49 protein-coding genes, 1 tRNA gene and 1 riboswitch (1 of these 51 cut by a window edge) are annotated in these 57,671 nt (G+C 68.4%); of the genes, 30 read left to right on the forward strand and 20 right to left on the reverse strand.

Annotated elements, in window-relative coordinates:
• Positions 1-82: 82 nt before the first annotated feature.
• The 4 genes from ACWPXK_RS04365 to acs form a co-directional block, all read right to left on the reverse strand.
• Complete coding sequence (locus ACWPXK_RS04365) at positions 83-1,018, reverse strand: alpha/beta fold hydrolase (protein ID WP_454194688.1); 936 nt, start codon at positions 1,016-1,018, stop codon at positions 83-85.
• A 45-nt stretch (positions 1,019-1,063) separates the two neighbouring features.
• Positions 1,064-1,564, reverse strand: coding sequence for a phage holin family protein (locus ACWPXK_RS04370; RefSeq protein ID WP_454194689.1), 501 nt, complete (start codon positions 1,562-1,564; stop codon positions 1,064-1,066).
• Positions 1,565-1,679: 115 nt separating this feature from the next.
• Positions 1,680-2,897 carry a Na+/H+ antiporter NhaA gene (gene nhaA / locus ACWPXK_RS04375; protein ID WP_454195440.1) on the reverse strand — a complete coding sequence of 406 codons (1,218 nt, stop codon included), beginning with the start codon at positions 2,895-2,897 and terminating at the stop codon, positions 1,680-1,682.
• A 169-nt stretch (positions 2,898-3,066) separates the two neighbouring features.
• On the reverse strand, positions 3,067-5,019 hold the full coding sequence (acs, locus tag ACWPXK_RS04380) for an acetate--CoA ligase (RefSeq protein ID WP_454194690.1): 1,953 nt from the start codon (positions 5,017-5,019) through the stop codon (positions 3,067-3,069).
• 400 nt (positions 5,020-5,419) lie between these two features.
• Here acs and ACWPXK_RS04385 point away from each other — a divergent pair, with 400 nt between their 5' ends.
• From ACWPXK_RS04385 to ACWPXK_RS04405, 5 genes are read left to right on the forward strand one after another with little or no spacing between them, the layout of a single operon-like run.
• Entirely contained in the window at positions 5,420-7,009 is a 1,590-nt protein-coding gene (locus ACWPXK_RS04385; protein ID WP_454195441.1) for a peptide ABC transporter substrate-binding protein, read from the forward strand.
• Positions 7,010-7,063: 54 nt separating this feature from the next.
• Positions 7,064-7,990 carry an ABC transporter permease gene (locus ACWPXK_RS04390; protein WP_454194691.1) on the forward strand — a complete coding sequence of 309 codons (927 nt, stop codon included), beginning with the start codon at positions 7,064-7,066 and terminating at the stop codon, positions 7,988-7,990.
• A complete protein-coding gene (locus ACWPXK_RS04395) occupies positions 7,983-8,942 on the forward strand; it encodes an ABC transporter permease (protein ID WP_454194692.1) in 960 nt (319 codons plus the stop codon). The genes ACWPXK_RS04390 and ACWPXK_RS04395 overlap by 8 nt, the downstream gene beginning before the upstream one ends.
• Positions 8,939-10,633, forward strand: a complete 1,695-nt coding sequence (locus ACWPXK_RS04400; protein WP_454194693.1) for a dipeptide ABC transporter ATP-binding protein — start codon at positions 8,939-8,941, stop codon at positions 10,631-10,633. Before ACWPXK_RS04395 ends, ACWPXK_RS04400 begins: the two co-directional genes overlap by 4 nt.
• A 25-nt stretch (positions 10,634-10,658) precedes the next feature.
• On the forward strand, positions 10,659-11,405 hold the full coding sequence (locus ACWPXK_RS04405) for an oxidoreductase (protein WP_454194694.1): 747 nt from the start codon (positions 10,659-10,661) through the stop codon (positions 11,403-11,405).
• A gap of 493 nt (positions 11,406-11,898) precedes the next feature.
• On the opposite strand, the gene ACWPXK_RS04410 is transcribed toward ACWPXK_RS04405, so the two are convergent.
• Complete coding sequence (locus tag ACWPXK_RS04410) at positions 11,899-12,708, reverse strand: HAD-IB family hydrolase (protein WP_454194695.1); 810 nt, start codon at positions 12,706-12,708, stop codon at positions 11,899-11,901.
• Between the two features lie 1,051 nt (positions 12,709-13,759).
• Here ACWPXK_RS04410 and ssd point away from each other — a divergent pair.
• From ssd to ACWPXK_RS04445, 7 genes are all read left to right on the forward strand, one after another.
• Complete coding sequence (ssd, locus tag ACWPXK_RS04415) at positions 13,760-14,869, forward strand: septum site-determining protein Ssd (protein WP_454194697.1); 1,110 nt, start codon at positions 13,760-13,762, stop codon at positions 14,867-14,869.
• A gap of 90 nt (positions 14,870-14,959) precedes the next feature.
• A complete protein-coding gene (locus ACWPXK_RS04420; RefSeq protein ID WP_454194698.1) occupies positions 14,960-16,144 on the forward strand; it encodes a TadA family conjugal transfer-associated ATPase in 1,185 nt (394 codons plus the stop codon).
• Entirely contained in the window at positions 16,141-16,935 is a 795-nt protein-coding gene (locus ACWPXK_RS04425; protein WP_454194699.1) for a type II secretion system F family protein, read from the forward strand. The genes ACWPXK_RS04420 and ACWPXK_RS04425 overlap by 4 nt, the downstream gene beginning before the upstream one ends.
• Before the next feature lie 414 nt (positions 16,936-17,349).
• Positions 17,350-17,973 (forward strand): type II secretion system F family protein, encoded by a 624-nt coding sequence (locus tag ACWPXK_RS04430; RefSeq protein ID WP_454194700.1) that lies wholly within the window; start codon positions 17,350-17,352, stop codon positions 17,971-17,973.
• A gap of 207 nt (positions 17,974-18,180) precedes the next feature.
• Positions 18,181-18,381 (forward strand): DUF4244 domain-containing protein, encoded by a 201-nt coding sequence (locus tag ACWPXK_RS04435; protein ID WP_454195442.1) that lies wholly within the window; start codon positions 18,181-18,183, stop codon positions 18,379-18,381.
• A 62-nt stretch (positions 18,382-18,443) separates the two neighbouring features.
• The gene (locus tag ACWPXK_RS04440) at positions 18,444-18,758 is read left to right on the forward strand and encodes a TadE family type IV pilus minor pilin (protein WP_454194701.1); all 315 of its coding nucleotides are present in this window, start codon (positions 18,444-18,446) and stop codon (positions 18,756-18,758) included.
• 131 nt (positions 18,759-18,889) lie between these two features.
• Positions 18,890-19,372 (forward strand): Rv3654c family TadE-like protein, encoded by a 483-nt coding sequence (locus ACWPXK_RS04445; protein WP_454194702.1) that lies wholly within the window; start codon positions 18,890-18,892, stop codon positions 19,370-19,372.
• A 286-nt stretch (positions 19,373-19,658) separates the two neighbouring features.
• On the opposite strand, the gene ACWPXK_RS04450 is transcribed toward ACWPXK_RS04445, so the two are convergent.
• Positions 19,659-21,980: a DEAD/DEAH box helicase gene (locus ACWPXK_RS04450; protein WP_454194703.1), complete on the reverse strand. Its 2,322-nt coding sequence runs from the start codon at positions 21,978-21,980 to the stop codon at positions 19,659-19,661.
• Positions 21,981-22,479: 499 nt separating this feature from the next.
• Between ACWPXK_RS04450 and ACWPXK_RS04455 the strand changes: the two genes are divergently transcribed.
• The 5 genes from ACWPXK_RS04455 to ACWPXK_RS04475 all read left to right on the forward strand — a co-directional run bounded on the left by ACWPXK_RS04455 (position 22,480) and on the right by ACWPXK_RS04475 (position 27,861).
• A complete protein-coding gene (locus ACWPXK_RS04455) occupies positions 22,480-22,686 on the forward strand; it encodes a cold-shock protein (protein ID WP_011206895.1) in 207 nt (68 codons plus the stop codon).
• 322 nt (positions 22,687-23,008) lie between these two features.
• A complete protein-coding gene (gene topA, locus ACWPXK_RS04460) occupies positions 23,009-25,909 on the forward strand; it encodes a type I DNA topoisomerase (RefSeq protein WP_454194704.1) in 2,901 nt (966 codons plus the stop codon).
• Between the two features lie 37 nt (positions 25,910-25,946).
• Positions 25,947-26,453, forward strand: coding sequence for a mycothiol transferase (locus ACWPXK_RS04465; RefSeq protein WP_454194705.1), 507 nt, complete (start codon positions 25,947-25,949; stop codon positions 26,451-26,453).
• A 64-nt stretch (positions 26,454-26,517) separates the two neighbouring features.
• Positions 26,518-27,723, forward strand: coding sequence for a DNA polymerase III subunit delta' (locus ACWPXK_RS04470; protein ID WP_454194706.1), 1,206 nt, complete (start codon positions 26,518-26,520; stop codon positions 27,721-27,723).
• Positions 27,724-27,785: 62 nt separating this feature from the next.
• Positions 27,786-27,861: transfer RNA gene (locus tag ACWPXK_RS04475), tRNA-Thr, on the forward strand.
• Positions 27,862-28,012: 151 nt separating this feature from the next.
• On the opposite strand, the gene katG is transcribed toward ACWPXK_RS04475, so the two are convergent.
• From katG to ACWPXK_RS04500, 5 genes are all read right to left on the reverse strand, one after another.
• Complete coding sequence (gene katG / locus ACWPXK_RS04480) at positions 28,013-30,244, reverse strand: catalase/peroxidase HPI (RefSeq protein ID WP_454194707.1); 2,232 nt, start codon at positions 30,242-30,244, stop codon at positions 28,013-28,015.
• Positions 30,245-30,277: 33 nt separating this feature from the next.
• The gene (locus ACWPXK_RS04485; RefSeq protein ID WP_454195443.1) at positions 30,278-30,694 is read right to left on the reverse strand and encodes a Fur family transcriptional regulator; all 417 of its coding nucleotides are present in this window, start codon (positions 30,692-30,694) and stop codon (positions 30,278-30,280) included.
• A 198-nt stretch (positions 30,695-30,892) separates the two neighbouring features.
• On the reverse strand, positions 30,893-31,315 hold the full coding sequence (locus ACWPXK_RS04490; protein WP_454194708.1) for a PPOX class F420-dependent oxidoreductase: 423 nt from the start codon (positions 31,313-31,315) through the stop codon (positions 30,893-30,895).
• Between the two features lie 105 nt (positions 31,316-31,420).
• The gene (locus ACWPXK_RS04495; protein WP_454194709.1) at positions 31,421-31,858 is read right to left on the reverse strand and encodes a hypothetical protein; all 438 of its coding nucleotides are present in this window, start codon (positions 31,856-31,858) and stop codon (positions 31,421-31,423) included.
• A gap of 262 nt (positions 31,859-32,120) precedes the next feature.
• The gene (locus tag ACWPXK_RS04500) at positions 32,121-33,200 is read right to left on the reverse strand and encodes an alpha/beta fold hydrolase (protein ID WP_454194710.1); all 1,080 of its coding nucleotides are present in this window, start codon (positions 33,198-33,200) and stop codon (positions 32,121-32,123) included.
• Between the two features lie 143 nt (positions 33,201-33,343).
• On the opposite strand from ACWPXK_RS04500, the gene ACWPXK_RS04505 reads away from it, so the two are divergent.
• The 3 genes from ACWPXK_RS04505 (at position 33,344) to ACWPXK_RS04515 (ending at position 34,474) form a co-directional block, all read left to right on the forward strand.
• Positions 33,344-33,721, forward strand: a complete 378-nt coding sequence (locus tag ACWPXK_RS04505; RefSeq protein ID WP_454194711.1) for a glyoxalase superfamily protein — start codon at positions 33,344-33,346, stop codon at positions 33,719-33,721.
• A gap of 149 nt (positions 33,722-33,870) precedes the next feature.
• Positions 33,871-34,257, forward strand: coding sequence for a DUF2752 domain-containing protein (locus tag ACWPXK_RS04510; protein ID WP_454194712.1), 387 nt, complete (start codon positions 33,871-33,873; stop codon positions 34,255-34,257).
• Positions 34,258-34,285: 28 nt separating this feature from the next.
• Positions 34,286-34,474, forward strand: a complete 189-nt coding sequence (locus ACWPXK_RS04515) for a hypothetical protein (protein WP_454194713.1) — start codon at positions 34,286-34,288, stop codon at positions 34,472-34,474.
• Here the strand turns inward: ACWPXK_RS04515 and ACWPXK_RS04520 are convergent, their stop codons facing one another.
• Entirely contained in the window at positions 34,475-35,821 is a 1,347-nt protein-coding gene (locus ACWPXK_RS04520; protein WP_454195444.1) for a M1 family metallopeptidase, read from the reverse strand.
• Positions 35,821-39,735: a Pls/PosA family non-ribosomal peptide synthetase gene (locus tag ACWPXK_RS04525; protein WP_454194714.1), complete on the reverse strand. Its 3,915-nt coding sequence runs from the start codon at positions 39,733-39,735 to the stop codon at positions 35,821-35,823. The genes ACWPXK_RS04520 and ACWPXK_RS04525 overlap by 1 nt, the downstream gene beginning before the upstream one ends.
• A 650-nt stretch (positions 39,736-40,385) precedes the next feature.
• A riboswitch (SAM riboswitch) is annotated at positions 40,386-40,499 on the forward strand.
• A gap of 47 nt (positions 40,500-40,546) precedes the next feature.
• Here ACWPXK_RS04525 and ACWPXK_RS04530 point away from each other — a divergent pair.
• The 3 genes from ACWPXK_RS04530 (at position 40,547) to ACWPXK_RS04540 (ending at position 42,697) form a co-directional block, all read left to right on the forward strand.
• Positions 40,547-41,863, forward strand: a complete 1,317-nt coding sequence (locus tag ACWPXK_RS04530) for an aminotransferase class V-fold PLP-dependent enzyme (protein ID WP_454194715.1) — start codon at positions 40,547-40,549, stop codon at positions 41,861-41,863.
• A 66-nt stretch (positions 41,864-41,929) separates the two neighbouring features.
• Complete coding sequence (locus tag ACWPXK_RS04535; RefSeq protein WP_454194716.1) at positions 41,930-42,529, forward strand: Uma2 family endonuclease; 600 nt, start codon at positions 41,930-41,932, stop codon at positions 42,527-42,529.
• A 24-nt stretch (positions 42,530-42,553) separates the two neighbouring features.
• Positions 42,554-42,697, forward strand: a complete 144-nt coding sequence (locus ACWPXK_RS04540) for a helix-turn-helix domain-containing protein (RefSeq protein ID WP_454195445.1) — start codon at positions 42,554-42,556, stop codon at positions 42,695-42,697.
• Positions 42,698-42,709: 12 nt separating this feature from the next.
• On the opposite strand, the gene ACWPXK_RS04545 is transcribed toward ACWPXK_RS04540, so the two are convergent.
• The 3 genes from ACWPXK_RS04545 to ACWPXK_RS04555 form a co-directional block, all read right to left on the reverse strand.
• Positions 42,710-43,177 carry a flavin reductase family protein gene (locus tag ACWPXK_RS04545; RefSeq protein WP_454195446.1) on the reverse strand — a complete coding sequence of 156 codons (468 nt, stop codon included), beginning with the start codon at positions 43,175-43,177 and terminating at the stop codon, positions 42,710-42,712.
• Positions 43,178-43,323: 146 nt separating this feature from the next.
• Positions 43,324-43,800 carry a YbaK/EbsC family protein gene (locus tag ACWPXK_RS04550; protein ID WP_454194717.1) on the reverse strand — a complete coding sequence of 159 codons (477 nt, stop codon included), beginning with the start codon at positions 43,798-43,800 and terminating at the stop codon, positions 43,324-43,326.
• A 54-nt stretch (positions 43,801-43,854) separates the two neighbouring features.
• Entirely contained in the window at positions 43,855-44,175 is a 321-nt protein-coding gene (locus ACWPXK_RS04555; protein ID WP_454194718.1) for a 2-oxo-4-hydroxy-4-carboxy-5-ureidoimidazoline decarboxylase, read from the reverse strand.
• A 189-nt stretch (positions 44,176-44,364) separates the two neighbouring features.
• On the opposite strand from ACWPXK_RS04555, the gene ACWPXK_RS04560 reads away from it, so the two are divergent.
• Positions 44,365-45,186: a crotonase/enoyl-CoA hydratase family protein gene (locus ACWPXK_RS04560; RefSeq protein ID WP_454194719.1), complete on the forward strand. Its 822-nt coding sequence runs from the start codon at positions 44,365-44,367 to the stop codon at positions 45,184-45,186.
• A gap of 178 nt (positions 45,187-45,364) precedes the next feature.
• Complete coding sequence (locus ACWPXK_RS04565; RefSeq protein ID WP_454194720.1) at positions 45,365-45,607, forward strand: hypothetical protein; 243 nt, start codon at positions 45,365-45,367, stop codon at positions 45,605-45,607.
• A gap of 135 nt (positions 45,608-45,742) precedes the next feature.
• Here the strand turns inward: ACWPXK_RS04565 and ACWPXK_RS04570 are convergent, their stop codons facing one another.
• Positions 45,743-46,234 (reverse strand): inorganic diphosphatase, encoded by a 492-nt coding sequence (locus tag ACWPXK_RS04570; RefSeq protein ID WP_454194721.1) that lies wholly within the window; start codon positions 46,232-46,234, stop codon positions 45,743-45,745.
• A gap of 217 nt (positions 46,235-46,451) precedes the next feature.
• On the opposite strand from ACWPXK_RS04570, the gene dacB reads away from it, so the two are divergent.
• The 4 genes from dacB to hpt all read left to right on the forward strand — a co-directional run bounded on the left by dacB (position 46,452) and on the right by hpt (position 50,778).
• Positions 46,452-47,891, forward strand: a complete 1,440-nt coding sequence (gene dacB, locus ACWPXK_RS04575; protein WP_454195447.1) for a D-alanyl-D-alanine carboxypeptidase/D-alanyl-D-alanine endopeptidase — start codon at positions 46,452-46,454, stop codon at positions 47,889-47,891.
• Between the two features lie 13 nt (positions 47,892-47,904).
• A complete protein-coding gene (locus ACWPXK_RS04580; RefSeq protein ID WP_454194722.1) occupies positions 47,905-49,014 on the forward strand; it encodes a zinc-dependent metalloprotease in 1,110 nt (369 codons plus the stop codon).
• Between the two features lie 69 nt (positions 49,015-49,083).
• Positions 49,084-50,166, forward strand: coding sequence for a tRNA lysidine(34) synthetase TilS (gene tilS / locus ACWPXK_RS04585; RefSeq protein ID WP_454194723.1), 1,083 nt, complete (start codon positions 49,084-49,086; stop codon positions 50,164-50,166).
• A 57-nt stretch (positions 50,167-50,223) separates the two neighbouring features.
• Entirely contained in the window at positions 50,224-50,778 is a 555-nt protein-coding gene (gene hpt / locus ACWPXK_RS04590; RefSeq protein ID WP_454194724.1) for a hypoxanthine phosphoribosyltransferase, read from the forward strand.
• A gap of 3 nt (positions 50,779-50,781) precedes the next feature.
• Here the strand turns inward: hpt and ACWPXK_RS04595 are convergent, their stop codons facing one another.
• The 3 genes from ACWPXK_RS04595 to ACWPXK_RS04605 are packed head-to-tail and all read right to left on the reverse strand — an operon-like array spanning position 50,782 to position 57,001.
• Entirely contained in the window at positions 50,782-51,498 is a 717-nt protein-coding gene (locus ACWPXK_RS04595) for a cyclase family protein (RefSeq protein WP_454194725.1), read from the reverse strand.
• Positions 51,495-54,464: a protein kinase domain-containing protein gene (locus ACWPXK_RS04600; protein WP_454194726.1), complete on the reverse strand. Its 2,970-nt coding sequence runs from the start codon at positions 54,462-54,464 to the stop codon at positions 51,495-51,497. The genes ACWPXK_RS04595 and ACWPXK_RS04600 overlap by 4 nt, the downstream gene beginning before the upstream one ends.
• Positions 54,461-57,001 (reverse strand): serine/threonine-protein kinase, encoded by a 2,541-nt coding sequence (locus ACWPXK_RS04605; protein WP_454194727.1) that lies wholly within the window; start codon positions 56,999-57,001, stop codon positions 54,461-54,463. Before ACWPXK_RS04605 ends, ACWPXK_RS04600 begins: the two co-directional genes overlap by 4 nt.
• Before the next feature lie 152 nt (positions 57,002-57,153).
• Between ACWPXK_RS04605 and ACWPXK_RS04610 the strand changes: the two genes are divergently transcribed.
• Positions 57,154-57,671, forward strand: the 5' end (the start) of a protein-coding gene (locus ACWPXK_RS04610; RefSeq protein WP_454194728.1) for an amidase family protein. It continues 964 nt past the right edge of the window; only the first 518 of its 1,482 coding nucleotides appear in the window; it begins with the start codon at positions 57,154-57,156; its stop codon lies off the right edge, out of view.

A 57,671-nucleotide genomic window follows, 5' to 3' on the forward strand; every position in this document is an offset into this window, starting at 1 on the left:
GTGGGGCTGCCTTGGCTTCGCTGCCCAGGCGCGGGGCCGCGGGGGCTTGATCCGGGCCGTCGATCGGGCGTTCGGCGCGGGTTCAGGCGAGGAGTTTGGCCAACTCCGTCGTGACGGCGTCAGGGTTCTCCTGATGGGCGAAGTGCCCGGCAGCGGGGATGCTGACCAGACGCCGTTCCGGCGAGAGGTACTGCGCGCGGCGGAAGGTTCCCGGCAGCACGTAAGGGTCGAGGTCGCCGCGCATGGTGAGGACCGGGATGTGGATAGGTTCGCGCATGGTCGCCATGAACCGGCGGCCGTCCGGACGCCACTGGCTGCGGAAGGCCCAGCGCTGGTATTCCAACGCGCAGTGCGCGGCGCCGGGGATCTGGATGGCCGAGCGCATCCGCCGCGCGGTGTCGACGAATTCGGCGGTGCCGGTCCATCCCGGGCTCACCCGTTGCCGCAGCAGCCGTTCCACCTCGAAGCCGTCGGCGGTGGTCAGCAGGTGCTCGCCGTAGCGGGGCAGTTGGTAGCGCAGGAAGTTGGGCAGCCAGGCCGCGCGCTGGCGGCGGTTGCGCAGCACGGCGCTTTTCAGCGCGGCCGGATGCGGTGAGCTGACCAGCGCGATCGAGCGAACCAGCCGCGGGTGCAGTACCGCGGTGGTCCAGCAGACCAGTCCTCCGTCGGCGTGCCCGACCAGTGTGGCCTCGGTGTAGCCGAGGGCGCGGATGAGCCCGGCGATGTCACCGGCCAGTGTCCAGCCGTCGTAGCCGCGCGGCGGTTTGTCGCTGTCGCCGTAGCCGCGCAGGTCGACGGCCACGGTGCGATAGCCGAGCTCGGCCAGGCCGGTCAGCTGATGCCGCCATGACCACCAGAAGTCCGCGAATCCGTGCAGCAGCACGACCAGCGGGGCATCGGATCGCTCGGGCGCCGCCGCTACGACGTGGAATCGAATGCCGTTGGCATGAACGTCCCGATGTGTCCACGGTCCGTCGTAACGGACGCTGGACGGATCCGGAAGCAAGTTCGCCGACACGCCGATCGAGCCTAGTAGCCGCCCCACCGGCTCGCGAACGCGCGCCTAGGAAGTCCGCTTCTCCAGCGCGGCATGGTCCTCGTGTCCGCCCAGCGCCTGGGGCAGGACCGTGCGCGCTTGCTTGAGCGAGTCGATCGTCTTCTCCGGCGCGCGCAGCTTCTTCACCCGCCGGTAGCCGAGGAATGCGAGCGCCGCGGCCGCCACGATCATGAGTCCGAAGACGATCAGGAAGGCCGCCCAGCGCGCCAGCCACACGTCGAGCAGCTCGCCGAGGAAGAAGAAAAAGAAGAAGGTGCTGAACAGCAGCACGGTCAGCGCCAGGATGAAGTAGACGCTGCCCTGCAGGCCCTTCTTGATCTCACCGGTGACCTCGGCCTTGGCCAGTGCCACCTCGGCGCGGACCAGGGTCGACATCTGCTCGGCGGCGTCGCGAACCAGGGTCCCGAAGCTTGCGGAGCCGAGTGGATCGGCGTCTGTGAGGGGGATGGAGGTCACCGTACGACCGCGTTGCGCGTCGTTCCCGTTGCCGCCGTGGTTGAAACTCACTTGGTCGACCCTTCTCCCTATCCGGGCACTGCTTCGGCCCCGTTCGCCGCGGCGTTCTCGGTGCCCTCCACCGGTCACGCAGGCTACCGCTTCCGGGCACGTCGCTCGCGCCGCCTTACTCTTCACGTTCTAGCGCACGGGCGTCCCGCCGCGCTTGGTGGACACGCCCGCGCCGCAACAGTAGCGCCGAACCGGCGAGCGACGCCGCCATTGATGCGAGCAACACAGCGGTCTTCGCCAATTCGACGGAGGAACCGTCCGCGACATCGGCGAGCGCGAGTTCCGCCACGAGAAGGCTAACGGTGAAGCCGATTCCGCCGAGCACCGCCAAGGCGACCATATCCCGCCAGCCGAGTTCGCTCGGACGGGTCGCGATGCCGAGCCGGATTGCCACCCAGCTCATCCCGAAGATGCCGAGCGGCTTGCCCACCAGAAGGCCGAGAATCACGGCGTAGGCGAGCCTGTCGCTGAACAGCTCGCCGAAAACGTTGGTGTTCAACGGAACTCCGGCCGCGAAGAGGGCGAACAACGGAACGCATACGCCGGCGGAGACCGGTTGGAGCAAATGCTCCAGTCGCGTGGCGGGCGCCTCCGCCTCGTCGGGGTCGAGACGCACCCTGGTGAGCAGGCCGAGCGCGACACCAGCGATCGTGGGGTGGATGCCCGCCTCGTGCAATGCGTACCAGGACACCAACGCCAAGGGGACATAGAGCAACGGCGTGCTGATCCGTTTGTGCTGTGCCAGCGCCCATGCGGCGAAGCACCCGGCCGCGGCGAGCAGCCACAGCAGCGACACCGTCGTAGTGAACAGAACCGCGATCAGGACGATCGCCATCAGGTCGTCGACCACCGCCAGGCTCAGCAGGAACACGCGGGCGCCCGCGGGGATGCGCGAGCCGGTCAACGCGAGCACGGCCAGCGCGAACGCGATATCCGTGGCGACCGGAATGGCCCAGCCTCGGTCCATGCCGGGGACACCGAACCCCACCACCGCCGCGATCAGCGCGGGGATCACCACACCACCGATCGCCGCGATCACCGGTAGCGTGGCCCGCTTGCGGTCGGCGAGTTCGCCGACCACGAGTTCACGTTTGAGTTCCAGACCGGCGACGAAGAAGAACACCGCGAGCAGGCCGTCTTTGGTCCAGTCGGCGAGGGTGAGTTCCAGATGTAACGGCGGGATCGGGACAACTGTCTCGGTCATCGTCCGATAGCTCGCACCCCACGGCGAGTTCACCCACAGCAACGCTGCCGCCGCCGCGACCAGAAGCAATGCGCCACCAACGGTTTCGGTGCGGAGATAACGGGATAGCTCCGAGCGCACCTGTGTGATCACGGGAAACCTTTCGGGCGATGGTCAGGCCGAGTGGATGCGGTGACCACCGACGTCGGCGTACGATGCGCGTCCACTTGCCGACCAGACTTCCCGGCACTCCTTACGCAATTCTAACGGGTGCGGCCGGTGACGAAGTCCGCCACCGGCCGCACCCATGCTGTCCGGGTCAGCCCTTGCCGGCTCGGATCGCCTCGAAGACGCTCGGGTCGACGAGGGTGGAGGTGTCGCCGAGTTGGCGTCCTTCGGCGATGTCGCGTAGCAGGCGGCGCATGATTTTGCCGCTGCGGGTTTTCGGCAGTTCGGGCACCACGTGGATCTCCCGCGGCCGGGCGATGGGGCTGATCTCGCGGGAGACTTCGGCCTTCAGCTCGTTGATCAGGTCCTGCCCGGTGTCGGTGGCCTCGGCGGTGAGGATGACGAAGGCGACGATGCCTTGGCCGGTGGTGGCGTCGGTGGCGCCGACCACGGCTGCTTCGGCGACGCCGGCGTGGCCGACGAGGGCGGATTCGACTTCGGCGGTGGAGATGCGGTGGCCGGAGACGTTCATGACGTCGTCGACGCGGCCCAGCACCCACAGGTCGGCGTCGGTGTCGAGTTTGGCGCCGTCACCGGCGAAGTAGAAGCCCTGTGCCGCGAAGCGTTCCCAGTAGGTGGCCCGGTAGCGGTCCGGGTCGCCCCAGATGCCGCGCAGCATCGACGGCCACGGCTGGTCGAGCACGAGGTAGCCGTTGGCTTCGGTCTCGCCGAGTTGGACCGGGTTGCCTTCCTCGTCGACGACTTTCGCCGAGATGCCCGGTAGCGGGGTCATGGCCGCGCCCGGTTTGGCGTGGGTGACGCCGGGCAGGGGGGAGATCATGATGGCGCCGGTTTCGGTCTGCCACCAGGTGTCCACGATGGGAGTTTTGTTGGCGCCGATGACCTCGCGGTACCAGCGCCAGGCTTCGGGGTTGATGGGTTCGCCGACCGAGCCGAGCAGTCGCAGGCTGGACAGGTTGTGGGCGGCGGGGATGTCGCGGCCCCATTTCATGAAGGTGCGGATGAGGGTGGGGGCGGTGTAGTAGATGGTGACACCGTATTTTTCGATGATCTGCCAGTGCCGGTGCTCAGTGGGGAAGTTCGGGGTGCCTTCGTAGAGCACTTGGGTGGCGCGGTTGGTGAGGGGTCCGTAGACGATGTAGCTGTGGCCGGTGACCCAGCCGATGTCGGCGGTGCACCAGTAGACGTCCTGGCCCGGTTTGTGGTCGAAGACGTAGTGGTGGGTGTAGGCGGTTTGGGTGAGGTAGCCGCCGGTGGTGTGCAGGATGCCTTTGGGTTTTCCGGTGGTGCCGGAGGTGTAGAGGATGAACAGGGGGTGTTCGGCGTCGAAGGCCTGCGCTTGGTGTTGCGGGGAGGCGGTGGTGACGGTGTCGTGCCACCACAGGTCGCGGCCGTCGGTCCAGGGGACTTCGATTCCGGTGCGGCGTACCACCAGTACGTGCTCGACGCTGGAGGGTGCATCACCGTGGGAGAGGGCTTCGTCCACGGATGCCTTGAGCGGTGCCGCGGTGCCGCGGCGCCATTGGCCGTCGGTGGTGATGACCAGTCGAGCGGCCGCGTCGTCGACGCGTTGGCGTAGCGCGGTGGGGGAGAATCCGGCGAACACCACCGAGTGGGTCAGCCCGAGGCGGGCGCAGGCGAGCATGGCGACGATCGCTTCGGGGATCATCGGCATGTAGATCGCGACCCGGTCCCCGGCCTGCAGGCCCAGTTCGGTGAGGTAGTTGGCGGCGCGCGACACGTCGGCCAGCAGTTCGGCGTAGGTGAGGTCGCGGGAGTCGCCGGGCTCGCCTTCGAAGTGGATGGCGACCTGGTCGCCGTGCCCGGCCAGCACGTGGCGGTCCACGCAGTTGTAGGCGACGTTGAGTGTGCCGCCGGCGAACCACCGCGCCACCGGCGCGGCGGTCCAGTCCAGCACCTGCTCGAACGGTTGATGCCAATGCAACCGCCCGGCCTGCTCCGCCCAGAACGCATCGCGGTCGGCCGCGGCCCGCTGGTACAGCGTGGCGTCGGCGTTCGCCGCGGCGGCGAACTCCGGGGTGGGTGGGTACGAGTCCCTGTGGTCGGCGGTGGTTTCAGTCATTTGGTCTCTTCTTTCCACGTAGCCTGAGCGCACGATTCGACGCAGCCGAGTTCGACAGTAATCAACTGTGACCTACGCCGTGTGCGGTGTGTCGGCCGGGTTTCGCGGCCGTCACGCCGTCGCGCGTCGGCCTTGGGCCGCCCGGACGCGGCGACTTCGACGGAGGCAATGTTCCGGCCGCGCGGGTATTTGCGCACCAAACTTGGGGTGTTTCGGCAATGTTGCCGGATCGGTAACAAGTGCAACGAACTCGGATCAATCCGGTGACAGTGCCCGCGCCGGTGGTTACTCTGCCAACCACACAGGCGGATCGTGTCGGCATGCGCTGTGGACTTCGCGCGGGTGTCGTCCGGCTCCCCCCTTCTCGCAACGGGAGAACGCGTTGAAATTCCACAGAGCGATGGCGCTGACCGCGGCAGTACTACTGGCCACGAGCCTCGGGCTGGCCGCCTGTTCCCCGGGCGACGGCGCCGATGCCGACATCGTCACCGTCAATGGCGGCGAGCCGCAGAATCCGTTGGTACCCACCAATACCAACGAGAACATGGGCGGGCGTGTGGTCGACCGGTTGTTCGCTGGCTTGAAGTACTACGACGCCAACGGCAAGGCGCATGACGAAATGGCGGAGTCGATCCAGACCACGGATCGCAAGAGCTACCGCGTGACCATAAAACCGAACTGGAAGTTCAGCGACGGCACACCCGTGACGGCCGAGTCGTTCGTCGACGCGTGGAACTATGGTGCGCTCGGCACCAATGCGCAGCTGCAGAACTATGTGTTCAGCCCCATCCTCGGTTTCGACGAGGTGTCCGCGGAAAAACCCACTGCACAAACGATGTCCGGGCTGAAGGTGATCGATGACCGCACCTTCACCATCGAGCTGAAGGCGCCCTCGATCGACTTCGAGACCGGGCTCGGGTACGCGCCGTTCTACCCGTTGCCGGAGGCCGCGTTCAAGGACATGAAAGCGTTCGGCGAGAACCCGATCGGCAACGGCCCTTACAAGTTCGCGCGCACCGGGGCGTGGGAGCACAACGTCAAGATCGACCTGGTGCCCAACCCGGACTACCCCGGTGGCCGCCAGGCCAAGAACAAGGGTCTGCGGTTCGTGATGTACCAATCCTTCGACACCGCCTATGCGGACCTGCAGGCAGGAAACCTCGACGCGCTCGACACCGTGCCGGACAGCGCGCTCACTTCCTACAAGCAGGATCTCGGCGACCGTGCGATCACCAAACCCACCGCGCAGAACCAGCACATCGGCATCCAGTCCAACGTGCCGCACTTCTCCGGCCAGGAAGGGCTGCTGCGGCGCAGGGCGATCTCGATGGCGATCAACCGAGAGCAGATCGCCGAGAACATCTTCCACGGCACCCGGATTCCGGCGCGCGACTTCACCGCGAGCACGCTGCCCGGCTTCGACCCGAACCTGCCCGGCTCGGAGGTGCTGAAGTACAACCCCGACGAGGCCGAGAAACTGTGGGCGCAGGCCGACGCGATCGCGCCGTGGTCGGGCCGCTACGAGATCGCCTACAACTCCGACGGCGGCCACCAGGCCTGGGTCGAGGCCGTGGCGAACAGCGTGAAGAACACCCTGGGTATCGACGCGGTCGGCACGCCGTACCCGACATTCAAGAACATCCGTGACGAAATCAACGCGCGCACGATCAACAAGGCGTTCCGCTACGGCTGGCAGGGTGACTACCCGACCATGCTGCAGTTCCTCACCTCGCAGTACTACAGCTACTCCGACACCAACAACGTCGACTACAACAACCCCGAAGTCGACCGTCTGCTCGACGCCGCCCAGGCCGCGCCGACCCAGGAAGAGTCCTACAAGATCATCGCGCAGGCCCAGGCCCTGTTGATCAGGGACATGGCCGACATCCCGGTGCTCGACTACGTGGCCGCCGCGGGCCGCTCGGACCGGGTGTCGAAGGCCGAACTGGCCTGGAACGGCCTGTTCGACTTCGAGAACATCGAGAAGTAGCCGCCCGCCGCCCTGCGTCGCCTCCGACGCGGGCAGCGCTACCCAGGAGGCGAAATGGCCTGGTATGTCCTGCGGCGTCTGCTTCAGATGATCCCCGTGTTCCTCGGGGCGACGCTGCTCATCTACGCCCTGGTGTTCCTCGTTCCCGGCGACCCGATCCACGCGCTGGCCGGTGACAAGCCGATGACGCCCGCGGTGGAGGCACAGCTGCGGGCGCGCTACCACCTCGACGAGCCGTTCCTCGTGCAGTATCTGCTGTATCTGAAGGGCATCGTCACGTTGGACTTCGGAACGGCCTTCTCCGGCAGGCCGGTGCGGGACGAACTCGCGCGCGCGTTCCCGATCACGATCAAACTCGCGTTGCTGGCGGTGCTCGTCGAATCCGTGTTCGGCATCGCGTTCGGGCTGATCGCTGGGCTGCGCAAAGGCAGGCTGTTCGATTCGACGATGCTGGTGATCAGCCTGATCGTCATCGCGGTTCCGGTCTTCGTGGTCGGCTTCCTCGCGCAGTTCCTGCTCGGCGTGAAATGGGGAATCGCGCCGGTGACCGTCTCCGGCCGGGCGACGATCGGTGAACTTCTGGTCCCGGCGTTCGTGCTCGGATCGCTCTCGTTCGCCTACGTGCTGCGGTTGACGCGAAACTCGGTGGCGGAGAACATGTCCGCCGACTACGTCCGCACCGCGACGGCCAAGGGGCTCGGCAGGCGCCGCGTGGTGACCGTGCATATCCTGCGCAACTCGATGATCCCGGTGATCACCTTCCTCGGCGCCGATCTCGGCGCCCTGATGGGCGGCGCGATCGTCACCGAGGGGATCTTCAACATTCCCGGCGTCGGCGGCACGCTCTACCAGGCGATCACCCGGGGCGAACCGCCGACGGTGGTTTCCTTCGTCACGGTGCTGATCGTCATCTTCCTGATCACCAACCTGGTCGTCGACCTGCTCTATGCCGCACTCGACCCGAGGATTCGCTATGCCTGACCCGACCACGGGCGGCGGCCAGCAGCGCCGCGGCCAGGAGCACTTCGTCGCGCCGCCCGACGAGGTGGAGGTTCTCGCCACCGACGTCGTGGTGGATTCCGGTGCGCCGACCAGCATTTGGCACGACGCGTGGCGACAGCTGCGACGCAATCCGATCTTCATCGCCGCGGCGGTGCTGATCGTGTTCGTGTTGATCGTGGTGATCTGGCCGGGCTGGTTCACCAGCCAGGACCCGCGCTACTGCAACGGCGACTTCAGCATGGACCCACGCAGCGCGGGCCACCCCTTCGGCTTCGACAAGCAGGGTTGCGACATCTACGCCCGGACCGTCTATGGCGCACGGGCTTCCGTGCTGGCCGGAGTCGGCGCGACCGTGCTCTTCGTGCTGATCGGCGGCACGCTCGGTGCGCTGTCGGGCTTCTACGGCGGCCCACTGGACGCGTTCGTATCCCGGGTCGCCGAGATCTTCTACGCGATCCCCCTGATGCTGGCCGCCATCGTGATCATGCAGCTGCTGGATGCGCGCACGACCTGGACCGTGATCGTCATCCTCGCCTCGTTCACCTGGCCACAGGCGGCGCGGATCGCCCGCAGCGCGGTGATCCAAGCGAAGAACAGCGACTACGTCACGGCGGCACAGGCGCTGGGGGTGTCCCGGCTACAGACGCTGCTACGCCATGTGCTGCCGAACGCGGCGGGACCGCTGATCGTGGTCACCACGCTGTGGCTGGGCGTATTCATCGTTACGGAGGCGACACTGTCCTACCTCGGCGTCGGATTGCCCCGCACGGTGGTGTCCTGGGGCGCGGATATCGCCACCGGGCAAAAGGAGATCCGCACCTCGCCGATCCTGTTCTATCCCGCGACGGCTCTGGCGCTGACCGTGCTGAGCTTCATCATGCTGGGCGACGCGGTGCGTGACGCCCTCGATCCGAAGGCGAGGAAGCGATGAGGGAGGGGGAGCCGCTGCTCGAGATCACCGATCTGAACGTGAGTTTCACCGCCGACGGCAAGCAAGTGCCCGCGGTACGGGACGTGAGCCTGTCGGTGTACGCGGGCCAGACCGTGGCCATCGTCGGCGAATCGGGCTCGGGCAAATCGACCACGGCGCACGCCATCCTCGATCTGCTGCCAGGAACAGGGAGGGTCACCTCCGGCTCGATCCTGTTCGACGGCAAGGACCTCACCGCGGCCTCGCAACGAGACATCGTCGCCATCCGCGGCAGCGGCATCGGTTTCGTGCCGCAGGACCCGATGTCGAATCTGAATCCGGTCTGGAAGATCGGGTTCCAGATCCGCGAGACCCTGGAGGCCAACGGCATCGCGAAGGGCAGAGCGGCCGGCAAGCGAGCCGTGGAACTGCTCGAGGAAGCGGGCATGCCCGATGCCGAACGCCGGGTGAACCAGTATCCGCACGAGTTCTCCGGCGGCATGCGCCAGCGCGCGCTGATCGCGATCGGCTTGGCCTGCCGTCCCGAACTGCTCATCGCCGACGAGCCGACCTCGGCGCTGGACGTGACCGTGCAGCGGCAGATCCTCGACCATCTCGACCGGCTCACCACCGAACTCGGCACAGCGGTTCTGCTGATCACCCACGATCTCGGACTCGCGGCGGAGCGCGCCGAACACTTGGTGGTGATGTATCGCGGGCGGGTGGTGGAGTCCGGCCCGGCCTTGCGGATCCTGCGCGATCCCCAGCACGAGTACACCAAGCGGCTGGTGAGCTCGGCGCCCTCGCTGGCCGCGCAGCGGCAGTCGTCGGTGCGGCGGCGGGCCGAGATCCGCTCGCAGGCGGTGCGGGTGGCGGAGCGGGCCGCGGCGGCCGATGCCGAGCCCACGGTAGGTCCGGACGCGGTGGTCGTGGCCGAGCACCTGACCAAGACGTTCCGTATCCGCGACCGCGTGCCGGGGAAATCGACCGAGTTCGTCGCGGTGGACGATGTGTCGTTCCGGCTACGCCGCGGTTGCACCACGGCGATCGTCGGCGAATCCGGCTCGGGCAAAACGACGGTGGCCCGGATGGTGCTCGGTCTGCTCACCCCGACATCCGGATCCGTCACGTTCGACGGCAACGATGTCGCCACGCTGGATCGCAAGGGCGCCTTCGCCTTCCGGCGCCGGGTACAACCGGTCTTCCAGGACCCCTACGGCTCGCTGGACCCGATGTACACGATCTACCGCACCATCGAAGAGCCCCTGCGCACTCACCGGATCGGCACGCCCGAGGAACGCGAGGCGACCGTCCGGGAACTGCTCGACAAGGTCGCGCTGCCGTCCAGCCTGCTGCGGCGCTACCCGAACGAGCTGTCCGGCGGGCAGCGTCAGCGGGTGGCCGTGGCTCGTGCGCTGGCGCTGCGGCCCGAGGTGGTGGTGTGCGACGAGGCGGTGTCCGCACTCGACGTGCTGGTGCAGGCACAGATCCTGCGGCTGCTCGGCGAGCTGCAGGCCGAGTTGGGGCTGACGTATCTGTTCATCACCCACGATCTGGCCGTCGTCCGGCAGATCGCCGACGACGTGCTGGTCATGCAGCGCGGAAAGGTGGTCGAGGCGGCTGCCATCGACGAGGTGTTCGACAACCCGCGCCAGGAGTACACCCGCAAGCTGCTCGACGCGATCCCGGGGCGCGCCCTGCTGGCCGGGTAAGGGCAGGCAAGTAGCCTCGTATGCCGTGACCGATCCGCTACAGCCCCTCGCCGATCTACCGGGTGTCCGGGACGCGGCCGACCGTGCCCGCGACGCGCTCGCCGAGGTGCATCGGCACAAGGCGAACCGTCGTGGATGGCCGACCACAGCGGCCGAGGCCGCGGTGCGTGCGGCCCGTTCCTCGGCCGCTATCGATGGCGGCAGCACGGAACTCCCGGCCGACGGCCGCGTGGCGGATCCGATCCTGGCCGGTTCGTTGCGGGTGGGGCAGGCGTTGGACGGTGACGCATTGCGGAACCTGGTAGCCACCTGGCAGCGGGCGCCGCTGCAGGCGCTGGCGCGGCTGCATCTGCTCGCCGCCGCGGATCTGGTCTCGGCGGAGGAGTCGCTCGGCAGGCCGCGCGGCGAGGAGGGCGTGGCGCAGCGGCTGGATCTGTTGGCGCAATCGGTGCTCGGCTCGCGAGCGCCGGCACCGGTGATCGCCGCGGTAGTACACGGTGAGCTATTGGCGCTGCGACCGTTCGGGACGGCGGACGGCGTAGTCGCGCGGGCGGCCTCACGCCTGGTCGCCGTGTCCAGTGGGCTGGACCCACACAGTCTCGGTGTACCGGAGGTGTTCTGGTTGCGCAGGCGCCAGGCCTATCTGGACGCTGCCGCCGGGTTCGGGACCGGAGATCCGGAGGCCGTGGGCGGGTGGGTGATCTTCTGCTGCGGGGCCTTCGAGGACGGGGCGCGCGAGGCCACATCGATCGCCGACTCGGCGGTGGGATAACGACAGGCCCCCTGCACGTCAAAGCGGGCGGCGTTGTCTGTCGACCTCACCGCCCGCTAGCACGGACTACCGGGTTACCAAGCGTGCTGGTTGGGTTGTGTTCTGCGGCCTCGGCGACAATCCGGACATCGCCGGTTCATCCCCGCAACCTGTGCGAGGCCCTCGCCGTCGAATACCCGGATTTCGCAGGCCCACAACGCTTCTGCCCTTGTAGCGGCGTGCTCCGCGTGGGTGCCTGGCGTCCGTGCTGGGAAGGAGGGTAGGGAGACAGTCCCTTCTCTTCCGGTACTGCCTAGGCCTTCCGCCCTTCCGTAGTTACCTTTCTACACTGTGACCGCATTCACAGCAAGGGTTCGGATGGCATTGAACAAACGGCGTGTTTCTCGGCGTTTCGTGGGTAAAATCCCTGGTCCTTCGCCCCTTGTACCAAGTAAGCGAACCTACTGGCAAGAACCTGGCGACCCGCGCGAGGCGGCGCCCGAACGTCCGAACCTCAGCGGCGACGGCGCAGGATCCGATAGCTGATCGCGCCGGCCAGTACCGCACTCACACCGACCACGGCCGTCGCCGCGAGCGTGGTGGACGACGGCGCCTGGAAGCGCGCCCACAGCGACACGGGGTTGGAGAAGGTCAGAATGGGCCAGCCGCGCGTGGTGGCCTCGCGGCGCAGATTGCGGTCCGGATTGACCGCGGTCGGGTGCCCTACCGCGCCGAGCAGCGGCAGATCGGTGATCGAGTCGGAGTAAGCGTAGCAGCGCGAGAGGTCGTAATCCTGGCTGGCGGCGAGCTTTTCGATCGCGGCGACCTTGCCCTCGCCATAGCAGTAGAACTCGACCTCGCCGGTGTACTTGCCGTCCGCCACCACCATCCGGGTAGCGGCGGTATGCGAGGCGCCGAGCGCTTCGGCGATGGGGGCGACGATCTCCTCGCCGGAGGCCGACACGATCACCACGTCGTGCCCCCGGATCTTGTGGTCGGCGATCAAGTCGGCCGCCTCCGCGTAGATCAGGGGCTCGACCAGCTCGTGCAGTGTCTCGCCCACAATCGATTTCACCTGCTCGACATCCCAGCCCGCGCACATGCTGGTCAGGTGGGCGCGCATCCGCTCCATCTGGTCGTGGTCGGCCCCCGACAGCAGGAACAGGAAGTGGGCGTAGCTGCTCTCCAGGACGGCGCGGCGGTTCAAGAGCCCCTGCGCGTAGAAGGGCTTGCTGAACACGAACGTGCTCGATTTCGCGATCACGGTCTTGTCCAGATCGAAGAAGGCGGCGACGCGACCGCCGGTGGTGGGTGGGTTGTCCACCCGACCAGGATAGGCGGCGGCCTCGCCTCCGCTCGGCCCGGCGCGGGCTGTAGACGGACTTCGTCCGGCTGCGCCCTTTCTGCGGCGGCCTCGCCTCCGCTCGGCCCGGCGCGGGCTGTAGACGGACTTCGTCCGGCTGCGCCCTTTCTGCGGCGGCCTCGCCTCCGCTCGGCCCGGCGCGGGCTGTAGACGGACTTCGTCCGGCTGCGCCCTTTCTGCGGCGGCCTCGCCTCCGCTCAGCCCGGCGCGGGCTGTAGACGGACTTCGTCCGGCTGCGCCCTTTCTGCGGCGGCCTCTGCCTCTGCTCGGCCCGGCGGCGGGCTGTCGTCGGAATTGGTCCGGCTTCGCCCTTCTGCGGCGGTCTCTGCCTCCGCTCGGCCCGGCGCGGGCTACGGACGGACTTCGCCCGGCTGCGCCCTTTCTGCGGCGGCCTCCGCCTTCGCTCGGTCCGGCGCGGGCTCTCGGCGGACTCGTCCGGCTGCGTCGTTTTCCGCGGCGGCCTCTGCCTTGGCTGGGCCTGGCGGCGGCGGGCTGTCGTCGGTTTTGGTCCGGCTGCGTCGTTTTCCGCGGCTGCCCCTGCCTCCGCTCGGCCCAGCGCGTGGCTGTGGAACTTCGTCCGGTCTTGTAGTTTCCGCGGCAGCCTCTGCCTTGGCTCGGCGGGGCTGGAGGCGGACTTTGTCCGGGTGCGCCCATTGGGCATGGGGTGTCCTGGTCGGTGTGGGCCGAGGCGGGAGACCGTGCCGGAGGGTTTGCCCCGCAGACGCCGGGGCTGGGGTGGCCGCAAACTTCTCCGATTCCGGACTTGCGTCGTGGCCGGGGAATAGGTGTAGTATTGCTGGCACCTGGACATGGTCCAGGCGCGTTCAGCCCGACCCCCCGGGGCTGAACCCGACGGCCCCAGCCTCCTCCCCCCCCGGCTGGGGCCGTCCTCTATTTCCGGGACGATTCGTTTGGCGGCGTGGCTCGAGAAGTTTGTCCACAGCCCGTGAGTTATCCACATTCGGCACCGACCCCCTTCTCTGCCGGGTCGGATTCGGCCACGCTGACCTGCATGAATCTCGATCACTCGGCCCCGAGCGGCGCGCCGCCGGCCCTCGTGCTGATCCACGACGCCCGCTTGCGCGACGAAGTCCGGCGCATCGCGGCCGCCGCCGAACGAAGCCTCGATGAGCCCTCGCAACCCGTCGGAAGGCATGCCTGGACCGGCGCGGCGTTGGTGATCCTCGACACAAATGCGGCACGAGACGTGGCGGTGGGCGGGTATCTGCGCCGGACCGGGGTGGTGCTGGTAACCGACGGTGAGCCAGGTTTGCTCGATTGGCAGGTCGCGGCATCGGTCGGCGCGGAGCGGGTTATCGCTCTGCCAGGTTCCGCGGTGGGGCTCATCGAGACGTTTGCTGAGTACGGCGAGCGGCGTGCGGGCGACGGGGTGGTCGTCGCCGTCGCCGGGGCAGGCGGCGGGGCAGGGGCGTCCACCCTGGCCGTCGCGGTCGCGCTGCGCGCCGCGGCCGAGGGGTTCCGGCGCGAGACCTTGCTGGTCGACGGCGCACCCTTCGGAGGAGGGCTCGACCTGCTCCTCGGCATCGAGACCACAGCGGGCCTGCGCTGGCCCGACCTGGTTGTCGAGGACGGACGGGTGTCCGCGGCCGCTCTGCACGGCGCGCTGCCGGAGGCCGCGCCCGGCCTTGCCGTGCTGTCCTGCGCTCGATGTGGTGCGGGACGGTTGCCGCGCGAACTCGGCGCGGCCGGTGTCCGCGCGGTGCTCGAAGCAGGCCGTGCCGCAGGCGATTTCATAGTTTGCGACATTTCGGGTGAGCGCGGGCCGCATGCCGACCAGATGCTCGACGCGGCTGATCTTGTCGTGTTGGTCGTTCCGGCCCGGCTGCGGGCGGTCGCCGCCGCCGAAGCGGTGTCCGCCCACATCGCTCGGCGAAACCCGAACCGGGGCTTGATCGTTCGTGGGCCGGCGCCCGGTGGACTACGTGGAGACGAGGTCGCCGAAGTGCTCGACCTTCCCCTGCTCGCCGCCGTCCGCTCCCAAACCGGGCTCGCGCACCGTCTGGAGCGTGGTGCGGTCTCGGTGCGCCGCCGTGGACCACTGCGCGATGCCGCCGACGCGGTCCTCGGGGTACTCAGCGCACCAGCTGGGCAGCGACGGTGACGAGGCAGCTATGAGTGAGTGGAGCGAGCCGACGATGGATACGGCTGCGTTCGCGGTCATGCCGGAGCCGAGCGTCAGCGAGGTGCAGGCATGAGTCCGTTACTGACGCGTGAGCTGCTGGATCGGGTGCGCGAGCGACTGGCCGCAGAGACGGGTGACCCGGATCCGGCCCAGGTCGCCGCCGCGATCCGGGCCGAGGCAGGCGGCGTGCTCGGCGACACCGACCTGCTGCGGGCACTGCGGTTGCTGCAGACCGAGATGACCGGCGCGGGCGTGCTCGAACCGTTGCTGCACGATCCGGACGTCGCGGACGTGCTGGTAACCGGCCCGGACGCGGTGTGGATCGATCGCGGACGTGGACTGGAGAAGACCTCCATCAAGTTCCCCGACGAGGCCGCGGTCCGGCGGCTCGCGCAGCGCCTGGCACTGTCGGCGGGACGGCGACTCGACGACGCACAACCTTGGGTGGACGGCCGGCTGTCCGGAACCGGTGCGACGCTGGGAGATTCGTTCGGTGTTCGCTTGCACGCGGTACTCGAGCCGGTCGCCCACGGCGGCACCTGCCTTTCGCTGCGCGTACTTCGCCCGGCTACGCAGGGGTTGGACGCGCTCGCCGCGGCGGGTGCGGTGCCGGTGGAGGCAAAGCTGTTGCTCGAGCGGATCATTCGGGCACGGCTGGCATTCCTGGTGGTCGGCGGCACCGGGGCGGGGAAGACGACGCTCCTGTCCGGTCTGCTGGCCACGGTGCATCCGACCGAGCGGATCATCTGCGTCGAAGACGCCGCCGAGCTCGCACCGCCACATCCCCACGTCGTCCGCTTGGTCGCCAGGACCGCGAACGTCGAGGGCGTCGGTGCGGTCACCGTGCGGGATCTGGTCCGCCAGGCACTGCGTATGCGTCCGGACCGAATCGTGGTCGGCGAGGTCAGAGGCGCCGAGGTCGTCGATCTGCTGACCGCGTTGAACACCGGTCACGACGGCGGCGCGGGCACCGTGCACGCCAACTCGCCGCGGGAGGTCCCCGCGCGCCTCGAGGCCCTTGCCGCGCTCGGTGGGATGGACCGCGCGGCCCTGCACAGTCAACTCGCCGCCGCGGTCCAAGTCGTCCTTCATGTGCACCGTCGATCCGACGGCACACGCGGACTGCGTGAGATCGGCCTGGTGCACCGCGCCGACGGTGGCCGAGTACGAATTACACCCGCTTGGCACGCCACGGGCGAGGCTCCCGCCGCCGCCGACCTGTCCCGCCTGCTTGCCGAACGGCTCGGCGGATGACGGCGGCGATGGTGTGTCTCGCGCTGGCGCTGGTCGCGGTTCCCGCGCCTGGATCACGACGCCGGTTCGCCCGGATGTACATCGCGCGAGGCGAGCATCGAAGGCCCGCGTGGAGCACGATGGCTCGCGCTGGTGCCATCGCAGGCGTTGCAGCCGTGCTCGTCCTGCTCGGACCAGGTGCTTTCCTCGCGGCGAGCATGATCGCCGCGACGCTGGCGCTGCGGGTCCGCCGGTCCGCGCGGGACCGGCGCAGGAACGTCGAGCGCGGCTACTTGCTCGAGGCGCTGGAAGCCGTCATCGGCGAGCTACGGGTAGGCGCCCATCCGAGTACGGCCGCCGAGGTCGCGGCGCGCGAGGTACACGGTGAGTCGGCACGAGTCTTCGCCGTCGGCGCGGCACGCAGTCGACTCGGCGGATCCGCGGCCGAGGGGCTGCGCAGGCCGGAGTCCCCTGTCGCGGAGGAACTGTCCCGTATCGCGGGCGCGTGGCAGGTCGCCGAGCAGCACGGTCTCGCACTCGCCGAGTTGCTGTCGGCAGCCCGTACGGACCTCGCGGAGCGCATACGGTTTCACGGCCGCACCACCGCGGCGCTGGCCGGTGCCCGCGCCACCGCCGCGGTTCTGGCCTGCCTGCCGTGTCTCGGTATAGCGCTCGGCCAGATGATGGGCGCTTCACCTCTGCATGTCCTCTTCGCCTCATCCGCAGGCCGGGTATTGCTGCCCCTTGGTACCGGGCTGGCCTGTACCGGCTTGCTGTGGACCGATGTCATTACGCGAAAGGTGCTGGCGTGAGACCACTTTCATCGCTCCGTCCTGATCGGGCGCCGCTCGACCTGCATCGACCGGACGCCTACCGCCGTCATGATTCATCGCGTCCTCTGGCGGGCGTCGGCATCGAGGGCCTCGACGGCTCGCGGCTCGGTGAGGGCAGTCGGCGGCCGAAGCCTGGGCGGCTGCGCGGAGTGTCTCTCGGTTGGATCCATGAGACGGCACGATCAGCGTCGCGGTCGGCGAGCGCGACCGGGCTCGGTGTCCTGTCACCGTCGAGGTTGTCGGTATCCGTGTCGACGCGCGAAGGCCGTGATCAGTCCCGCAGTGGCCACGATATCGCTGACGGCATGTCCGATGCAGATGCCCTGGGCTGGCGGCCGTTGATGCTGTGCGCGAGGGATTGTCACGCGTCTGCTGCGGAGAAGGAGCGTTGGGATGACAGTGACGACGGAGACGGTAGCGCCGCTGCTGTTGTTGGCGATTGCCTTGGCACTACTGCCGGGACGGGTGGCGGTCAGTCGGCGGTTGCGTGCCCTCCGCCAGCCGGTCAGCGGGCCGGTCGAGGTATCGCATGGAGGAAACCGGAACGCCGATCCTCTGGCCGCCGCCTCGGTCTTCGACCTGCTGGCCGCGTGCCTGCGAGCCGGCCTGCCGATGGCGGGCGCGGCACGGGCCGTGGCGCCCGAGGCGCCGGAACCGCTGGGCGGAGCACTACGGCGGGCGGCGGATCTGCTCGCGCTGGGCGCGGACGCGGCCACCGCGTGGGAACAGGTCGCCCGGGATGGAGCCGGGCGTCCGGGGGCCGCCGAGATCGAATCACTGGCCAGGATGGCGCGCCGTTCGGCTCGGTCCGGTGCGTCACTGGCGGTCGCGGTCGGCGAGCTGGCCGAACAGCGCAGGGCCGCGGTCGACGACGCGGCCGCCGCGAGGGCGGAACGCGCAGGCGTCCTGATCGGCGGACCGCTGGGCTTGTGCTTCCTTCCCGCATTCGTCTGCCTCGGCATCGTGCCTGTGGTTATCGGCTTGGCGGGCAGGGTGCTCGGCGGCGGTCTGCTGTGATCCCAGCGAGCACCGTCTCAGAGGCAACGCGTTCGTGCGCCGCCGCCGCGCGGATTCGGACCGGCCGACTGGATTCGCGGCGGTGGCGGGGGACCGCGGTGCCCTGTGCGTCGGGGGAAGCGTGCTCGTGCGGAGGGGCCGCACGGGCCGGAAAGAGAGGGGAATCGGGTGCGTATCGAGTGGGTGACGAGGTCGGTCGGCCAGCGGCTGGAGGCTATATATACGGGCCTGCGCGGGCGAGCGGTGCAGGCGTTGGTCGCGGAGGACGGCATGAGCACGGCGGAGTACGCGATCGGCACGATCGCGGCGGCGGCTTTCGGTGCGGTGCTCTACGGCGTGGTGACGGGCGACAGCATCGTGAACGCGCTGACGAAGATCATCGATCGGGCGCTCAACACTTCGGTGTAGGCGGCGTCATCGGTGGCCGAGAGCATCACGGTCGGCCGAGGCGGAGTGACGACCGAGGGGCGGTGACAGTTGAGGCTGCGCTCGCGCTGACCGCCGTGGTCGCCACCGTCGTGCTGTGTCTCGGTGCCTTGCTGGCGGCGTCGACGCAGGTCCGCTGCGTCGACGCCGCCCGCGAGGCGGCGCGTTTGGCCGCGCGGGGCGATCACGGCAATGCCGTGCCCGCGGCCCAACGGATCGCCCCGCCGTCGGCCGACATCGCGCTGCGCACCGAAGGCACCCGTGTGGTCGCTGTCGTCTCCGCCCGAACTCCCCTTCTGCCGCTGCTCACACTCCGTGCCGCGGCGGTCGCCACCCTCGAGCCGGGGGTTACACCGTGACGGCGAAGTCCTCGCTCCGCTCGCGGGCACGGCCGGCACTCGTCGAGCCGGCCGGCCACCGATGCGCCACCGGTCGTGGTGCTCGGCGGACCGGCGTCACGCGGCCTACGGCTGGACTTCATCGCGCGTCCATGGAGGAAGCGGCGGACCACTGTGAGCGGGAGCACCCACGTGATGCCCATCATGGACTTCCCAGTAGCGGGCAGGCCCGTCGCGAAGCCGTCGACCCGACCGGGCGCTGGGTCTGGCGCAGGTTCGCGGGTGTAGTTCATGGCGAGAACGGTGTAGCCACCGTGTTCGCCGGCTCGGCGTTGGCGGCCCTGCTCGGTGCCACGTTGTTGATCGGGCACGTCGGCGCCGTAGTGGTGGCGCGGCATCGTGCGCAGGCGGCAGCGGATATGGCGGCGCTGGCCGCGGCGAGCGCATTGGTGCAGGGAGTGGATCCGGCGTGCGCCGAGGCGGATGAGGTGGCGCGGCGAATGGGGACACGGATGCGGATCTGTTCGGCCGCGGAGTGGGACGTGACCGTCACTGTCGAAACGAATGTACCAATAGGTCTGTATGGCGATCGGGTTGTCGGAGCGATCGCTAGAGCCGGACCAGTTGAAGAGTGAAGAGTTCGATACACGGCCGCCCGGACGTCGCTTAGGATGGCGGGAATCGGAATTCTACGGGCCGGTCAAAAACCGGCTCGCACAATTCTCCACGGCGCTCTGGATATCAAAAACGAATGAATGCGCATGTTCGCAACGGACGATGTGGCAATAGTCTAGTTAACATGAATTCTTTCCTTTTTATTCTGGGGGCTGGCGCGGTGCCACACCACTGGGAGGTGTCCCAGTGGTCCCTGCGGGTGCGCTGGCAACCTGGACAAACGATCACGTGCCGGGCTCTGCGTCGTCACGAATCGAGCGAGACGCCGTCACCGTCGGCCAATGCGGCCAGTACGGCGGTGAGCAGGCGTGCCGCGCCGGCCTTGTCCAGCGGGTGGTTCCCGTTGCCGCACTTGGGCGATTGGACGCAGGACGGGCAGCCGGCGGCGCATCCGCAGGACTCGATCGCCGCGAGGGTCGCCGAAAGCCATCGCCGCAGTTGGGCGAACCCGCGCTCGGCGAAACCGGCGCCGCCTGCTTGGCCGTCGTAGACGAAGACCGTGGGTAGCCCGGTGTCCGGGTGCTCGGCCGTGGAGACGCCGCCGATATCCCAACGGTCGCAGGTCGCCACCAGCGGCAACAGGCCGATCGCCGCGTGCTCGGCCGCGTGCAGCGCTCCCGGAACGTCCTTGGGTTCGATCCCCGCCAGCGCCAACAGTTCCGGTGTCACCGTGTACATCACCGCCCTGGTGGGGAGCGTTCGCGGGGGCAGATCGAGTTCCACGAGGTCGAGCACTTCGCCGGTGGTAAGCGTGCGCAGGTAGCCGATCACCTGACTGGTGACCCGCACCTGTGCCAGAGCGGTCGTCACGTGACCGTGGCGGTGGTGCTCGGACATCGCGTCGACGGTGATCGAGGTCGTCTGCCGCGCGCTGGTGGTCCATCCCGGTTCGGCCGCGTGCACGAAGGCCACGCCATCCTCGAGATCCAGCTCGTCGACCACGTAGGTCTCCCCCTGATGGAGGTGGACGGCGCCCTGGTGCAGCGTTGCCTGCGCCCGTCCCGCGTCGGCGGTGCCCAGTAGCCTGCCGGTCTCGCCGTCCACGATGGCCACCGGCGTACCGATTCCACCTCGGACGTCGACGGCGTCGTGCGGCTGCGTCTCCGCGGTCACATACCACCGTGCGCTGTTGTGTGCCCCGCGCCGTCTGATCAGCCCTTTCGCGGTGAGGTCGGGCAGCACTTCGCCCGCGCCGAGCTCGTCCACCTCACTGTCGGTGAGCGGCAGTTCCAGTGCGGCGCACAGCAGGTGCGGACCGAGCACGTAGGGATTGCGCGGATCGGTGATGGTGGCCTCGACCGGTTTGTCCAGCAGCGCGTCCGGGTGGTGGACCAGGTAGGTGTCGAGTGGATCATCCCGGGCCACGAGCAGGACCAGTGATCCCTGGGTACGCCGTCCCGCTCGCCCGGCCTGCTGCCAGAACGATGCGACCGTACCGGGAAACCCCGAGATGACCACGGCATCGAGCCCCGCGATATCGACGCCGAGTTCCAGTGCGTTGGTCGTCGCCGCACCCAGCAGCGACCCGTCCGACAACGCCGCTTCCAGGTCGCGCCGGTCCTCCGCGAGGTAGCCCGCGCGATAGGACGCCACCCGCGCGGCGAGGTCGGGATCGACTTCGGTCAACAACCTCCTGGCATCCATCGCGGTCTGCTCGGCGGCCCGGCGCGAGCGGACGAACGTCAAGGTCCGCGCCCCTTCCACCACCAGATCCGCCATGATCCGCGCCGCCTCCGTGGTGGCCGCCCTGCGTACCGGAGCGCCGTTCTCGCCGGTCACCGCGGTGAGCAGCGGTGGTTCCCAGAGCGCGACCGTGCGCGGCCCTTGTGGTGAGCCGTCCTGCGTGACCGCCGTACAGGGCGCGCCGATCAGCCGGGACGCGGCCGCCGCTGGTTCGGCCGTGGTCGCCGAGCACAGCACGAACACCGGATCGGCGCCGTATCGCGCGGCGATCCGCCGCAGTCTGCGCAGCACCAGCGCGACGTGCGAACCGAAGATCCCGCGATAGGCGTGGCATTCGTCGACGATCACATAGCGCAGCCTGCGAAGCACGCGCGCCCAGCGCTGGTGCGACCGCAGTATTCCCAGGTGAAGCATGTCGGGATTGGTGAAAATCCATCGTGCGTTGGCGCGTGCCCACTGCCGGATCTCGGCCGGCGTGTCGCCGTCGTAGGTGGCCGGATGGATATCCCGCAGCGGACCTTCGCGGGTCAGTTCCCCCACGGCACGCAGCTGATCGGCGCCGAGCGCCTTCGTCGGAGCCAGGTACAGCGCGGTGGCTTTCGGATCCGTTTGCAGCGTCGTCAGCACCGGAAGCTGATATCCGAGTGACTTGCCCGACGCGGTCCCGGTGCTCACGACCACGTGTTCACCTTCGAAAGCCAGGCCCGCCGTCTCGGCCTGATGACTCCAGGGTGCGTCTATGCCCGTGTCGCGCAACGCCGCGACCACGTCCGGCGATGCCCATGCGGGCCAGGTGGTGCGCTCGGCCGCCCGCGGCGGCAACTCGACGACGTGGGTCAGCCGAGGGTCGTCATCCGGCACCCCGGCCAGGACACGATTCAGCAACGATGTGCCGTAGCGGAGGTCGGTTCGGGGCTGTGCTCGGGCCGCCGAGTCCGCTGGATTCACGAGACGATCCCCGCAACACGCTCGGAAAGTGTGAAACGTGTGCGTCCGGGAAGCGTCACCTGCCATTTCGATACCCAATAGCGACCTGGGTCACAGCTGGATTGCCGAACGTCCACTCGGTTATCAGAAGGCAAACGAACTGCAAGTCCGGATTCCGCCATTGTGTCCCTCACCTGCGCATTCGCAAGATCAACTTTTTTGCAAATTGTCGGTAACTCGACTGTTGAATTGCCCGGAGACATGGTTCACTGGTTCCTGGTCGCAAGCTTCTGTGTTCGAGGGACGGATCCAAAGTCCAAACCGTCAGCAGGATCGATGTTGCGAACGGTGTGCTTGGTGCTTTCCTGCAGGGGGAACCAACAGTACAGCGGTCGGAACGGACCCGGTGGACGAACCCAGTTGTCCGCCGTTCCGGTAAGAAAAGAGAAGGAACAGAATGGCACAGGGAACTGTGAAGTGGTTCAACGCGGAGAAGGGGTTCGGCTTCATCGCGCCCGAGGACGGCTCCGCTGACGTCTTCGTCCACTACTCCGAGATCCAGGGTTCGGGCTTCCGCACCCTCGAGGAGAACCAGAAGGTCGAATTCGAGGTCGGTCAGGGCACCAAGGGCCCACAGGCCACCGGAGTGCGTGCGCTCAGCTGAGCGGCGCAGTGATCCACCCGCTCGTCCCTCACCACCGGAAACGGGGTGAGGGACGAGCTATATCTGGGGGTAGACGCGGCCCGCGCGAACTGGCGGAACGTCCGTCGAGCACGCCGCCGTGCAGAGGTGGCCAAAAGACAGGGCATACTGATTCGAACTGACGCGCGTACCCTCAGTGGTTCGAGTCGCAAGCACTCGACCACACGCGGCGTCACGGTATAAACGTGTCTGGTGGCGACGTACAGCCGTCGCAGCCGCTTACCCCAGCCGCGCACAGCGGAAACAACGCAGCGCGGGTCGATCAGGAAAGGTGTATTCGCCGGTGGCAACACGAGACCGCGGTGCAGCCGACCAGGGCCGTGCCCTGCGTCGTCTCGTGATCGTCGAGTCCCCGACCAAGGCCCGCAAGATCGCGCCGTACCTCGGTCGCAACTACACGGTCGAGGCGTCGGTCGGTCATATCCGGGATCTGCCGCGGGGCGCGGCCGACGTCCCGGCCAAGTACAAAGGGCAGTCCTGGGCGCGCCTCGGCGTGGACGTGGACAATGATTTCGAGCCCATCTACGTCGTGAGCCCGGACAAGAAGGCCAAGGTCACCGAGCTCAAGAGCCTGCTGAAGGACGCCGACGAGCTCTACCTGGCCACCGACCCCGACCGCGAGGGCGAGGCCATCGCCTGGCATCTGCTGGAGACGCTCAAGCCGAAGGTGCCGGTCCGGCGGATGGTGTTCCACGAGATCACCGAGCCCGCCATCCAGGCCGCCGCGGCGGACACTCGCGAGCTCGACAGCGACCTGGTCGACGCCCAGGAGACCCGCCGCATCCTGGACCGGCTGTACGGCTACGAGGTCAGCCCGGTGCTGTGGAAGAAGGTCATGCCGCGGCTGTCGGCGGGTCGTGTGCAGTCGGTGGCCACCCGGGGGATCGTGCGGCGCGAGCGCGAGCGGATGTCGTTCCGTTCGGCGGAGTACTGGGACATCGCCGCCAAACTCGACGCGGGCACCGGCGAGGAAGGCGACACCGCCAACCCGAGAACCTTCGGGGCCCGGCTGGTCGCCGTCGACGGCGCCAGAGTCGCTACCGGGCGGGATTTCGGTCCGGACGGCCACCTCAAGGCCACCAACGGCGTCATGGTGCTGGACGAAGGCTACGCGCGACGGCTCGCCGAGGCGCTGGACGGTACCGACCTGGTGGTTTCCTCGGCGGAGGCCAAGCCGTACAGCCGCAAGCCGTATCCGCCGTTCATGACCTCGACGCTGCAGCAGGAGGCGGGGCGGAAGCTGCGTTTCAGCTCCGAGCGGACCATGCGAGTGGCGCAGCGGTTGTACGAGAACGGCTACATCACCTACATGCGTACCGACTCGACCACGCTGTCGGAGTCGGCCATCGCCGCGGCCCGTTCGCAGGCGACCCAGCTCTACGGCGCCGAGTACGTGCACCCCGCCGCGCGGCAATACAACCGCAAGGTGAAGAACGCCCAAGAGGCGCACGAGGCGATTCGCCCGGCGGGCGATACGTTCGCCACGCCCGGCCAGCTGCACTCGAGATTGGACAACGACGAGTTCCGCCTCTACGAACTCATCTGGCAGCGCACCGTCGCCTCCCAGATGGCCGACGCCAAGGGCACCACGCTGACCCTGCGCATCACCGGTGTCGCCGGCACCGGTGAGGAGTGCGTGTTCTCCGCCTCCGGTCGCACCATCACCTTCCCCGGCTTCCTGAAGGCCTATGTGGAGAGCGTGGACGAGGAGGCGGGCGGTCAGTCCGATGACGCCGAATCCAGGCTGCCCGCGCTGGAGGAAGGCCAGGCGGTCACCGCGGTCGAGCTGAATCCCGACGGGCACAGCACGAATCCGCCCGCGCGCTACACCGAGGCGTCGCTGATCAAGACGCTCGAAGAACTGGGCATCGGTCGTCCGTCGACGTATGCGTCCATCATCAAGACGATTCTCGATCGCGGGTACGTCTACAAGCGCGGCAGCGCACTGGTGCCGTCCTGGGTGGCGTTCGCCGTGATCGGCCTGCTGGAAGAACATTTCGGCCGACTGGTCGACTTCGACTTCACCGCGGCCATGGAGGACGACCTCGACGCCATCGCGGGTGGACGCGAACAGCGCGGAAACTGGTTGTCCAGCTTCTACTTCGGCGGCGATCACGGCGTCGAGGGCTCGGTCGCGCGCTCGGGCGGGCTCAAGAAGATGGTCGGTGACCGGCTCGACGACATCGACGCGCGAGAGATCAACTCCATCAAGCTCTTCAGTGACGCCGACGGACGAGACGTCGTCGTCCGGGTCGGGAAGTACGGGCCGTACCTGGAGCGGATGGTCACGAATCCCGATGACCCCGAAGGCGATTCGGTCTCGCAGCGAGCCAATCTGCCGGACGATCTCCCGCCGGACGAGCTGACCCCCGAGGTCGCCGAGAAGCTGTTCGCGACGCCACAGGAAGGGCGGACGCTCGGCGTGGACCCCGAGACCGGGCACGAGATCGTCGCCAAGGAAGGGCGTTTCGGTCCGTACGTCACCGAGATCCTGCCGGAGCCGCAGGCCGAGGATGGGCAGGGACCCGCGAAGAAGAACGCGAAGAAGGCCGCCGCGCCGAAGCCGCGTACGGGTTCGCTGTTCAAGTCCATGGAGCTGGCCACCATCACGCTCGACGACGCGCTCAAGTTGCTGTCGCTGCCGCGTGTGGTCGGTACCGACCCGGCCAGCGGCGAGGAGATCACCGCGCAGAATGGACGGTACGGGCCGTACCTGAAGAAGGGCACCGATTCGCGGTCGCTGAACACCGAGGATCAGATCTTCACCGTGACGCTGGAGGAGGCGCTGAAGATCTACTCGGAACCGAAGCGCCGCGGACGGCAGGCTTCGAGCGCGGCCCCGCTGCGTGAGCTCGGTACCGACTCGGCCTCCGGCAAGCCGATGGTGATCAAGGATGGCCGCTTCGGCCCGTACGTCACCGATGGCGAGACCAACGCGACGCTGCGCAAGGGCGACGAGATCGAGTCGATCACCCCGGAGCGGGCCATGGAACTGCTCGCCGATCGGCGAGCGCGCGGACCGGTGAAGAAGGCGGCGAAGAAGACGGCGGCGAAGAAGGCCCCCGCCAAGAAGGCCGCGGCGAAGAAGACGGCCGCCAAGACGGCGACCACCGCCAAGACGGTCGCCAAGAAGACCACGGCGCAGAAGACGGCGGCGAAGAAGACCGGCGTCGGGAAGTCGTGAATTCCCGACGCTCCGCTTCGGCCGTAGCGTGAGCGCCATGAGTACCGAAAAGGAACGCGAGGATCTGATCGCGATGCTCGCCGACCAGCGCGAGCTTTTCCGCATCACCCTGCGCGGGATCGATGAGGAGCAGGCGCGGCGGCGGACCACCGTGAGCGAACTGACCCTCGGCGGTCTGCTGCATCACCTGATCAACTGCGAACGGCACTGGACCTCGGTGATCGTGCGGCGGGACGAGCACGCGGAACTGGACGTCTCGAAGTTCGGTGGTGAGTACGTCATGGCGTCCGACGAGACTGTGTCCGGGTTGCTGGCCACCTGGGACGAAGTCGCCGCGGCAACGGCCGAGCTGATCCGTTCGGTGGACAACCTCGACAGCTCGATTCCCACGCCGACGGCGCCGTGGACGCCGGAGCGGATCTGGCAGTCGGTGCGCTATACCGTCCTGCACATTCTGCGGGAGATCGCCCACCATTCCGGGCACGCCGACATCATCCGCGAGGCGCTGGACGGCGCGAACAGTACGCGGCGGCGCGCCTCCTAGCCCGCTGTTTCGAGGCGTCGACGCCCGGCGGGCGGTGTCGGTGCGGGCGGCTAGGGTGTACGGCGTGGCGGGTGTCTTCGATCGGTTGGTCGGCCAGGAGGCGGTCGAGTCCGAGTTGACGGCTGCCGCCATAGCGGCGCGCGCGGGCTCGGTCGACGGGGCGATGACGCATTCGTGGTTGTTCACCGGCCCGCCGGGATCGGGCAGATCCGTTGCGGCGCTGTGCTTCGCGGCCGCATTGCAGTGCACCGACCCGCAGGCTCCCGGGTGCGGCAGCTGCCACGCCTGCACCACGACCATGGCCGGCACACACGGCGACGTGCGCCGGGTGGTGCCCGAGGGACTGAGCATCAGCACCAAGGAGATGCGCGAGATCGTGCAGGTCGCCTCGCGCAGGCCGAGTACCGGCCGCTGGCAGGTGGTGGTGATCGAAGATGCCGACCGGTTGACCGAGGCGGCGGGCAACGTGCTGCTCAAGGTGGTCGAGGAGCCGCCGGACCGGACGGTGTTCCTGCTGTGCGCGCCCTCGGTGGATCCGGAGGACATCTCGATCACGCTGCGCTCCCGGTGCAGGCATGTGCACCTGGTGACGCCGTCGGTTCCCGCCATCGCGCGGGTGCTCACCGAACGCGACAAGCTCGACGAGAAAACCGCGACCTGGGCCGCCTCGATCAGTGGCGGGCACGTCGGACGTGCCCGCAGGCTCGCCACCGACGAAGAGGCGCGTGCCCGCCGCCGTCGTGCGCTGGCCTTGGTCGCGGCGGTCGGCAAGCCCGGAGCGGCCTACGCCGCCGCCGACGAACTGGTGCGCGCGGCCGACGACGAGGCCAAGCAGATGAGCGCGGCCCGCGACGAACGCGAACGGGAAGAACTCGCGACCGCGATGGGCGCGGGCGGCACCGGAAAGGGCGCGGCGAGTGCCACCCGTGGCTCCGCCGGCGTGTTGAAGGACCTGGAAAGACGACAGAAATCCCGCGCCACCCGCACCGGCCGCGACGCCCTCGATCGCGCCCTGATCGACGTAGCCGGCGTCTACCGCGACGCGCTGGCCGTCCGGTTCGGCGCCGCCCGCCGCGATTCCGGCATCACGCTCACCCACCCCGACCTGTCCGACCAGATCCACGACCTGGCCGCCCGCGTGCGCCCCGAGGGCCTGCTCCAGTCCATCGAGGCCGTCCTCGCCTGCCGCACGGCCCTCGACCTGAACGTCAAACCCCGCTTCGCCCTCGCCGCCATGGCCGCAGCCCTCATCGCGGCCCAGGCACAGTGACCGTGACCACCCGTTTTCGCGATCCGGCCCCGAGACGATAGACTCGCTTGGCCGAAAGGCACGCCGCCTTAGCTCAGTCGGTAGAGCGCTTCACTCGTAATGAAAAGGTCAGGAGTTCGATTCTCCTAGGCGGCTCCAACAAAAGGCCCCTGACGTGGTTGTTCACGCCGGGGGCCTCTTTGGTTGAATCGCCGGTTCGGTGGGTGTGGTCACATGAGGCACCAACAGTTACCCCCCGAACGAATCCAGGCCGACCCCGTAGGGCCGGCCTGGAACTCGTAGATACAGATCAGGCGAGGTCGAACCGGTCGTTGTTGACCACCTTGACCCACGCGCCGACGAAGTCGTTCACGAACCGTTCCTTGGCGTCGTGCTGTGCGTACACCTCGGCCATCGCACGCAGCACCGAGTGTGACCCGAAGATGAGGTCGTTGGCGGTGGCCGTCCACTTGGCCTGGCCGGAGGACCGGTCGAAGCCTTCGTAGACGTTCTCCGCCGACTCGGACGGCTTCCACTCCGTGTTCTGGTCGAGGAGGTTGACGAAGAAGTCGTTCGTCAACACGCCTGGGCGGTCGGTGAACACACCGTGTTCGGTGCCGCCGTAGTTGGCGCCCAAGGCGCGCATGCCGCCGACGAGCACCGTCAGCTCCGGAGCGGTCAGGTCAAGCATGTACGCCCGGTCGAGCAGCAGGCGCTCCAGCGGAGCCTTCTCGCCGGTCCGCACATAGTTACGGAACCCGTCGGCCCGCGGTTCGAGCACCGCGAACGACTCCACATCGGTGTTCTCCTGCGTTGCGTCCGTCCGTCCCGGTGCGAACGGCACCGTGAGGTCGTGCCCCGCGTCCTTGGCCGCCTTCTCGACCGCCGCGGACCCGGCCAGGATGATCAGGTCGGCAAGGGAGACCTTCTTGCCGCCGGAGGCCGAGCTGTTGAAGTTCTGCTGGATCTGCTCCAGCACCGGCAGTACCTTGTCCAGCTCAGCAGGCTCGTTGACCTCCCAGTTCTTCTGCGGCTCCAGCCGGATCCGAGCGCCGTTGGCGCCGCCGCGCTTGTCGGTGCTGCGGAAGCTGGCCGCCGACGACCATGCGGTCTTGACGAGCTGCGCAATGGACAGACCGGACTCGAGGACCTTGCTCTTCAGTGCCGCGATGTCCTGCTCGTCGATCAGCTCATGGTCGACGTCGGGAACCGGGTCCTGCCACAGCTGCGGCTCGGGAACCCACGGCCCGAGATAGCGGCTGATCGGCCCCATGTCGCGGTGCAGCAGCTTGTACCACGCCTTGGCGAACGCCTCGGACAGCTCCTCGGGGTGATCGAGCCAGCGACGGGTGATCTCCCGGTAGATCGGGTCTTCCCGCAGCGACAGGTCCGTGGTGAGCATGGTCGGGGTACGCGCGGGACCACCGAATGGATCCGGGATGGCACCCTCGCCTGCGCCGTCCTTCGGCTTCCACTGCCATGCCCCGGCCGGGCTCTTGGTCAGCTCCCACTCGTAGCCGTACAGGTTCTGCAGGAAGCCGTTGCCCCACTTGGTCGGGGTGGCGGTCCAGACGACCTCCAGACCGCTGGTGATGGCGTCCTTACCCTTGCCCGTCCCGTAGGCGCTCTTCCAGCCCAGGCCCTGCTGCTCGATCGGGGCGGCTTCGGGTTCGGCGCCGACCAAGTCGGCATCGCCGGCGCCGTGAGTCTTGCCGAAGCTGTGGCCGCCGACGATCAGTGCGGCGGTCTCCTCGTCGTTCATCGCCATACGGCCGAACGTCTCGCGGATATCCCGCGCAGCGGCCACCGGATCAGGCTGACCGTTGGGCCCTTCCGGGTTCACGTAGATCAAGCCCATCTGAACGGCGCCGAACGGACTCGCCAGTTCACGGTCACCGCTGTAGCGCTCGTCGCCGAGCCAGGTGTCCTCCGGACCCCAGAAGACCTCTTCCGGCTCCCAGATGTCCGGGCGGCCGAAGCCGAAGCCGAACGTCTTGAAGCCCATCGACTCCAAGGCCACATTGCCGGCGAAGACGAGCAGGTCGGCCCAGGAGATCTTGTTGCCGTACTTCTGCTTGACCGGCCACAGCAGCCTGCGCGCCTTGTCCAGGTTGGCGTTGTCCGGCCAGCTGTTGAGCGGTGCGAAGCGCTGGGCACCCTGACCGCCGCCGCCGCGGCCGTCGGCGATGCGGTAGGTGCCCGCGGCGTGCCAGCTCATCCGGATGAACAGGCCGCCGTAGTTGCCGTAGTCGGCGGGCCACCAGTCCTGCGAATCGGTCAGGACCGCGGCGACGTCGGCCTTGAGGGCGTCGACGTCGAGTTTCTTGAATTCTTCGGCGTAGTCGAAGTCCTCACCCAGCGGGTTCGCCTTGGACGAGTGGGCGTGCAGCACCGAGACATCGATCTGCTCCGGCCACCAGTCCTTGTTGCTGCGGGGGCGATGCTCCGTCTTCGCGGTCGGGGACGGGATGGCCGGATTCTCGCTCTCGCTCGCGCTCTGAGTTCTGGTGTCAGGATTGGGTGGGCGGCTATCGGATGACACGGCATTCCTTCCTGAATGAGTGATGGGCTGCGATCACGGATGCGATCGGGAAGCCTGGGATTCCACACAGTCGGGACACAGGCCCCAGTAGATGACCTCGGCCTCGTCGATCGAGAATCCGTGGTCATCGGACGCGATCAGGCACGGGGCCTCGCCGACGGCGCAATCGACATCGGCGATCACCCCGCATGCCCGGCATACGACGTGGTGGTGGTTGTCGCCGACCCGCGACTCGTAACGTGCCACGGAGCCGGACGGCTGAATACGCCGGACCAGGCCGGCGGCGGTGAGCGCGTTCAACGAGTCGTACACCGTCTGGTGGGACACGTCGGGCAGACCGGATCGCACGGCGCGGATGATCGAATCCGTGTCGGCGTGCGGGTGGTCGTGCACCGCGCTCAGCACCGCGACCCGGGGCCGGGTCACACGCAGCGAAACTCCCCGCAGCATCTGCTGAAACTCCGAGGCTGTTGCCACGGAAGGAAGTCTTGTCCGTTTTCTGGAACGAGTCAAGAGTCTGTTGCCGAGTCGCGCTGATTCGTTCGCTGACGGCGTCATCCCGATGACGTCCGCCGCACGTCGCCATGGCGTACCGCGCTTGCTATGTGCGGTCGGCCCAGCGAGATGCTTCCGCTGGGGACCGAGTCCTCAGGATGCCCAGGGGCCGATGCCGCCGACCTTGTCGATGCGGATGCGGGTGAGGTAGCCGGGCGGAGCGTCTTCCGGTGGGAACTCCGCCGTCGGGCTGGCCAGGGTTTTGGCGAGTTCGGTGAGCAGTTCGGGGGCGCCGCCCTCGACGACGCGGGCGGTGCCGGTGATCGACAAGTACGGGCGCATCACCTCACCGCGTTCGGGGGAGAGGATGGTGACCGCGACGCGCGGGTCACGGCGGACGTTGCGGATCTTCTGGTAGACGCCGAGGTGGGCGGTGACGAGCTCGTCGCCGTCCGGCGTGGATCGCAGGGCCACCCAGACGACGGATACCTGAGGGCTGCCGTCGGGGTTGATGGTGACCAGCGTTGCGTCGGCACCGGAACCGATGAGTTCGCGAGCGTCGTCGTCGAGTTTCATGTGTTGTTCTACCGCTCGACCACCGCATTCATTCCCGGTCCTGGTCGCCATGCCCGGCCGGGTATCGCTGCGCCACCGGCGAACCCGCGACTCCGGCTGCGCGGACTACGTGACGACGAATGTTCCCTTGCCGGGGAGGTGAGGATAGTTGGTGGCGATCAGCACTTCGGCTCGGCCGAGACCCGAGGGGATGGTGATCGGCATCCAATGGCCGTGGACGTTCTCGCCGGATGGCGTATCGTCGCTCACCCAGACCGGTGGGAGGCCGCCGAACTCGCCGGTATCGGAATTCCGCCAATACACCGTGACCTCTACGTCGCAGGAGCCGCCTGGAAGCTCGGGGGTGAAGACGAACTCCGGGCGGATCCATAGCGTTGGATTCTCGGAGGAGTTGCGGGCGGGATCGTATTGTGCCGCAATCATTCCGATGCCGGTACCGCCGCCACCGCAGAGGGTGCGTGCCGGTGTGACGCCGATGGGAATCGCGGACGAAGTCGGGGCGGTCAGCGCGAGTGCCCCAGCGGCCAAAGTCACTGCCGTCATTCCGCGATAGCCCTTCACCGCTGCTCCACTCTGTAATAGGGGCCGAACTGTCTGCCCATGTGTCGCTCGAGAGTCGCAGAATGTTAACCAGCGTGCGCGGTGATCGGCGTCGGCGTCTTGCCGTGCTTGGGGAGCGGGCTACCGTGAGCGGGCGCGGGTGTGGGATCGGGTAAACCGAAGCGGCACAAGCCGTTACTCCTGGGCCGGGCGCCGTTGACCGACCCAGGAGAACGTCTTCCGTCCAGCGCCCGCCGGCGGTGGATCAGCCGGCGGCTGCGGAACGCAGGTGGGCGCGCTCGGCGATGCTCGCCAATTCCGCGTTGAAGCGGTCGGCGGCCTCGATATTGCTCAGGTGGCCAGTGGGCCACACGTGGTAGGCGGCGAGATGACCGGCGTCGCGGAGCGCGTCGGCGATGCGGCGCGACATGCGCTCGGGCAGCAACCGATCGTGCACGCCCGCGATCACCGTGGTCGGCACCCTGAGCGACGCGGCGGCCTCGGCGAGATCGATGTCGGCGAGCGCGGCGGCGTGCCTGCCGCGGGTGAGCGGCCGGCAGGACCGCACGATGCCGAGCGCGAACTCCACTTGGTCCGCGGTGGCCTGCTCGGTCATCACGCGTGCCTTGAGCAGCGCGCTCGCCGGCCAACCGCCCGGCAGCGGCACCGGGGCGGTGAGCAATGTCTCGGCGACGATCATCGGCATCCGTACGGTGGTGCCGAGTACGGTGATCGGCCGGTCGGCCAAGGTCAGCGGCTTGTTCAGCAGCGGAAGCAGATCGGTGTCGTAGCGGATGTTGCCCGAACTGGTGTTCAGCAGCACGGCCGCGGCGGCCTGCCGCCGCACCTGGTCCGGGTAAGCGGAAGCCCACGCCTGCACGGTGATTCCGCCCATGCTGTGCCCGACGAGCACCGCGCGCCGACCCGGGCGCAGCGTGGCGGACAGGACGGCTGCCAGATCGCCGGCCAGCGTTTCCGCGCCCGGCGCGGCCTTGCCGAGTTCGCTCGCGCCGTGGCCGCGCTGGTCGTAGCAGACCACTCGATATCGGTCGGCGAAGGCGTTGATCTGCGGATTCCAGTACTCGATGCTGCAGCTCCAGCCGTGGATGAGGACGATGACGTCGGCATCGGCCGGACCGTAGGCATGCACCCGAAGGCGGGCGCCGTCCTTGGTGGTTACCGGGATGACCGCACAGGGGGCGGTGGGGGCGTTCAGAGACGCGGTCCGGAAGGTGCGGGACCGCAGTCCGGCACGGTAAGCGGCTGTGAGCGCGCCATTGCGCGCGTCCGCCAGCGTCCTCATCGACTTCACCAGCATCGAGCACTCCTTTGTGTCCTCCGTCACCGTACAGTGCTAGCAAGATGCTTGCTAGTGCTAGCGGTCGATGACGGTATTCCTGGCTTGTACCGAGGAGTACCCCGAATTCGGTCCGCTCAAAAGATCATTTCGCACCCGATCTTGTCGGAGCCCGGTGCGAGAATCATGGCGTGGTAAACGAGGAAATCCGCTTCGAACCGCCGATACCCGTGCTGCGCATGTTCGACGTCGCGCGGACCTTCGAGTTCTATCGGGACTATTTGGGTTTCGCCGTCGACTGGGAGCACCGTTTCGGCGCTGAGTTCCCGCTCTACGCGCAGATCTCCCGGGCCGGAGCGACGATTCATCTCAGCGAGCATCACGGCGACGGCACGCCCGGCAGCGTCGTATGGATCGCGGTGGACGACGTATTCGCCTGGCAGGCGGAGTTGGCGGGCAAGAACTACGGCTACTCCGTGCCCGGCAGCCCCGAGGACGGTCCGGGTGGACCGGGGTTCGAGCTGGTCGACCCATCCGGCAACGTGCTGCGTTTCGCCCAGCCGGAATAGTTCGTCGGCGCACAACAAACACGGCTACGGTTGATGCTGTGGACATCGCGCGCACTGACTCCGGACCCGCGACAAGCGCGGACGGATCCGGGACAACCGCGGAGGCCGGGCGGAGGACGGAGACCGAGCCGAGGACCCGTTGGCGCGGAGTGGGACTGCCGCTGCTGGTGGCGGGCGTCGGCGTGGGTGTCGGCGTGCTGTTGCACCTGCGCGACCCCCATGTCGAAGGCTCCTACGGCACCTGCCCGGTCTATGCGCTGACCGGTTGGTATTGCCCCGGCTGCGGCGGGATGCGCGCCGTGCACAACCTCACCGATGGCCAGATCGTCGACGCCTTGCACAGCAATCTGCTCGCGATTCCCTTGGTGCTCGCGTTCGCGGTGTGGGTGACGGACTGGACCATCCGGGCTTGGCGCGGTCAGACGATGCGTCTGCCGTCGATCAGCCGGACCACCATGTGGACATTTTTCGGATTGCTGGCGGTCTACACCGTGCTGCGCAATACGCCGTGGGGGACCCTGCTCACACCGGTGTAGCCGCCAGGCGTGGAGGCAAGTTCCAAATATGAATGATTCGCTGAAGACAAGGGTGCGGGAGAAGTTGCTGCGCCAGCTCGCCGAGGACGGCCCCCTCGACACCGAGCACGACGATCCACGGCAGATCGCCGTGGAAACCGATCTCGACGCGCTGGAAAACGTCGCGGAGGACGATCCGCTCGTCGAAGAGCTCGCCGCGCGCTACCTGGTGTTCTGATCAGGCGATCGACGCGCCGCCGTGCGGCGGCAGCTGGGGTAGCGGTTCGGCGAGCAGCCAGCTGTCCCACAGCGGGCGCAGCGGCACCAGGCTGTAATGCCCCGCGAGATCGGTGAATTCCTCTGTGGTCACCGAGGAGTGGCGGTAGCGGATCGTCCACTCGCGCAGCAGGTTGAAGAACGTCGAGTCGCCGAGCTCCAAGCGCAGCGCGTGCAAAGTCAGCGCACCGCGTTTGTAGACGCGGTCGTCGAACATGCGTCGCGGTCCCGGGTCGCCGACGATGATGTCCTGCGGCTGGCGGGACAGATTGTGCCGCGCAGCGCGCGCCAGCTGGTCGGCCGTTGGCCCGCCCGCCGCTTCCGACCAGATCCATTCCGCGTAGCAGGCGAAGCCTTCGTGTAGCCAGATGTCGCGCCACTGCTGGATGGTCAGGCTGTTGCCGAACCACTGATGGGCCAGCTCATGTGCGACCAGCCGCTCGGCGCCGCGGCGGCCGTCGCAGTGGTTGGCGCCGAAGATGGAGATGCCCTGCGCCTCGATCGGGATCTCCAGCTCGTCGTCGGTGACGACCACCGTGTAGCACTCGAACGGGTAGGGGCCGAACTTCTCGGTGAAGACCTCGAGCATCTTCGGCTGCCGGGCGAAGTCGTGGTCGAAGTTGGCGCGCAGCCGGGGCGGAAGGACGGCCTGCATCGGCACCGGGGCCTGGGAGGAACCGATGCGATGTTTGCGGTAGTGGCCGATCTGGATGGTCGCCAGGTAGCTCGACATCGGCTCGGACTGCTCGTAGACCCAGGTGGTCTGGCTGGCCTTGGTCTGCTTGCGCAGCAGGGTGCCGTTGGCCAGCGCGTAGTACGGCGAATCGGTGGTGATCGAAATCTGGTAGGTCGCTTTGGAACTCGGATGGTCGTCACAAGGGAACCAGGACGCCGCGCCATTGGGCTGGCTGGCCACGAGTGCGCCCTCGGTGAGCTCCTCCCAGCCGACCTCGCCCCACGGTCCGCGCACCGGCTTCGGGATACCGCCGTAGTGCACCACCACCGACAGCACGCCGCCCGCCGGAATCCGCTGCTGCGGAGTGATCACCAATTTGCCGTGCTGATGGGCGAATTTCGTGGCCTTGGTTCCGTTGACGAACACCTTCGAGACGGTGAGCGCCTGGGCGAGGTCGAGCGCGAACCGCGGGCGAACGGCGGTGGTCACCGCGGTGATCGTGGCGCGTCCGGTGAGCCGGTTGCCTGCGACCCGGTAGGCCAGCTCCAGTTCGTATCGTGAGACCCGGTACCCGCGATTGCCGTTCTGCGGTAGGTACTCATCGATGGGGGCTTCGTAGAACTTGCCCGCCATCAGCTCGCTCCGGGGTCGCCCGTGAACCAGGGTGCGATCGGGTTGCCCCACCAGCGCGACGATGCCGGCACGGTGTCGCCGCGCATGACCAGCGAGGCCGGGCCGATGGTCGCGCCGTCGCCGATAGCCGAAGCGGGGAGCGCGACGCAGTGCGGTCCGAGGGTGGCGCCCGCGCCGAGGGTGACGCTGTCCATGGCCATGATCCGATCGTGGAACAGATGGGTCTGCACCACGCAGCCGCGTTCGACGGTCGCGCCGTCGCCGAGAGTCACCAGGTCCGCCTCCGGTAGCCAATAGGACTCGCACCATACCCCGCGGCCGATGGTCGCGCCGAGCCCGCGAAGCCACAGATTCAGTACGGGCGTACCGGTCGCCGCGCGGGCGAACCACGGCGCGGCAACCGTTTCCACGAAGGTGTCGGAGACCTCGTTGCGCCACACGAACGAACTCCACAGCGGGTGCTCCTCGGCGCCGATCCGCCCTACCAGCAACCATTTGGCGGCCACCGCGCTCGCGCCCGCGACAGCACCGGCCGTCAGCAGCACCAGCCCGCTGAGCAGACCGGCGGCCAGGTGGCCGAACGTTTGCGCGAGCCAGGCCAGAGCGCACAGCACGCCGAGTCCGATGGCGAAAGTCACCAGTACTGGGAAGAGCCGACAGGTTTCGACGATGGCGCGGGCGATGCGCAGGCGGGCGGACGGGTCGAAGGTCCGTGCGGTATCGGTGCTCTCCGCCGTGCGGCGCAGCCGGACCGGCGGGCTGCCCAGCCAGGACGAGCCGGCCTTCGCCTTGGACGGCGCCGCCGACAGCACCGCGACCAGGCCGTTCTTGGGGACGCGGCGGCCGGGGGCGGTCATCCCGGAGTTACCGAGAAATGCGCGCTTGCCGACCTTGGCCTCGCCGATGTGCAGCCAGCCGCCGCCGAGTTCGTAACTCGCGATCATGGTGTCGTCGGCCAGGAAGGCGCCGTCGGCGACGGTGGTGAACTTCGGCAGCAGCAGCACCGTGGACACCTCGACGCTCTTGCCGATCTTCGCGCCGAGCAAGCGCAGCCACATCGGCGTGAGCAGGCTCGCGTACAGCGGGAACAGGAAGGTCCGTGCGGAATCGAGCAGCCGCTCGGTGGCCCACGCCTGCCAGCCGACGCGACTGCGCACCGGGTGGTAGCCCTCGGTCAGGCCGATACTGAGCAGCCGGACCGCGACGATGGTGGCCGCCGCGTATACGCCGAGGCTGAGCAGGGTCGCGACGGGAAGGACCGCGAAGGCGCGGACGACGCCTGCGCCGAGCGTGCGGGTATCGCGGACGAACCAAGCGAGGAACGCACCGCCTGCGCCGAGGCCGAGAATCGGCATGGCGGCCAACGCCATCGACGTGACGCCGAAGACGCCGACCCAGCGCCGGGCCCGGTCGGGCGTATGCGCCGGCCAGCGATGCTGCGCCTTGCCGACTTTCACCGCGGGTGAACCCGCCCACTCCTGTTCGGCCTTCACCTTGCCCGACACCGCGGAGCCCGGCGCCACCTCGGCGTTCTTGCCGATCTTCGTGCCGGGCAGGAGGATCGAGCGCGAGCCGACCACCGCGCCGGGGCCGATGGTGATCGGGCCAAGATGCACCACGTCGCCGTCGATCCAGTAACCGGACAGGTCGACCTCCGGCTCGACGCTGCACCCGTCGCCGAGTTCGAGCATGCCGGTCACCGGCGGCAGGGTGTGCAGGTCGACGCCCTTGCCGATCTTCGCGCCGAGCGCCCGAGCGAACGGCACCATCCACGGTGCGCCAGCGAGGCTCTCGGCACCGCTGGCCTCGGACAGGCGGACTGCCGCCCACAGGCGAAGGTGCACCGAGCCGCCGCGCGGATAGCGGCCCGGCCGGACGCCGCGCAACAGCAGCCGTGCGCCCGCCACGCAGATCGCCATGCGGCCGGGCGGCGAGATGAACAGTGCGAACGCGGCCAGCGTCCACCACCAGGACAGCTGCGGCAGCCACGGCAGCGAGCCGGACCAAGCCGCGATATTGCCGACGATCGCCAGCCAGGTGAGCCACTGCAGGCCGGTGAGTGTGGTCAACGGGATAGTGGCGAGCACCTGCACCGCCTGCGCGGCCGGCGGCGTCGGACGCACCGCCCGTTCGGCGACGGCGACCGCGGGCGTGGTCTGTTCCAGCAGGTCGACCAGGGCGCCGAGGCGTGGATGGTCGTAGAGATCGGCGACGGCGATCTGCGGATAGCGTTCGCGCAAGGCGGCGACCAGCTGTGCGGCCGCGAGTGAGCCGCCGCCCAGATCGAAGAAGTCGGCGTCGAGATCGCCGACTTCTCCACCGAGAATCGAATCCCATAGTCCGGCAACCCATTGCGCCGTGCCGGTCAGGTCGTTGTCGTCGTCGTCCTCGGCGGCGCCAGGCAGCGGCCATGGCAGCGCGTCGCGATCCACCTTGCCGGAGGTGCGCGTCGGTAGCTCGTCGACCACCGCGAGCCGGGGGACCAGCGGGGCCGGAAGTTGTTCGGTGAGAATGGCTCGCGCGGCCTTGGCGTCGAAGTCCGATCCCGGCCCGGTAAGGTAGCCGACCAGTAACTTGTTGCCCGCCTTGGTGGTTCGGATCGCGGCGGCGGCGCCGGTGATACCGGGAAGATGCTGGAGCGCGTTGTCGATCTCGCCGAGTTCGATGCGGCGACCGCCGAGCTTGATCTGATCGTCGGCGCGGCCGAGGAAGACCAGGCCCGCGCTGTCGTTACGGACCAGGTCGCCGCTGCGGTAGGCGCGATCCCAGCCGACCGAGGGTAGCGGCGCGTACTTCTCCGCGTCCTTGACCGGGTCGAGATAGCGCGCCAGGCCGACACCACCGATCACCAATTCGCCGGATTCGCCCTCGGCCACCGGATTTCCCGCCTGGTCCACCACGACGAGATCCCAACCGTTGAGCGGGAGCCCGATGCGGATCGGCCACTGGCCGTTCAGCAGTGCGGCGCAGGCGACGACCGTGGCCTCGGTGGGCCCGTAGGTGTTCCATACCTCGCGAGTCGAATCACCGTCTCCGGCAAGGCGTTCGGCGAGCTCCGGTGGGACGGCCTCGCCGCCGAAGATCAGCAGGCGCACCGCCTCCAGCGCCTCGACCGGCCAGGTCGCCGCCAAGGTCGGCACTGTCGAGACGATGCTGATCTCCCGCCGCACCAGCCAGGGTCCCAGGTCGGCGCCGGTGCGCACCAGGTCACGCGGGGCGGGCACCAGGCAGGCGCCGTTGCGCCAGGCCAGCCACATCTCCTCGCAGGAGGCGTCGAAGGCGACCGAGAGACCGGCGAGAACCCGGTCGCCGGGGCCGATCGGGGCGTCGGGGAGGAACAGGTCGGCTTCGGCGTCGACGAACGCCGCGGCGCTGCGGTGGGTGACGGCAACGCCTTTCGGGGTTCCGGTCGACCCGGAGGTGAAGATGATCCAGGCGTCGTCGTCGGGGCTGGGAAGCGCCGACCAGGTGCCCGCGCCCTCGTGCTGCTCCGCGGCGCGGATACCGGCGGCCGTCGTCTCGATGCCTTCGGCGGTGACGATCGCGGTGACCTGGGCTTCGCCGAAGACGAGCTGGGCGCGCTCGTCCGGGTCGTCGGCGTCGACCGGCACGTAGGCGGCGCCGCTGTAGAGGATCGCGAGGATGGTGACGTAGAGCCCGCGCGTGCCGGAGGGCATGCGCACTCCGACCCGGTGACCGGGATGCACGCCCGCCGTGGCGAGGCGCGCCATGGTCTTCTCGACCTCGACGACCAGTTCGAGATAGGACAGCACCACCTGGCCGTCATCGATGGCCGGCGCGTCGGGATGCGTGAGTGCCGTAGCGGTCAGGATGTCGACCAGCGTCCTGGCCTGTGGCGCATGGTCGCCCCGCGACAACGGGCGCACCGGCGCGTCGACCTCCGTTCGGAGCATGGTGCTCAGCGAACCTCCCATCGACCTGCCTCGTACTTTCCGTTGTCGCGCCATAGTTGGGTTACCAAAGGGCAAATGCCACGATTGGCCAGCTGTCCACGGTACTGGGTTTGTTTCCTCGGCGCCTGCCGCGCTGCTCGAACGGGGAATGCTCGTCTCGCTTCGCTCGAGAACGGCGGTGGCCGGTGTGGTCGTGTCGGCGGCAACCGCGCTCAGGTTCGGCTGCTTGCTGGTAGCTGGAGAAGGAGTGGGCGTCGGAGCCAACTCTCTCGCTGAGAGATCGCGAATCGGGGGGCGACCGGCTGCGAACAGATAACGCTTGGTTTTGCTGCCGGAAAAAGTTCGGTCCGCTGTGGTTATCTGAGAGGCGAGCGCCGATTTATTCAGGTTCGGGGCGCTGCTGTGTGTTTGCTGCATTTGTTCAGTTGTGGCTTTGCCGTGGATGAGGCGTGATGTATTCGGGGCAACTGCGATTCGGTGGATGTGAGTTCGATTACGAACGGCGCTCGCAGGACTTGGTCGGGGTGTTCGTGCGGCTCGCGAGTGTGCTTGCAATGACTCGCGTCTGTGGTCATGTCCCGATCGGGATGTGTCGGCTCGGGTTGGCGCGCGGTTGACAGCGCCGGGCCGCTTCTGCCAATCTCGGGTCAGGTCATGAGTGCCAGCGCTAAGCCCCGGCTTGCTGGCCGGCAACCCTCCTCCGCGGTGGGGTGCTCCGGGTGACGACCCGGCCGACGCCCAACCGGGCGCGGCAAGCGCGGACTCGGCGGATCAATCGATCGCGGGTCCCTTAGCCGACGGGATTCACGTGATGACTACTGCTGTCGACAACACCTGTGCCGCACTCGCCCGGGTCTCCGGCGACGAACTGCTGGTGCCGCTCGTGCAGGGCGGAACGGCGTCCTACGCCAACTTCGACTACGCGGCGAGTGCGCCGGCGTTGGTGGAGGTCACCGACCGCGTGCAGCGGCTGCTGCCGTTCTACGCCAGCGTGCACCGCGGCGCGGGGTACGCCTCGCGGATCTCCACCGAGTGCTACGAGGCCGCCCGTGGATCGGTGGCCAAGTTCCTCGACGCCGCCGACGATCAGGTGGTGGTGTTCACCCGCAATACCACCGACTCGCTGAACCTGCTCGCGTCCTGCGTGCCCGGCGACACGGTGGTGCTCGATATCGAGCACCATGCCAACTTCCTGCCGTGGACCAGGCGCGGCCGCCGCGTCGTGCAGGCGGCCGATACCGTCGAGGAGACCGTCGGCAGGCTGGTGGCCGAGCTGTGCAGCAAGCCCGCCGCGTTGCTCGCGGTAACCGGCGCGTCGAACGTCACCGGCGAGGTGCTTCCGCTGGAGCGGCTGGCCACCATCGCGCACCAGTGCGGCGCCCGGATCCTGGTCGACGCCGCCCAGCTGGCGCCGCACCGCCGGATCAGCCTGCGCGACATCGGAATCGACTATCTGGCCTTCTCCGGCCACAAGCTGTACGCGCCCTTCGGCGCGGGTGTGCTGGTGGGCAAGCGCGATTGGCTCGACGCGGCGCAGCCCTATCTGTCCGGCGGCGGGGCGGTTCGTGAGGTGAGCACCACCGAGACCGAGTGGGCGCCCGCTCCGCAGCGGCACGAGGCCGGGTCGCCGAACGTGCTCGGCGCCGCCGCACTGGCCGCCGCTTGTGACGCGCTCTGTGCCATCGATGCCGAAACCCTTGCCGCCCACGAAAAGCGGCTCGCCGACCGGCTCCGCGACGGCCTCGCCGCGATTCCGGGCGTGCGCCTGCTGCGCATCTGGTCCGATAGCCCCGACTCGGTCGGTATCGTCGCCTTCGCGCTCGACGGATTCGCTCCCGGTCATGTCGCCGCCTATCTCTCCGCCGAACACGGCATCGGCGTGCGCGACGGACGTTTCTGCGCCCACCCGCTGCTCGCCCGCCTCGGTCTGGACGGGGCCCTGCGCGCCAGCATCGGCCTCGGTACCACCTCCGCCGACGTGGACCGCCTGATCGACGCGGTGTCCACCCTCGTGACCACCGGCCCCACGTGGGATTACGCCGCCACCAACGGTCTGTGGAACCCCACCCCCGAAACCCGCCCTTCACCTCCACCGCCCCACCGGCGCGGCCCCTGCCTGGTCGGCTGAAGCGCGGTCCGGCAGCGCTGCCGGATACTATCGGCGTATCCGGCAACCCGACCTCGAGGTGGACCTATGAGCATGCTGCCCGTCTGGGCCACCGACCCGGGCGCTCTCCTCATCACGGAGGACGACTACGACGCGCTTCCGGAAGACGTCCAGCGGCAGATCGAGGTGGTCGACGGCCACGTGATCGTGTGCCGCAGCGGAACGTTCCAACACAACAACGTGGCCCGTCGGCTGGCGAACGCTCTGGAGCAGGCGAGCCCCGATGAGCCGTGCACCGGCGTGGTAACCGATTTCGAGATGCACTACGTCCGAAGCCGTCCAGCGAGCCCTGGTTTTTCTTTTCGCCGCCCGGATGTCGCGCTGTACCGGTGCATCGACGGCGATCGGAAACTGACGACCGCGGACGTACTTCTGGTGGTGGAGGTCGTCTCGCCGGGATCGGAGTACACCGACACCGTCGACAAGTGTGCGGAGTACGCGAACGAGGGGATCCCGATCTATCTGATCGTGCACTTGGCGGCCGATCGCACGGTGAAGATCATCCAGGAGTACCGCCTCGACTGGGCGAGCCGCAGCTACCGCTTGGTGCAGACCCACCAGGAGGTGCTCCGGTTGACCGATCCCTTTCCGGTCGATGTCGAATTCGCCGCCTTGGATGGCGCCTGAGTTGTCGCCCGAGGTCCAGTAAGGCTGGCCGACGCCGCTGGTATGACCCAGTCCGCTGTCGCGAGATTCGAGGCGGGCGGAACGGTGCCGAGCTTGCCCGTCTTGGAGCGGCTGGCCCGAGCGCTCGACGCCGAGTTGGTCGTGCAGGTGCGGCCGCGGGTGGCGTAGCCGCTCATTCGTTCAGTCGCCCAGCGGGGTCGGGCGGTAATAGCGGCCGTTGTAGTACAGGAGCGGGGCCGCGGCGGGTTCTTCGTCGGTGTTGTCGTGGACCCGGGTGACCAGGCCGACGACGAAGGTGTGGTCGCCGATGGGGATGAGCTGGTGCACGGTGGTACGCAGCCAGATGGGGGTGCCGTGCAGCACCGGCTCGCCGGTGTCCAGGGAGGTCCACAGGGAGCGGTCGGTGAATCGCTCCTCGGCGGTGCGGGAAAATCGGTGGGCCAGGTGCTGCTGGTGTTCGCCGAGGAAATGGATGACCACGGATTCCGCGTCCAGCATGGCGGTCAGGCTGGAGGACGTGTGCGCGATATTGAACGACACCAGCGGCGGATCCAGTGACAGCGACGCGAAGGAGGTGGCGGTGAAGCCGACCGGCCCCTGCGGCGAACTGAGCGTGACGACGGTGACGCCCGCGGGGTAGTGGCGCATGGAAGCGCGATACTGCTCGGCGGTGATGCCGCTCAGATCATCGGGGATATCGAGTTCCGTCTCGGGCCGTGGTACTTCTGTCACAGGACGAAACTACGCCGGGTCGCCGAGCCGGTGCGGAGCGCGTGGTGGGGGAGCTGCCGATTTCAGTCCACGTCGATCGGAAGGCCCGCGGTGATCCGCAGCAGCTCCGGGAACGACGTGCGGAAAATAGTGTTCGGGTGCCCGCCCGCGGCCCAGAGTTCGCGATGTCGCGACAGCGCGTTGTCCACCCAGGTCGGCAGGTTGGTCGGATGGCCGACGGGCGCGACACCGCCGATCGGCTGGCCGGTGACCTCGCGCACCAGCTTGGCGGGGGCGCGGGTGAGCGTTCCCTCCAGGCGCGCGCCGGTGTTCGCCAGATCGACCTGGTGCGCGCCGGAGACCAGCAGCAGCACCGGGTCGTCATCGAGCAGGAAGACCAGCGATTTCGTGATCGCGCCCACGTCGACGCCCAGCGCCTTGGCGGCGTCCGCGGCGGTGTGCGTCGGCTCCGGCTGGGCCATGATCAGGCCGTGGTGGCCTCGGGCGATGAGGGTGTCGGCGACCCGGCAGGCGACCGGTGGCAATGACGACCTGCGCATCCCACCAGGGTAGAGCGATTGCGGGTGGTACGCCGGGCGAGTCGCGCTGTCGGCTCAGTATTCCGGATACCCCTCGCTCGGGCCGAGCATCCCAGAGATCCGCGCACGGGTGATCCGCGCGAGCTGGGGCAAGTCGTGCGACGAGACCTGCTCGTGCACAAGCGCTTCGAAGGCGCGGTCGACATCTCGCTGGGAAAGGGCGAGCAGCTCGACATCCGCCTTGGTGAGCAGCGCGTCCCGGTCGGGGTACGGGCGGGCGTCGGTCAGCTTCGCCGCCCAGGTGACGTTGCAGCAGCACTCGTACAGCGCGTGAATCGCGCGGCCACGCGGCATTTCGTTGAACCGGTCGAGGCCGATTCCGCGATGCATCAGCATGATCTCCTCCGAACCCGGTGAATGAGGTTTGCTGACTCGACCATGATCCGGCCTGCGCCGAACCGGGAACCAGTGCGCTGACGCTAATTTGCACAGGATTTACACGCTGTGAGGTTTGCGCGGCGTCCTCTGCGCCGGGATGCCCCGGCCCGGAGTTCCGGTCTCATATTGTCTCGATACGCTGTACAAATGACAGATTGGCAGGCTTTCACCGTCGAAACGAAGGACAACGTCGCGCAGGTGACGCTGACCGGTCCCGGCAAGGGCAATGCGATGGGCCCGGATTTCTGGCGCGAGCTGCCGGAGATCTTCCAGGCGCTGGACTCCGACCCCGAGGTCCGCGCGATCGTGCTGACCGGTTCGGGCAAGCACTTCTCCTATGGCCTCGACCTGCCCGCGATGAGCGGGATGTTCGGTCCCCTGCTGGCCGATCGGGCCTTGGCCGCGCCGCGCACCGACTTCCTGACCGAGCTGCGCAAGATGCAGGCTGCGGTCACCGCCGTGGCGGACTGCCGCAAACCGGTGATCGCCGCGGTAGCCGGGTGGTGCATCGGCGGTGGACTGGACCTCATCGCGGCCGCCGACATCCGCTACGCCAGTGCCGACGCGAAATTCAGCCTGCGCGAGGCCAAGGTCGCGATCGTCGCCGATATCGGGTCGCTGCACCGGCTGCCCGGCATCATCGGCGAGGGGCACCTGCGTGAGCTCGCCTACACCGCCAAGGACATCGATGCCGCGCGCGCGGAGAAGATCGGCCTGGTCAACGACGTCTTCCCGGATCAGGAGGCGGTGCTGGACGCGGCGCACGCCGCCGCGCGCGAGATCGCCGCGAACCCGCCGCTGGTCGTGCAGGGGATCAAAGACGTGCTGGATCAGCGGCGCAAGGACGAGATCGCCGCGGGTCTGCGCTACGTCTCGGCGTGGAATGCCGCGTTCCTGCCCTCCGAGGACCTGACCGAGGCGGTCAAGGCGGTCTTCGAGAAGCGCGCGCCCGAGTTCCGCGGCAAGTGAGTCCGACGGCGCGTCCGGACCTGAACGGACGCGCCGTGCCTGCCCATGGGTGCGGAGGGTGGGCAAGGTGATTCGCCCCAGGGTTGCCCTTCGGTCACCCTAGGGGTGGCTGTGCGAGGCGGCGACCGACCATAACGTTTGTGACGTCAGAAATTCCGCCCCGCATTCAGGAGCAACAATGCGTATCAAGTCCATCCTCGCCGCTGGTCTGCTGGCCATCGCCGCCGTCGCCGGGGTGTCGACGGCTGCTTCGGCCTCTGCCGCGCCTGGATACCAGGACGTCGCCTATGGCGGCACCTACGTCGGCACCTACGCCACCTTCGACGCCTGCCGCGCCGACGGCATTTCGCCGAGCACCGGCGGCTACTACTGGGAGTGCGTCGAGACCTACGGCGGCTGGGACCTCTACATCTACTACTGAGCCACCTGTCACTGAGAAGGGGCATCCGATATCCGGGTGTCCCTTTTCGCCTTTCCGGCCACGACGGGCCGGGAAAGCCGAGCGGGGAGCCCGGACGTTACCGGACTCCCCGCTTCTGTTGCGCCGGACGAGCTTTCAGTGCCCGTCCTGGTCCTTCAGTCGCTGGATGGAAGCCTCGACCTCGGCCTCGGCCTCGGCGCGGCCGACCCACTCCGAACCCTTGACGTACTTGCCGGGCTCGAGATCCTTGTAGCGCTCGAAGAAGTGCTTGATCGCGGCCAGCTCGAACTCCGGGACATCCTTCAGGTCCTGGATGTGGTCCCAGCGCGGGTCGCCTGCGGGCACGCACAGGATCTTGTCGTCGCCGCCCGCCTCGTCGACCATCTTGTACATCGCGACCGGACGGGCCTCGACGATCACGCCGGGGAACACCGAGTCGGGCAGCAGGACCAGCGCGTCCAGCGGGTCACCGTCCTCGCCGAGGGTGTTCTCGATGTAGCCGTAGTCGGCGGGATAGACCATGGACGTGTACAGGAACCGGTCGAGCCGGACCCGGCCGGTCTCGTGATCGACCTCGTACTTGTTCCGGGACCCCTTGGGGATCTCGATGGTGACGTCGAACTCCACGCCATCTCCTTCACTGCATCGGTGCCGAGCCGGCGACTCGGCTTCTTTTCGGCGACTGCCGACTCGGCCGCCGCGGAGTGCGCCGACTCGCCAGGTTGTTCGGGGGAACGGTTGCGCAACGAGGATAGTGTGGTCGGCGGGGAGATGGGTGCGGCAGGCGGCTGCTGCGGGAATCGGTCAGGAGAGCGGCGGCGACGTGTTTGGTGGCAACGAGAACATCGGTGGGCTGGCTGCCCGGCGGCGGCGCAACAGATCGATCGGCGTAGCGGTCACGCTGGGCGTATTACTCGGGGTCGTGGTCGTGGCGCTTTTCACAGTGCAGCCGTGGACCCCCGAATTCCGGCACGGCAAGCTGACCATCGCCGCCCCGCCCGCGGCGGTCGAGCCGTCGCCGCAGGTCAGCCCGGCACGCTCGAACGCGCCTGCGCCGAGTCCCGCAGGTATCGCCGCGGCGCTGGCCCCGGTGATCGGCAACCCGGATCTCGGCGCGTTCGCCGGCCAGGTGACCGATGCCGACAGCGCCATGGTGCTGTGGAGCGGTGACGCGAACAAACCGATGATCCCCTCCTCCACCGCCAAGATCCTCACCACGGCGGCCGCCCTGCTCACGCTGCCCGCCGAGCACCGGGTGACCACCAGGGTGGTCGCCGGTGCGGCGCCGAACGAATTGGTGCTGGTCGGTGGCGGCGATCCGACGCTCACCGCGCAGCCGGACGGCAAGGGCTACTACCCGAACGGGCCGCGCCTGTCCGATCTGGTGGCGCAGATCAGAGCCGCGGGCCGACCGGTGGACACGATCGTCGTCGACACCTCCGCCTACACCGGCCCGGCCATGGCTCAGGGCTGGGACCCGATCGACATCCCCGAGGGGTCGATCGCTCCGATCGAGCCGGTGATGATCGATGGCGGCCGCCTGCAACCGCTCGTCGAGTACTCGCCGCGCACCGCCACCCCCGCGTTGGACGCGGGGCGGCGCCTGGCCGCCGACCTCGGGCTCGACCCCGCCCGTGTCAGGATCGGCGTCGCGCCGCAGGGCGCGGCCGAGATCGCCAGCGTGCAATCGGCGCCGTTGCGTGATCGGCTGCGGGACACGATGGTCTACTCCGACAATGTGCTCGCCGAGGCGATCGGACGGGAGATCGCGACGGCGACCGGCGGCGAGGCCTCCTTCAGCGGCGGCGTCGCCGCGGTGCGTGCGGCGCTGAGCACGGCCGGTTTCGATCTCACCGGCTTGGATATGCACGACAGCAGCGGGCTTTCGGTCGATGACCGGATCCCCGCCCGGTTGCTCGATCGAGTCGTGGCGACCGCGGCCAAGCCCACCGGCGCCGCCGTGGTGCAACCGGCGGGCACCAAGGCCAAGCCGGAGAACGACCGGATCGCGGCGACCTTGGCGGCGATGCTCGACAATCTGCCGGTCGCGGGCGCAACGGGCTCGTTGACCAGCCGATATGTCACCAGAGACCGGCAGGGCGCGGGCTGGGTCCGGGCCAAGACCGGAACTCTGTCGGTGTCCAGCGCGTTGGTCGGGTATGTGCTGGACGCCGATGGGCGGGTGCTGACCTTCGCGCTGATGTCGAATGATCGACCACCGGAGGTGAGCAGGCCCGCGTTGGATGCGATCGCAGGCACGCTGCGAAACTGTGGATGCTCGTGACGGGTGGTTGACCATGACCCAGCAAGACTCCGGCCCAGCCGGGCCCGGCCCGGTGGGCGCGGTCGAGCGGCGGAAGGGTCGTACGGGTCTGTCCGGCGTTGTCGACTGGCGCCTGGCCGCGAAAACCGGTTCCGCCCTGGTGCCGGCGGGGCCGCGTACGTCGCGCTACTCGGCCGAGCAGGTCGTCGCGGAACTGGCCGACGCGTCCGTGCGCGCCGAAGCGCCGGTTCGCGAGGTGAGCGGACTGCTGGACGACCGCCCGGTGCCGGCCGCCAGAATCGTCGACCGGCCCGGCTGGATCACCGCCGCCGCCGACTCCATGGCCCAGCTCACCGGCACCGGTGGTGCACCCGCCGGAACCAAGCTGTTCGCGGGCAAGCCCGCCGGTGTGCAGGCGGGCGCGATGCTCGCGTTCCTGTCCACCGCGATCCTCGGCCAGTACGACCCGTTCACGGGGTCGGACGGCACCCTGCTGTTGGTCGCGCCGAACATCGTGGCGGTGGAGCGCGCGCTCGGGGTTTCGCCGAGCGATTTCCGGCTCTGGGTCTGCCTGCACGAGGTGACGCATCGAGTGCAGTTCTCCTCCGCGCCCTGGCTGGCCGAATACATGCGCGCCAACGTCGAGGTGCTCGGCGAAGTCGGCGACGAGCCGCTGGCCGAGATGCTCTCCCGGCTGGTCGAGGCGGTGCGCGAACGCCGTCGCGGCGGCATCTCCGAGGACCCGGCCGCGCGCGGCGTGGTCGGCCTGCTGCGCGCCACCCAGGCGCCGCCGCAGCGGGAGGCGCTCGACCGCCTGCTCATGCTCGGCACCCTGCTGGAAGGGCACGCCGATCACGTCATGGACGCGGTCGGTCCCGCGGTCGTCCCGTCGGTCCAGCAGATCCGCACCGCTTTCGATCAGCGTCGCAGGCGGCCGACCAACCCGCTGCAACGCCTGCTGCGCGCCCTGCTCGGCGTGGACGCGAAGGTCGCACAGTACGTGCGCGGCAAGAAGTTCGTCGACGAGGTGGTCGGCACCGTCGGCATGGCCCGGTTCAACACCGTGTGGACCGACGCGGACGCCCTGCCCCGTACCGACGAGATCGAGAACCCGCAGCGCTGGATCGAGCGGGTGCTGGGGTAGCCCGCAAGAGATTCCGATCGGTCCGCCGTGGCGGAACCGTGGAGCACGGTCAGTCGGTAGGCTGCGCGCATGGGGCGTGCGCCAGGAACCACACCCGGCCGCTTCGGTTCGGAGGCCGGGTCTGGGGGCTCATCTGCGCCCGATGCCGCCGGTGCGCGGCGCCTGCCCGAGACCGCCGCCGTGCTCGCCGTCCGCAGGGCGGTGCGGGAGTGGCTGAGCCGGTTCGGTCCGGGCGAGAACCAGGAGCAAGCGGTCGCGGTGGCGCTGTCCGGCGGCGCGGATTCGCTGGCGCTCACCGCGGCGGCCGTGGTGGAGACGAACGCGGTCGACGCGCTGGTGGTCGATCACCGGTTGCAGCCCGGATCCGGTGCGGTCGCCGCCGAGGCGGCGGCCCAGGCGCTCGCGCTCGGATGTCGGTCCGCGCGGGTGCTCGCGGTCGAGGTCGGCACCGAGGGAGGGGTGGAGGCGGCGGCTCGCCGGGCTCGATACGCCGCACTGGACCTGGCGCGCAACGATCTGCCGGTGCTGCTCGGTCACACGCTCGACGACCAGGCCGAAACCGTGCTGCTCGGGCTCGCGCGCGGATCGGGTGGCCGCTCGATTCAGGGCATGGCCGCGTGTGCCGAGCCGTGGGGGCGGCCGCTGCTCGGTGTGCGGAGGGAGACGACCCGGCAGGTGTGCGCCGACCTGGGGGTGACGCCACACGACGACCCGCACAACGTGGCGCCGGAGTTCACCCGGGTTCGCCTGCGCACCGAAGTATTGCCGCTGCTGGAGCAGATTCTCGGCGGCGGAGTGGCCCCGGCGCTGGCCCGCACGGCCGAGCAGCTGCGCGAAGACGGCGCGGTGCTGGACGCGCTCGCCGCGGAACTGCTGCACACCGCGAGTGATGGGCGAGCGCTCGTGATCGAGACCCTCGCCACTGCGCCCGCGGCCCTGCGTAAACGGGCAATTCGGGCATGGCTGCTGGCGGGCGGTGCGAAAGCCCTGACCAACAAGCATTTACAGGCCGTCGACGAGTTGGTGACCGCTTGGCGTGGACAGGGCGGTGTCGCCGTCGGCGGAGGAAGGCCCGGAAGCAGGTTGGTCGCCGGGCGCGAACATGGCAGGCTGACACTGCGGCTGGGCGAGGATGACCATCGGAGGCGATGACGCATCACTCCCACCGGCCCATCGAGCTTTACCACCACGGAAGGGAATCCAGCTGACGTGTACGGGGACGATATCGCGTCGGTGCTGATCACCGAGGAACAGATCGCCGCCAAGACCCAGGAGCTGGCCGACCTGATCGCCAAGCGCTATCCCGCCGATGCCTCCGAGGGCGATCTGCTGCTGGTCGGCGTGCTCAAGGGCGCGATCTTCTTCATGACCGACCTGGCCAAGGCGCTGCCGATCCCGACTCAGATGGAGTTCATGGCGGTCTCGTCCTACGGGTCGTCCACCTCGTCCTCCGGCGTGGTGCGCATCATGAAGGACCTGGACAAGGACATCGCCGGCCGCAACGTCCTGATCGTCGAGGACATCATCGACTCCGGGCTCACCCTGTCCTGGCTCAAGCGCAACCTGTCCACCCGTAATCCCGCGTCGCTCGAGGTGGTCACGTTGCTACGCAAGCCCGACGCGCTACGCACGCACGTGGACGTCGCGCACGTCGGCTTCGACATCCCGAACGAATTCGTCGTCGGCTACGGTCTCGACTACGCGGAGCGCTACCGGGACCTGCCCTACATCGGCACCCTGGACCCGAAGGTCTACGGGGGCTGACCGCTACCTCGGCAGGATGCCGAAAATAGTTGCGGGGGAACCGGATCCGTCGCGATAGAGCGGACCGCCCACCAGCACCCATGCCCCTGAGGCGGGCAGCTCGGCGAGGTTCGCCAGGCATTCCAAGCTGATCCGATGCTCGCCGTAGAGCAGCTTCGACACCGCGTAGGTGTCATCGGTGCCCACGTCTGGGCCGAACGTGTCGATGCCGAGCGCGCCGCGGTGGCCGAGCCTGCCGGTGCGCAACAGCCATTCCACGGTCTCCACCCCGAAACCCGGTTGGTGGCCGGCCGATTCGCCGGTGCCGATGAACTCCGGTGTACCCCACTTCGCGTCCCAGCCGGTCCAGGCGATCACCGCGGCTCCGTCCGGAATCCGGCCGTGCTTCCCTTCCCACTGTCGCAGGTCGTCGACCGTGATCGCGTAGTCGCGATCGTTCGCGCACCGCTGCCTGAGGTCGATCTTCACGGCGGGCAGCAGTAGGTCGTCCAGGTCCAGCTCGTCCGCGGCGAGTCCGTCGGCGGCGAAGTGGATCGGCGCGCCCCAGTGGGTTCCGGTGTGTTCGCCCTGCTGGATGTAGCGCAGGTAGTAGCCGTCGTTCGCGATGGTGGCCACGATGTCGGTGCGGAATTCCGGATCGTCCGGGTACAGCGGCGTGGTGGCCGGATCGTGCACATGCGACAGACTCATCAACCGACCCAGCGGCCGCGGTGCGGTCATCGCGTTCGCTGTGGAATCGCCCTGGCCACGGCGAGCAGGTCGGACTCGAGGAGCCGGAACAACCGGTAGGTCAGCACGAAGGCCAGAATGCCACCCACGCTCAGCACGCGCACCGGAACGATCACCGAACCCAGGTCGGCGGCGTTGACGAAGGTCGCGCTCGCCACACCGAGCAGCGGAACCGACGCCGCGACGCCGAGGTAGAAATTGCCGCGCTTGGCCAAGGCCCGGAGCTGGTGCTCGTCGCCAGGACCGATCCCTCCGCGCACCAGCAACTGTGGATAGATCGAGCGCAGCGAGTACACCATGATCGGGAAGAACGGATAGGCCAGCGCTATCGCCGCGCACACCACCTGGGCGGCGAAGAAATGCAAGAAGGTCTTCGGCGGCAGATCGACGCCAGAGAATGCCAGGCCAAGCGGCCAGATTATGCCCGCGAGCAGCCAGAAGCCGAACGGCACCCATACCGCCCAGTCGCCCATCAGCAGCGTGTCGCGACGCGCTTTCGCGAGCGTGCTCGCGGAGTACTCGTGCCCGCGTCTGAGACGGTACGCCAGGGCGAGGGGACGCCGGGTGAGGAACAGCAACAGCAGCGCGGCCACCGGAAACGCGATCAGGTTGTTGATCAAGCCGACCGCGGCGAATTTCTCCTGGTCGGTCGCGGACATCCGGTCGATGATCAGGGTCTGGTTCAGCTGGATGTTGTAGAAGCTCGCGAGTACGTTGGGCACGCCGATGCACAGCGTCGCGATCGGGAGCAGCCAGCCGCGGGCCCGGTAGGCGAGGCTGTCCGGCGCGGGATCCACCAGGTCACGTGCGCGTGCGTCCAGGCAGAGGTCGAGTTGACCGGCGAGTTCCGCGCCGCTGCGCCAGCGGCGCTTCGGGTCCGCGTGCAGGCATTCCAGCAGCACGCGGCGCAGTGTGGCCGGTGTTCCCTCCGGCACGCGCGAAAGCGCCACCGCCGAGACGCCACGCCGGCGCACCGCGAGCATTTCCGCGTAGGTTTCCGCGGTCGGGCCGGATTCGGCGAGCGGTGGGTCATCGAACGGACTCGCCCCCGTGAGCATCTCCCATAGCAGCACTCCGAGGGAAAACACGTCGCTGCTGTCGCCCGGTGCGGGCGCGGCGGGATCGAGGTAGCGCGCCAACTGCTCGGGCGAGCGGTAGGCCAGCGAATCCGTCGCGACGGCGGCCTCCGACGCCCCGTTCGCGCGCGGTCCCGACTCGCCGAGGGCGAAATCCGCGAGTTTCGGGATGCCCTCGGCGGTGAACAGAACGTTCGCCGGTTTGATGTCGTGGTGCAGCACGCCGTGGTGCGCGGCGTAGTCCAGCGCGTCGGCCAGCCGCCTGCCCACCCACGCTACGGTCTCCGGCCAGCTCAGCCGCGCGATCTCGGCCCGCACACTCGAATCCGACGGCCTGCTCTCGCCCTTGGCCTCCATGGCGCTGTCCACCGCGCGCAGCAGCAGCGCGCCGCCGTCGGCCACCGGTCCGCGACGACGTTGCTCGAGCACGCCGACCGCGGTGCCGCCGGGGAGGTACTGCATGTAGACGAGACGGGGGAGGGCGGCGGTTGCGACCGTACGGGCATCCGACTCGGTGGAGGTGAGCGCCGCAGATGCGGCGGTGGTGCGGTCCGGCGGGCTGACGAGCGTCGCCTCGGGCTCGATCGATCCGTCGACGAGCGTCACATCGGGGTGTGCGAGTACGGCGGTGCCTTCCGCCGATTCGGTGGATGCTTCGCCTTGCTGGGCGGGGAGTTCCGCGCCGTTGTCGCGTAGACGACGGGTGCGGAGTTCGTTGGCGATCGTCGCGTCGTCACCGAGTTGCCCGGTGACGGCCGCGCCGTCCGTGCTGGATTGCTCGGTACCGGTCGTGCCGGGTTCGGCGGCGGGCGCGTCGTCCTGGCCGGGAGGACGGATTGCTGCCCGACCAGCTGGCTCGCCGGTGATTGCATCGGAACCATGAGGCTCGGCGATCGTGGCGTCGTGATCAGGCCGCGGCTCCGCGCTGGTGGTATTCCCGCCGGACACGCGCGGTGCGGCGACGGTGGCATCCGGGTCGGACACGGTCGGTGCGGCGATGGTGGCATCAGCGTCGGGCACGTGCGGTGCGGCGACGGTCGCGTCTCGGACATGGTCGGCAGGGCCGATTTCTTCCAAGCCCGCAGGGGGACCGGCGATCGAGACATCCAGATCGAAGGGCGCGGCGACAGTCGTGTCGAGGTCGGGCCGTGGCTCGGCGATGGCGGTTCCCGCGTCGGGTGTGACGGCGATGGGATGGTCGCGCGTGGTTGGGTGGGGAACGGTCAGGGTGCGTGCGGCGTCGGCGCTGAGCACCCGCTGGTCGAAGACGCGCACGATGTGGGCGTGGTCGAGCTGGGCCATCGTGTGCGGTACGCCCGCCCGTCCGGCCGAGAACCGCACGGCGACAAGCCGTTGCATGGATCGCTGCCTGGCCAGGAAGACACGGCCGAGCAGGCCGGCACCCAGGTCCGTGAGCAGGTCGAAGTCATCGATCCGCAGGCCGGGGGTGAGATCGGCCAGCGCGGCGGCGGCTTCGCTCGACTCGGCGGTGTCGACCTCCGCCTCGTCGTCGGCGGCGAAGTCGGCGAGGCGTTCGCGGACCTTGTCGGCCAGGTCCGGATACTCGGCGAGAAAGTCCGGCAGCGGCAGTGGCGCACGTCTGCGGCGCGCCAGAAACTCCTCGCACACGAGCTCGACGAGGTCGGGGCTGCCGTCCACTTCGGGGAATTCTTCGCGGTACTCGGCTACTCGCTTGCCGAGCCCTTCGCGTTGCCAGCGCCGCCGCAGATCGACCCGCACCAGATCGGTGAGCAAGGCCAGGCGCACCTGCGTGCCGTCGGGCACATAGTCGGAGATCCGCGGCGGCAACCGATCGCCATGGAGGCTGCGTTGCCATGCGGTGGCGAACCGGGCGACGGCGTCGGTGCGCGAGGAGGTCACCTGGCGGTCTCCGCCGCGTCCGCTTCGACGTCCTCGGGGAGCGAGCCGGCTACGGCGGATTCCGGATCGACCACGCGCTCCAGCGCCCGCAGGTCCGCCTCCAGCGCACGGAACAGCAGATAGGTGCCCACGAACGCGATTATGCCGCCAACGCACAGCAGCCGGACCGCGAAGATCACCGCAGGGATGTCGGTGGCGGGGAGGAACGTCACCCCGGCGACCGCGAGCAGCGGCACCGACGCGGCCACGGCGAGGTACAAGTTGCAGCGCCGGTCCAGCCCCCGCAGCCATACCGCGTCCTCGGGACTGATGTCCCCGTGCCGCAGGAACAACGGATAGATGCACCGCACCATGTAGAAGGTCAGCAGGAAGAACGGATAGGCGACCGCGATCGCACCACACACCACCAGCGAGGAGAAGAAGTGCACCACGGCCGGTGCCGCAATATCCCCGGTGGACAGCTGCAGCGCGATCGGGAAAATGGCGCCCGCCATAACCCACAGCGAGAACGCCACGGCGACAGCACGGTCTCCCATCAGCAGCGAGTCCCGTCTGGCTCGCCGCAGTGTCGCCGGGTCGTATCGTCGTCCTTTGCGTAGACCACGCGGCACTTTCACCACATATCTGGACATGTACAGCACGAGCGCGATTCCGCACGGGAAGAAGATCGAGTTCACCACGCTCGTGATGATGAGGAAAGTCTGCTGAGCATCCGCGGTCATCCGGCTGATGATCAGCTGCTGGTTGTGCTGGATGTTGTACAGCGAGGCGAGCACATTCGGCAGTGCCACCGACAGCAGCGCGATCAGTACGAAGTACGGGCGCAGCCGCCGCCGCCAGCTGTTCGGCGCGGGGTCGACCAGTTCCCGTGCGCGGGCATCCTGGCACATCTCCAGCTGCCTGGCCAGGACCGTGCCGCTGGACCAGCGCATCGCCCGCTCCGGCGCCAGACAGGTCAGCAGCACGCGGCGCAGTGCGGCCGGACAGTCGGGCGGAACTCGGTCCAGCGCCGCGGCGTCCACGCCAGTGCTGCGACGCTCCAGCATGGCTTCCAGGGTGGTGTCGTCGCCTTGGGCGCCCGCGCCCGCCGTGCTGTCGTCGAACGGCTTGGCCCCGGTAAGCAGTTCCCAGAGCACCACGCCGAGCGAGTAGATGTCGGCGCGGGTGTCCAGGTCGGCGGCGCCGCGATGGAAGCCGGGATGACAGGCTTCCAGCTGTTCCGGCGACATGTACGCCAGTGAGCCGCCGAAGTAGGCGACCGGGCTGGTGCCCTCGACATTGCGGCTGAAGCTGATGTTGAAGTCGGCCAGCTTCGGCACCCCTTCGGCGGTGAGCAGCACGTTGGCCGGTTTCACGTCGCGGTGCAGCACGCCGTGCGAAGAGGCGTAGTCCAGCGCCTCGGCCAGTCTGCGTCCGAGCCAGGCCACCGTCTCCGGCCAGCTCAGCGCCGCGATCTCGGCCCGCACGCTGGAGTCGGTCGGACGGATCTCACCCTTCTCCTCCATGGCCGCGTCGACGGCGTCCAGCAGCAGCTTTCCGCTGCGCTCGGCAGGCGGAGTGGCCCGCACCCGGCGCAGGACGCTGAGCAGCGTGCCACCGGGCAGGAACTGCATGTAGAGCAGCCGCAGCCGACGCCCGGGGCCCTCGGCGTCATCGAGCAGCCGCTGGTCGAAGACCCGCACGATGTAGTCGTGGTCGAGCTGGGCCAGTGTTTGCGGCTCGGTGCCGTGATCAGCGGAGATCTTGACCGCGACCAGTCGTTGCAGCGAGCGCTGCCGCGCGAGGAAGACCCGGGCGAACGCACCGCTGCCCAAACCGGTCAGCAGATCGAAATCATCGATCCGCTGACCGATTTCGATGCGGTCGAGCGCGTTCACCCGGGCCGGCCCGGTCCCGATCGTCGTGGGAACGGCGGTGGCCGTGCCCGTCAGATCGGCGGCGGTCGTTCTGGTCACCTCAGAACCACGAGTGGCCGCGACGGTTTGGTTCAATGCGGTGTCGTCGAGATCGGAGCGGGTGCGCGCGAAGGCGGTCCGGGTGGAATCCTCCAGCACCGCGCGCCGGGTGCTCTGGTCCACCTCGTCGGCGTTCAACAATGCGCGCAGTTCCTCCGCCTGATGCGGATATTCGCGCAGACAATCTCGCGGATCGACCCGTTCCCCGCTGTGGCGGCGGATGACGAACTCCTCGTACACCAGACCGGCCGGGATTTCCCCGGGAGTGAGTTCGGGAAATTCGGCGCAGTAATCGGCCAGGCGTTTATGTGCGGCTGGTTCCGGCGCGGTGCCCTTGCCCGCCGAGGGCCGGCGCAGCCAGCGATGGCGCAAATCGACGCGGATCAGCTCGACCAATGCCTCACGGCGCAAGGTGGTCGCGTCGGGCAGGTACTCGGCGATCGCCGGGGGGCGTCGAGTGGATTCCCAGGCCGCCGAGAAGGCCGCTACCGCGGTGGATTCGGCATGCGAGAGGTGGCCGTAACCCGCACCGGGGGCCACACCTGCGTCGGAATCGGACGTTCTCTCAGAGTTCGTACTCATGCCTGCACCTCGCTGGCACTCGGCTCCGGCATGACAAAAATTTCCGCCACACCCGACACCATCATCCCCCGCGCCGTATTCGAAATGATAACTTGCGGCTCAACAGCGGATCACCCGATTTCGACAACGACGCGACGGGGGATGACCAGCACATGTCTGACGATGCCGCGGTAATGGCGGACGGCTCGATCTCGACGAGAACAGCCGCGCCGCGAACAACGATTCGCAATGGCAGGACCGCCGAGGTGGTCGCTCAGCTACTGTCCGCCGCCACGGATACGCGCTCCGGGCGCGATCGAGACGTCGAGCCCGATTCCCGGCCCGACACCGCCGCGACGATCGCGGCGGGTGTGCGGGACGGCGTGCTGCTCCCCAGCCGGGTGATGGCCGAGACAGCGACTCGGATCGCGGCGGTGGACCGGGAATCGAACCCGCTGCACCTTCTTCGCGCCGAGCGGGCCATGGCCGAGGCCGCCGCGCTGGAGGAGCGGGACGACCTCGACGTGCTGCCGCTGGCCGGTGTGCCCGTCGCGATCGAACAGGGCGCGTCGATCGCGGGCGAGCCCGTGCTGTGGGAGGCGGTGGCTGGGCATCCCGTTGCCGCCCGGCTGCGCGGCGCGGGCGCCGTCGTCGTCGGGCTCGGCGCAGGAGACGAGCAGGACCATTGCAA

This window comes from Nocardia sp. Marseille-Q1738 (genome assembly GCF_965283145.1).

Coding starts and splice junctions, on each gene's coding strand:
- ACWPXK_RS04530 (WP_454194715.1), top strand. CDS start 40,547: ATGACTACTGCTGTCGACAACACCTGTGCCGCACTCGCCCGGGTCTCC.
- ACWPXK_RS04495 (WP_454194709.1), bottom strand. CDS start 31,858: ATGACGGCAGTGACTTTGGCCGCTGGGGCACTCGCGCTGACCGCCCCG.
- ACWPXK_RS04605 (WP_454194727.1), bottom strand. CDS start 57,001: ATGAGTACGAACTCTGAGAGAACGTCCGATTCCGACGCAGGTGTGGCC.
- ACWPXK_RS04400 (WP_454194693.1), top strand. CDS start 8,939: ATGAGGGAGGGGGAGCCGCTGCTCGAGATCACCGATCTGAACGTGAGT.
- ACWPXK_RS04490 (WP_454194708.1), bottom strand. CDS start 31,315: ATGAAACTCGACGACGACGCTCGCGAACTCATCGGTTCCGGTGCCGAC.
- ACWPXK_RS04420 (WP_454194698.1), top strand. CDS start 14,960: ATGAGTCCGTTACTGACGCGTGAGCTGCTGGATCGGGTGCGCGAGCGA.
- ACWPXK_RS04525 (WP_454194714.1), bottom strand. CDS start 39,735: ATGCTCCGAACGGAGGTCGACGCGCCGGTGCGCCCGTTGTCGCGGGGC.
- ACWPXK_RS04395 (WP_454194692.1), top strand. CDS start 7,983: ATGCCTGACCCGACCACGGGCGGCGGCCAGCAGCGCCGCGGCCAGGAG.
- ACWPXK_RS04555 (WP_454194718.1), bottom strand. CDS start 44,175: ATGCTGATGCATCGCGGAATCGGCCTCGACCGGTTCAACGAAATGCCG.
- ACWPXK_RS04520 (WP_454195444.1), bottom strand. CDS start 35,821: ATGGCGGGCAAGTTCTACGAAGCCCCCATCGATGAGTACCTACCGCAG.
- acs (WP_454194690.1), bottom strand. CDS start 5,019: ATGACTGAAACCACCGCCGACCACAGGGACTCGTACCCACCCACCCCG.
- ACWPXK_RS04515 (WP_454194713.1), top strand. CDS start 34,286: ATGAATGATTCGCTGAAGACAAGGGTGCGGGAGAAGTTGCTGCGCCAG.
- ACWPXK_RS04560 (WP_454194719.1), top strand. CDS start 44,365: ATGACAGATTGGCAGGCTTTCACCGTCGAAACGAAGGACAACGTCGCG.
- ACWPXK_RS04425 (WP_454194699.1), top strand. CDS start 16,141: ATGACGGCGGCGATGGTGTGTCTCGCGCTGGCGCTGGTCGCGGTTCCC.
- ACWPXK_RS04545 (WP_454195446.1), bottom strand. CDS start 43,177: ATGCGCCACTACCCCGCGGGCGTCACCGTCGTCACGCTCAGTTCGCCG.
- ACWPXK_RS04550 (WP_454194717.1), bottom strand. CDS start 43,800: ATGCGCAGGTCGTCATTGCCACCGGTCGCCTGCCGGGTCGCCGACACC.
- ACWPXK_RS04385 (WP_454195441.1), top strand. CDS start 5,420: ATGGCGCTGACCGCGGCAGTACTACTGGCCACGAGCCTCGGGCTGGCC.
- ACWPXK_RS04455 (WP_011206895.1), top strand. CDS start 22,480: ATGGCACAGGGAACTGTGAAGTGGTTCAACGCGGAGAAGGGGTTCGGC.
- ACWPXK_RS04535 (WP_454194716.1), top strand. CDS start 41,930: ATGAGCATGCTGCCCGTCTGGGCCACCGACCCGGGCGCTCTCCTCATC.
- tilS (WP_454194723.1), top strand. CDS start 49,084: ATGGGGCGTGCGCCAGGAACCACACCCGGCCGCTTCGGTTCGGAGGCC.
- ACWPXK_RS04445 (WP_454194702.1), top strand. CDS start 18,890: ATGGAGGAAGCGGCGGACCACTGTGAGCGGGAGCACCCACGTGATGCC.
- ACWPXK_RS04565 (WP_454194720.1), top strand. CDS start 45,365: ATGCGTATCAAGTCCATCCTCGCCGCTGGTCTGCTGGCCATCGCCGCC.
- ssd (WP_454194697.1), top strand. CDS start 13,760: ATGAATCTCGATCACTCGGCCCCGAGCGGCGCGCCGCCGGCCCTCGTG.
- ACWPXK_RS04580 (WP_454194722.1), top strand. CDS start 47,905: ATGACCCAGCAAGACTCCGGCCCAGCCGGGCCCGGCCCGGTGGGCGCG.
- ACWPXK_RS04465 (WP_454194705.1), top strand. CDS start 25,947: ATGAGTACCGAAAAGGAACGCGAGGATCTGATCGCGATGCTCGCCGAC.
- ACWPXK_RS04595 (WP_454194725.1), bottom strand. CDS start 51,498: ATGACCGCACCGCGGCCGCTGGGTCGGTTGATGAGTCTGTCGCATGTG.
- ACWPXK_RS04430 (WP_454194700.1), top strand. CDS start 17,350: ATGACAGTGACGACGGAGACGGTAGCGCCGCTGCTGTTGTTGGCGATT.
- ACWPXK_RS04485 (WP_454195443.1), bottom strand. CDS start 30,694: ATGCTGCGGGGAGTTTCGCTGCGTGTGACCCGGCCCCGGGTCGCGGTG.
- ACWPXK_RS04390 (WP_454194691.1), top strand. CDS start 7,064: ATGGCCTGGTATGTCCTGCGGCGTCTGCTTCAGATGATCCCCGTGTTC.